Below are 53,351 nucleotides of genomic sequence, written 5' to 3' on the forward strand. Positions count from 1 at the left end.
GGCTGCCGCCGGACGACAGCGCGTCGCCCAGCAGGGGTGTCGCCGCCGCGACGGCGATCGCGCCCGAGCGCAGGTAGCCCTCGACGTCGGCCAGGTGGACGCCGCCGGTCGGGACCAGCGGGACGTCCGGCAGCGGGGCGCGGACCGCGCGCAGGTACGCGACGCCGCCGGCGGCCGCGATCGGGAACACCTTCACCGCGGCCGCGCCGAGGCGCCACGCCTGGTCGATCTCGGTCGGCGTGAGCGCGCCGCAGACCACCGGCGTGTCCAGCTCCGCGGCGCGCTCCAGCACCGCGGGGTTGACCGTCGGGGTGATCAGGTACGCCGCGCCCGCGTCGACCGCGGTGTCCACATCGGACGGTTCGCGGACGCTGCCCGCGCCGATCAGCGCGTCTTCGCCGAGGGCCAGGCGCAGCGCGGTGATCGCCGCGGGCGCGCCCGGTGTCGTCAGCGTCGCTTCGAGCAGGCGGACGCCCGCCGCGTGCAGCACCATCGCCGCGTCGGCGAACCGAGACGCGTCCGAGGCCCGCAGGATCGCGACGAGCCGGTGTTCGGCCAGTACCGCCCGGAGGTCCCTCACGAGGCCGGCGGCACGGCGGCGGTGCCGGTGTAGGCGATGCCCGCCTCGTCGAAGTCCTTCAGCGTCGCGTCGACCGTCGGCTGCGAGCCACCGACCGTCAGGTCCAGCAGCACCCGCACCCCGAAGCCCGCCTTCGCCGCGTCGAGCGCCGTCGCGCGGACGCAGAAGTCCGTCGCGATGCCGACGACGTCGACGTCGGTGACGTCGTGTTCGCGCAGCCACGCTTCCAGGGACTTCCCGTCGCGGGCCGCGCCCTCGAAGCCGGAGTACGCGGCGCTGTACTCGCCCTTCGAAAAGACCTCGGTGATCGGGACGACGTCGAGCGCGGGGTGGAACGACGCACCCGGCGTGCCGGCGACGCAGTGCACCGGCCAGCTGTCCTTGAAGTCCGGCGTCTCGCTGAAGTGGTCGCCCGGGTCGATGTGGTTGTCCCTGGTGGCCACCACGTGGCTGTAGCCCCCTTCGGCGGCCTGCTTCGAGATGCCGGCCGCGGCGGCGGCCCCGCCCGGCAGGCCGAGCGAACCCCCTTCGCAGAAGTCGTTCTGCACGTCCACCACGATCAGCGCGGTACCCATGGTCGAACTCCGATCAGAAGAACAGCGTCGGGATAGCGGGCTCGCCGTGCGAGAGCTTGAGGCCCTCCCACGGCAGGCTGACCAGGCCGCGGCGCAGCCGTTGCCTGGCGTCGTCGAGCGTAGGCAGATCCGCCTCCGCGCGGCCAGCGCGGATCAGCGGGATCTGCAGCGGCCGGTCGTTGGCCTCCGCGGCCGGCGCGGGGCCCGCCGTGGTCCAGACGACCTCCTCGACCGCGGTACCGGTGCCGCGGTGGCGCCGCAGCGCGGACTTGCGGCCGCCGCGGGACTCCTTGTGCGCGCTGCGCTTGGCGACCGGCTTGCCGTCCACCTCGACCAGCTTGTAGACCATGCCGGCGGTCGGCGCGCCGGACCCGGTGACCACCGAGGTCCCGACGCCGTACGCGTCCACCGGCTCCGCGCGCAGCGCCGCGATGGCGTGCTCGTCGAGGTCGCCGGACACGACGATCCGGGTGTCCTTCGCGCCGAGGGAGTCCAGCTGCTCCCGGGCCCGGCGGGCGAGCGGGCCGACGTCGCCGGAGTCGATCCGGATCGCGCCGAGCTCCGGCCCGGCGACGCGGACCGCGGTCTCGATGCCGGCGGTGATGTCGTAGGTGTCGACCAGCAGTGTCGTGTCCGCGCCCATCTTCTCGACCTGCGCGCGGAACGCCGCTTCTTCGCTGTCGTGCAGCAGCATGAAGGCGTGCGCGACGGTGCCCCGCGTCGGGATGCCGTAGCGGCGGCCCGCTTCGAGGTTGGACGTCGTTGCGAAGCCGGCCAGGTAGGCGGCGCGCGCGGCCGCGACGGCGGCGTACTCGTGCGTCCGGCGGCCGCCCATCTCGATGATCGGGCGGCCGTGCGCGGCGCCGGACATCCGGGCCGCCGCCGACGCGATCGCGCTGTCGTGGTTGAGGATCGACAGCACCAACGTCTCGAGCAGCACGCATTCGGCGAACGAGCCGGTGACGGTCAGGATCGGCGAGCCCGGGAAGTACAGCTCGCCCTCGGCGTACCCGTCGAGGTCACCCGAGAATTCGTAGTCGGCGAGCCAGGACAGCGTCGCGTCGTCGACGACCGCGGTCGCTTCCAGCTGCGCCAGTTCGGCGTCGGTGAAGCGGAAGTCCGCGATGGCGTCGAGCACGCGCGCGGTGCCCGCGACGACGCCGTAGCGCCGGCCGTCCGGCAATCGCCGGGCGAACACCTCGAACACGCAGGGCCGCTCCGCCGTTCCGTCGGCGAGCGCGCTGCCCAGCATGGTCAGCTCGTAGTGGTCGGTGAGCAGCGCAGTGCTGGCCGTGGCCGGTTCCGGTGAACCCATGGGGTAAGCCTATTCACCCACATGGCCGGACCTGGCGCGGCGTACCCCGTGACCCCCGTGACACCATGGGGTGCATGTCCACGCCTGTCGCATCCGAACAGACGCAGGTCGAACCGGCCGGTGCCGAAGTAGCCGAGTCGGACACCCCCTGGCGGACCGTGGTCTGGAACGACCCGGTGAACCTGATGTCGTACGTGACGTACGTCTTCCAGAAGCTGTTCGGCTACAGCCGCGACCACGCCACCAAGCTGATGCTCGACGTGCACCACAAGGGCAAGGCGATCGTGTCGTCCGGCAGCAAGGAGAAGGTGGAGACGGACGTGGCGAAACTCCACGCGGCCGGCCTGTGGGCCACCATGGAGCAGACCTCGTGAACGGCTGGCGGCGCAAGGGCGCGGTCATCCACGCGGGGTTCGAGCAGCAGGAGGCGGCCGTCCTGCGCGGGCTGGTCAGCCAGCTCGAGGACATGCTCACCGCGCGGGCCGAGGAGGCGCCGCAGGACGAGCTCGCCGAGCTGACCGGCATCCGGACCGGGCCCACCGAGTCCCCGGACGACCCGGTGCTCTCGCGGCTGCTCCCGGACTTCCACAAGCTCGACCCGGACAACCCGACCCGCGAGGACCTCGACTCCGCCTCGGCGATGCGCTCGCTGCACGAGCCGGAGCTGCTGGACATCAAGGTCGGCGTGGCGAAGACCGTGCTCGACACGCTGCCCCGCGACGGCGGCCAGGTCCGGCTCACCGAGGAGCAGGCCGACGCCTGGTTGGGCGCGCTCAACGACGTCCGGCTGGCGCTGGGCACCGCCCTCGACGTCACCGAAGACATGCCCGACGAGCTGCCCGAGGACGACCCGCGGGCGCCGCACCTGGGCGTCTACCACTGGCTGACCTGGGTGCAGGAGACGCTGATCCAGGCGCTGACCGGATGATCACCGACGTCCCCGGCGTGCTGGTCGGGCACCACGAGCGGGTCGGCGACGGCTGGGCCACCGGGACGACGGTGGTGCTGGTCCCCGGCGGCGCGGTCGGGGCCGTCGACCAGCGCGGGGGCGCGCCCGGCACGCGGGAGACGAACCTGCTGGAGCCGGAGAACCTGGTGCAGCGGGTCAACGCGGTTTGCCTGTCGGGCGGGTCGGCGTACGGCCTGGCCGCGGCGGACGGCGTGATGCGGTGGCTTTCGGAACGGAACCTGGGCTTCCCGGTCGGCGCGCAGCCGCACGAGGTGGTGCCGATCGTGCCCGCGGCCGTGCTGTTCGACCTGCCGCGCAGCGACTGGTGCAACCGGCCCGACGCGTCTTTCGGGTACGAAGCCTGTGCGGCGGCGTCCGCCTCGTTCGCGGAAGGCACGGTCGGCGCGGGCGCGGGGGCGGCCGTGGGGTCGCTGAAGGGCGGGATCGGGTCGGCGAGCGAGGTCGTCAACGGGTTCACCGTCGGGGCGCTGGCGGCGGTCAACGCGGCCGGCGAGGCCGTGGATCTCTCGACCGGGCGGGCGTACGCGGCCGACCACGGGGACTTCGGCGTGACGTGGCCTTCGCGGGCCGCCTCACTGCCCTCGAAGCGGACCGACCTGAACACGACGATCGGCGTGGTCGCGGTCGACGCGGCGCTGTCGAAGGCCGAGGCGCGGCGGATCGCGGTCGCGGCCCAGGACGGGCTGGCGCGCGCGGTGCGCCCGGCGCACACGATGTTCGACGGCGACACGGTGTTCGCGCTGGCCACGGGCGAGCGTGAGCTCCCGGACGCGAGCGGCCCGTTCGGCGCGGCGGCGCGCCCGGTGGCGCTGGACGCGCTGTGCTCGGCGGCGGCGCGGGTGTTCGCGCGGGCGATGGTGCGCGGCCTGCTGGCGGCGACGGCCGCGGGCGGAGTGCCGGCCTACCGGGACGTGTGGCCCGAGGCGTTCGGCTGAGTCAGAGGTCCGGGAGCGGGTCCGGCGGCAGGTCGCGGGCGCCTTCGAGGTTGGCCGCGCGGACGGCGCTGACGTACTCCTCGTCGATCTCCAGGTGCAGTTCGGCGACGGTGAGCACCGGGCCGAGCGACGGGTGGACCTCGACCGGCCCGATCTCGGTGCGCCGGGAGAGCCGGTCGTAGACGGCCTTCGGCGTGTAGCGCCGGAAGCGGCCGCCGTAGAGAACGGTGATGCTGCGGTCGGTGACCACGACGAAGAAGGCGGCCCGCGTGCGGACGCCGTTGACGTACAGCGAGATCCCGGGGATGAGGTACTGGATCCGCTCGCCGTCCCGGAGGAACTTCCGGCAGCGCTCGCGGGCGATCGACGGCATCGGCATGTCCCCAGTGTGCTCTCCGGCACAGCATCTCAGGATATGGATCGCTTGTGTCCACGACCTAAGATGTCGATGTGCTCCGGATTCGCCGTGAACTCGTCGACGAGATCGTCGCCCACGCCCGCCGTGACCACCCCGACGAGGCGTGCGGGGTGATCGCCGGGCCCGAGGGCTCCGACTCGCCCGAGCGCTTCATCCCCATGCTGAACGCGGCGCGCTCGCCGACGTTCTACGAATTCGACTCCGCCGACCTGCTGAAGCTCTACCGCGAGCTGGACGCGAACGACGAGGCGCCGGTGGTCATCTACCACTCGCACACGGCGACCGAGGCGTACCCGTCGCGGACCGACGCGAACATCGCGGCCGAGCCGGACGCGCACTACGTGCTCGTCTCCACCCGCGACCCCGAAGTGCACGAGTTCCGGTCGTACCGGATCGTGGACGCCGAGATCACCGAGGAGCCGGTCGAGATCATCGACTGACGACCGGAATAAAGCGCCGCGCCGAGTGCGTCTGCGTCTAGGAAACCACCGGAGGTAAGAACCCATGGCCGTGACCGTCTCCATCCCGACGATCCTGCGCACCCACACCGGCGGCGAGAAGTCCGTCGAGGCGAAGGGCGCGACCGTGCTCGAGATCATCGACGACGTCGAGTCCCGGCACGCCGGCATCAAGGCGCGCCTGGTCAAGGAGGAGAAGCTGCACCGCTTCATCAACGTCTACGTCAACGACGAGGACGTGCGCTTCTCCGGTGGCCTCGAGGCCGAGGTCAAGGACGGCGACACCCTGACCATCCTCCCCGCCGTGGCCGGTGGCTGATCGATGGCTCGCTTCGAGTCCCTGCTCGACGCACTCGGCGGCACCCCGCTGGTCGGGCTGCCCCGGCTCTCGCCGACGCACGACGTGCGCCTGTGGGCGAAGCTGGAGGACCGCAACCCGACCGGCTCGATCAAGGACCGCCCCGCGCTGGCCATGATCGAAGCCGCCGAGCGCGAAGGCAAGCTCCGGCGCGGCTCCACGATCCTGGAGCCGACGTCGGGCAACACCGGCATCGCGCTGGCCATGGCCGCCAAGCTCAAGGGCTACGGGCTCGTCTGCGTCATGCCGGAGAACACCTCGACCGAGCGCAAGCAGCTGCTGCAGGCCTACGGCGCGCGGATCGTCTTCTCGCCCGCCGCGGGCGGCTCGAACGAGGCCGTCCGGCGGGCGAAGGAACTGGCCGAGGACAACCCGGACTGGGTGATGCTCTACCAGTACGGCAACCCGGCCAACGCCGACGCGCACTACCACGGCACCGGTCCCGAGCTGCTCAAGGACCTGCCGACGCTGACGCACTTCGTCGGTGGCCTCGGCACGACCGGCACGCTGGTCGGCTGCGGGCGCTACCTGCACGAGGCCAAGCCGGACGTCCAGATCATCGCGGCCGAACCGCGCTACGGCGAGCTGGTGTACGGCCTGCGCAACCTCGACGAGGGGTTTGTGCCGGAGCTGTACGACCCCAGCGTGCTGAACGGGCGGTACTCGGTCGGCGCGTACGACGCGCTTCGCCGCACGCGTGAGCTGCTGGAGCATGAAGGCATCTTCGCCGGCATCTCGACGGGCGCGGTGCTGCACGCCGCGCTGGCCGTCGCCGAGAAGGCCGCGGCTCGCGGCGAAACGGCCGACGTCGCCTTCGTCGTGGCCGACGCCGGGTGGAAGTACCTGTCGACGGGTGCGTACGCCGGTTCGCTCGACGAAGCGGCGGAGCGGCTCGACGGGCAGCTCTGGGCCTGAGCTACTCCGCTTTCCAGAGTTCGGGCAGGGCGAGGCCGACGCCGTCGGCCTCGGCCAGCCGCTCGAAGGTGGCCATCGTCCTGTCCAGGTCGTCGAAGACCTTGGGCAGGAGCTTGAGCGGCTTGCTCAGCGGCCGCCAGAAGGCGTCCCAGTGCACCGGCCGGACGGTCCGGGCGCCGACCGCGCCGACGGTCTCCCGCCAGTACTCCTCCCGCCACTGTTCGCTCTTCTTCCCCGCCGCGCCGATGCCGAGGTAGACGACGTCCGCGGCGAAGCCGGCCAGCGCGCCGGGCACGAAGTTCGCCGACGCGTGGACCAGGACGGTGCCCGCCGCGTGGGCGATGTGGAACGAGTAGCACCGGCCGGTCTTGAACGCCTTGGCCTTCGCCGGCAGCCGGACCGGCTCGGTGATCTCACCGGGCACCCGGTCGCCGTCGCTGTGGCGGGCGTCGACGGGGGTCACGGTGAACGCGCCGAACTCCACGGGCTTGCCGGGGACCAGCTCCTCGAACGGCTCGGCCGCCAGGTCGTAGCCCTCCTGGATCTTCCGCGTCGACGGCGAGCCGGCCAGCGTGGCCCCGGTCAGCTTCGCGACCACGGGGGCGTCCAGGGCGTGGTCCACGTGCGAATGCGCGACCAGGACGGCGTCCAGTTCCGTGACGCCGAGCCGGCCCAGGGCTTCGTCGATCCGGTCGCGGTCCGGGGCCACCCGCGTCGCCATCTTGAGCAGGGACGGCCGCGAGAAGAAGCCGTCGACCAGCACCGCCGAAGCACCGTCGGTGACCAGCACGTTCGAGACCCCGGCAAACGCCGTGCGCAGTTCGGGCATGCTGTCAGCATGAAGGTCATCGGGCTGCTCGGCGGGATGAGCTGGGAATCTTCCGCCCAGTACTACCGGCTTGTGAACGAACGGGTGAAGGCCGTCCTCGGCGGGTTCCACTCGGCGCACACCGTGCTCTACTCCGTCGACTTCGCCGAGATCGAGCGCATGCAGGCCGGCGGCCGCTGGGACGACGCCGGCGCCGAGCTGAACCGCGCCGCCAAGGCCCTCGAAGCGGCCGGTGCCGACTTCGTCGTGCTCTGCACCAACACCATGCACAAGGTCGCCGACCGGCTCGAGGACGGCCTCGGCATCCCGCTGCTGCACCTCGCCGACGCCACCGCCGCGGCCGTGCGGGCCGCCGGGATCCACCGGGTCGGCCTGCTCGGCACGGGGTTCACCATGGGACAGCCGTTCTACCGCGAGCGCCTCGCCGCGCACGGCCTCGACGTGCTCGTGCCGCCGGCCGAAGACCGCGAACTCGTGCACCGGGTGATCTACGACGAGCTGGTGCTCGGGGTCGTCGAGCCCGCCTCCCGCGAGGCCTACCGCGGGGTGATCGCGCGGCTCGTCGAAGCCGGTGCCGAGGGCGTCATCTACGGCTGCACGGAGATCGAGCTGCTGGTCGGGCCCGAGGACGCCCCCGTGCCGACCTTCCCCACGACCCGCCTGCACGCCGAAGCGGCGGTGGACTACGCGCTGGGCACCACCTCGCTGCCCGTGCCGCCGACGTGAGCTTCGTGCTGGGCGGCGCACTGCCGCCACACCCGCTCGCGCTCGGCGTCGGTGAACAGCGCCGGCCGGATGCCGAACACGTCCGCGGCGGCCGCCCACCAGTCGCCGGGTGACCCGATCACCTCCCGGGCGCCGTGGCGGTTCAGCGTCAGGGCGCGCAGCGTGTCGACGCCGGTCGCGTCCCGACGCAGCAACGCGCAGACCCGCACGAAGCCGGACTCCGGAGCGGTCGACAGCCAGGCGTGCTTCTCCTCGAAGTCGGCCAGCTCCGCGGGCCCGGGGGCGAAATCCATGCCGGTGAAGCTGCCCGCGGGGTCGTGCTCGAACCGCCAGCCGCCCGGCGCCACCTCCGACGGCCGCAGCCGGTAGGTGTGCGGGCCCTGCACGTAGGTGCCTTCCCGGAGGGGGAGCGGCTCGTGCGGGCCGTCGCCGAGCCCGGTGTCGGCGAGCCACGTGCTGCCCGGGGCGTCCGGCAGCCCGGTGACGGTCAGCGCCAGGTGGTTGCGGTCGACGTTCGGCGCGTCCGCCGCGCTGCCCTGCACCCCGCCGAGGTGCCGCGTGACCTGGTAGCCGAGCGCGCGCAGCAACGCCGAAAAAGCGCCGTTGAGGTGGTAGCAGTACCCGCCGCGGCCCTGCAGGATCCGCGCCAGCGAAGCCGCCGGGTCGAGCGGGGTCGGCCGCCCGAGCTGGACTTCCAGGGCTTCGTAGGGCACGCGTTCGACGTGCGCCGCGTGCAGCCGCCGCAGCGCGGCGAGGCTCGGCGGCTCGGGATCGAGGCCGAGCCGCGCGAGGTAACCGGTGACGTCCATGCCGGCCACGCTAGCGGCGGGCACCGACAAAACCGCCGGATCGCGTGCCGGGCGGGGGCACGGACTGAAGCGCCCCAATGTGGCCTTGGTTGCGTCTGACGCACCGAAGGCCGCCTTGGGTGCGTCTGACGCACCGAAGGCCACATTGGGGCGCTCGGGCCGGGCCGGGTTGCCGCCGGATCAGGGATTTCACCCGAGGCGCGGGCGCCTGACCCGGACGTAGCCTCGAACCGTGAGCACACCGATCCCCGCCCCGGAAACCGACGCCGCCAAGCGCGTGCTGCCGCCGCGACCGAAGGCGGCCGCGCTCGTCGCGCTGTCGTTCACCCTGCTGCTCTACCTGGTCGAGCTGGTGGACGTGATCCTGCCCGGCGACCTGGACCAGGGCGGCATCCATTCCCGGGAGCTGTCCGGGCTGGACGGCGTGCTGTTCGCGCCGGTGCTGCACGCCGGCTGGTCGCACCTGTTCGCCAACACCGTGCCGGTGCTGGTGTTCTCCTTCCTCGCGATGGCCGCCGGGATCGGCCGGTTCGCACTGGTCACGGCCATCATCTGGGTGGTGTCCGGGCTCGGCGTGTGGCTGATCGGGCCGGCGAACGCGGTCACCGTCGGCGCGTCCGGGCTGGCCTTCGGCTGGCTCGCCTACCTGCTGGTCCGCGGCATCTTCAACCGCGCGGCCGGGCAGATCCTCGTCGCCGTCGTCCTGCTCGGCGTGTGGAGCGGCATGCTGGCCGGGCTGCTGCCGGGCAACCCCGGCGTCTCCTGGCAGGGCCACGTGTTCGGCGCGCTCGCCGGCGTCCTCGCCGCCTGGCTGACCAGCCGCCGGTCGCGCAAGGCCGTCCCGGCGGCAGCAGGTAGCCTCGAAGCGTGACGTCTCCGCCCGCTGATGCCCCGATCGGCGTGTTCGATTCCGGCGTCGGCGGGCTGACGGTCGCGCGGACGATCCTCGAGCAGCTTCCCGCCGAGCAGCTCCGCTACGTCGGCGACACGGCGCACAACCCGTACGGCCCGCTCCCGATCGCGACCGCGCGCAGCTACGCGCTCGCGGCGCTGGACGAGCTCGTCGAGAGCGGCGTGAAGGCCTTGGTGATCGCCTGCAACACCGCGTCCGCGGCCTGCCTGCGCGACGCCCGCGAGCGCTACGACGTCCCGGTGATCGAGGTTGTGCTGCCCGCCGCGCGCCGTGCCGTCGTCGCGACGCACACCGGCCGCGTCGGCGTCATCGGCACCGAGGGCACCGTGCGGTCGCGGGCCTACGAGGACGCGTTCGCCGCGGCGCCCGCCATCACGCTCACCAGCGTCGCCTGCCCGCGGTTCGTGGACTTCGTCGAACGCGGCATCACCTCCGGCCGCCAGGTGCTCGGGCTCGCGCAGGGCTACCTGGAGCCGCTGCTCGACGCGCAGGTCGACACGCTCGTGCTCGGCTGCACGCACTACCCGCTGCTGCAGGGCGTGCTGCAGATCGTGATGGGCCAGGAGGTCACGCTGGTTTCGAGTGCCGACGAGACCGCGAAGGACCTCGTCCGCGTGCTCACCGAACTAGACCTGCTGACCACCCGGGACACCCCGCCGCGGCACGAGTTCGTGGCCACCGGTTCGGCCGAGCCGTTCGCCCGGCTCGCCCAGCGGTTCATGGGCTTCGCCCCGGGTGTCCTCGCTCCCACCACCGCGTGATCGGCGCGGCGGGCGCTTAGGGTGTCGAAGTGCGACTGACCATCCTCGGGTGCTCCGGCAGCATCCCCGGGCCGAACGCGGCCGCGTCCGGATACCTGGTCGAGGCCGAGGGCTTCCTGCTCGGCCTCGAACTCGGCAACGGCACGCTGGCACAGCTGCAGGCCGTGGCCGACCCGTTCGACCTCGACGCGCTGGTGCTCACGCACCTGCATCCCGACCACTGCGCCGACGTCAGCGCACTCACCGTCCTGCGGCGCTACCACCCGGCGCCGCCGTACCCCGCCCGGCCGCGCCTGCTGCCGCTCTACGCGCCGCCGGACGCGCCGACGCGGCTGGCGAACGCGTACGCGCCCAACGAGACCGAGCGGGCCAGCACCGACCTCTCGGACGTCTACGCCTTCCGCCCGCTGCGCCCGGAGCCGTTCCGGATCGGGCCGTTCGACGTCGTCGCGGTCGAGGTCGACCACCCCACCCCGGCGTACGGCCTCCGGATCTCCTACGGCGGCCGGATCCTGGCGTTCACCGGCGACACCGGCCCGTGCGCGGCGCTGAACGAGCTCGCCGACGGCGTCGACCTGCTGCTCGCGGAAGCGTCCTGGACGGATTCGGCGGAGCGGCCGGTGGGCGTGCACCTGTCCGGCAAGCAGGCCGGCGAGCTGGCCCGCGAAGCCGGGGTCGGCCGGCTGCTGCTGACGCACATCGCGCCGTGGACCGACGCGGGCGCGGTTCTCGCGGAGGCCTCGGCGGAGTTCGCCGGAGCCGAGGTCGTCAAGCAGGGTGCCGTCTACGACGTGTGAGCGGCGCGGTCCTAGAGTGCTCCCGTGGCTCGAAAAGATGGCAGGAACGACGACCAGCTCCGTGACATCAAGATCACCCGGGGGTTCCAGCAGTGGCCGGCGGGTTCGGTACTCATCGAATTCGGCAACACGCGGGTGCTGTGCGCGGCGAGCGTCACCGAAGGCGTCCCGCGCTGGCGGGCCGGCTCCGGCCTCGGCTGGGTGACGGCCGAGTACGCGATGCTGCCGTCCGCGACCAACACCCGCGGTGACCGCGAGTCGGTGAAGGGCCGGATCGGCGGCCGCACGCACGAGATCTCCCGGCTGATCGGCCGCTCGCTGCGCGCCTGCATCGACCTGGCGGCGCTGGGCGAGAACACGATCGTCATCGACTGCGACGTCATCCAGGCCGACGGCGGCACCCGCACGGCGGCGGTGACCGGCGGCTACGTCGCGCTGGCGGACGCGATCACGTGGCTGGGCGCGGCGAACCGCCTCAACGACCCGCAGCCGCTGTCCTCTTCGGTGGCCGCGGTGAGCGTCGGCGTGGTCGACGGCCGCGTCCGGCTGGACCTGCCGTACGAGGAGGACTCGCGCGCCGAGGTCGACATGAACGTCGTCGCGACGGACGCGGGCACGCTGATCGAGGTCCAGGGCACCGGCGAGGGCGCGACCTTCGCCCGGTCCACTTTGGACAAGATGCTCGACATCGCGCTGGCGGGGTGTGCCGATTTGACCCGGATGCAGAACGAGGCGTTGGCGCTGCCGTATCCCGGGGAGCTGCCGGAGCCGCGGCCGGACAAGAAGAAGGGGTCGAAGTGACGAAGCTGCTTCTGGCTACTCGGAACGCCAAGAAGCTGGGGGAGCTTCGGCGGATCCTTGAGGCTGAAGGGATCTCCGGGATCGAGGTGCTCGGTCTCGCTGACGTGCCCTCGTTCCCTGAGGCGCCTGAGACTGCTCCGGACTTCGAGGGCAATGCTGTCGCGAAGGCCCGTGATGCTGTTGCGGCTACTGGGTTGCCTGCGATCGCGGATGACTCGGGGCTCGCTGTCGACGCGTTGAACGGGATGCCGGGCGTGCTTTCGGCCCGCTGGTCGGGTAAACACGGCGACGACGAGGCCAATTTGGACCTCGTGCTGGGGCAGCTCGGCGATGTTCCGGACGAGCGGCGCGGGGCGCAGTTCGTCTGCGCGGCGGCTTTGGTGCTGGCTTCGGGTGAGGAGACGGTCGTCCGCGGTGAGTGGCGTGGGAGCTTGATCCGCGCTCGGCGGGGGACGAACGGGTTCGGGTACGACCCGATCTTCCAGCCGGATGGCGAGTCGCGGACGTCGGCTGAGATGGAGCCGGCGGAGAAGGACGCGCTTTCGCACCGGGGCAGGGCTTTGCGGGCCCTGCTCCCGGCGCTGCGGGAACTCGCGGAGGGCTGACGGCGGCGTCCGCGAACTCGGCGTCAGGAAGCCAGGCCGAGGTCTCGGATCAGCTTCGCCACGTGGCCGGCCGCCCGGACGTTGTACCAGGCGTGCGCGATCTTGCCCTCCGCGTCGACCACGAAGGTCGACCGGATCACGCCCATGTACGTCTTGCCGTAGTTCTTCTTCTCGCCGTACGCGGCCCACGCCTCGATGACCGACTTCTCCGGGTCGCCCAGGATCGGGAACGTCAGCTTCTCGTGCTCCGCGAACTTCGCCAGCTTCGCCTGCGTGTCCGGGGAAATGCCGATCACGCGGTAGCCGGCGTCGTTCAGCTGGGCCAGGTTGTCGCGGAAGTCGCAGGCCTGCTTCGTGCAGCCCGGGGTGCTCGCCGCCGGGTAGAAGTAGACCACCACGGACTCGCCGCGGAAGTCGTGCAGGGAGACGTCGTTGCCCTCGCTGTCGGGCAGGGTGAAGTCCGGGGCTTCGTCACCCGGGGAAAGACGCTCGGTCATGAGCCGAGCCTAACGTCACGCGGGGCCGCAGTAGGTGACCACGGCGGGTTCGGTCGCGCTGGGGCGGAGCTGCAGCCGCAGTTGCGCCTGCTCACGCGGTACCGCGAACGCCAGCGTGATGTGCACCGAACGCCCCGGCAGCACGTCCTTGCCCGCGTCGGTGATGCCGGTGAAGCCCTGCGTCGTGTCCACGACCTGCTTGACCGCGGTGCCCGACGCCGTCGCGGTGACCGTGAGGCCCGACAGCTTGTACGTCGTCGCGCCCTCGTTCGTCAGCTGGATGTCGAACGCCGCGCCGCGCGGGCTCTGCGGGTACGCCGACGAGCTGGGCCGGAACGACTTCGGGGAGCCGACCGAGATGGTGAGGCCGCTGGCGAACTTGTGGTCGGCGCCGAACTTGAGATCGTTGCCCGCCTGCGAGGCCGAGGCGCCCGCACCCGCGGGTGAGCCGGCGGCGCCCAGCGCCGCGGTACCGCCTTGCGTCGAAGGGACCCCGCACGCCACCGCCAGGCCGAGCAGTCCTGAGGTGAACATGATCTTGCACGTGCGCGCGAGCGCCATCGCGGGTACTCCAGTCGGCGGGTCGGGGGTGCCGTCGGCAACGGGGGATTGCCGGGCGAACCCGCTCCACTCTGGCCGTGATCGCGCGTGGTTACGAGGCGCGACGGGGGGTTGTCGCGCACCTGGTGCCACCCCGTGGCCAATCCGTGACCGGAACGGCACCGCTCGTGACAATCACTGCCCACATGCCACTTAAACGGCGAGCGCGAACAGCAGGATGAAGATCGCCACGCCGGCCACCCACGCGGCCATCAGCCAGCCGAAATCCCGGATCGGGTCGACCGCGCGGCTCTCTTCGCCGGGCACGTAGACGCCGCGTTCCTCGAACCAGTCCGCCCAGCGAGCGAACCAGCCCCACGGGTTGCGCGACGACATGTTCCACCTCCGGCCCGGGCACCTGGAGTAACAGTACGGGTTCGGCCTCGGCCACCGAAAGGCATGTAACCGCTTACCGCGCGTGACTCGACGTGCCACGGCCGAGTGAACGCCGTCGTCGCTGGTGTAGATCTTCAGGCGACGCCGTTGCGCTGGAGCACCGACACCGCGCGGACGGTCGCGTAGCCCCGCCATTCGAGCTCCGCGGCGGGCGAATAGTTCGCGAAATCCACCCGCCAGCCGCCGTCGTCCCGCTGTTCGCCGGCGAGCCGCCGCAGCTCGTTCTCGATGACGCCGTCCTTGAACAACGCGCGGGCCGGGCGGTCCGGCAGGGGCGCGAAGTCCAGCGCGCGCAGGGTCTCGCCGTCGGAACCGCCGGCCACCGGGGCCAGGCCGTCGGGCGGGACGAACGCGGCCAGGTGCTCCAGCAGCCCCGGAGCCTCCGCGTGGAGGTCGTGGGCCGCGTCCGCGAACTGCACGGCGAACGACAACTCGATCGCGTGCGGCGCCGCGGAAAGCTCGCGGATGGCGCGGAAGCAGTACTGCGTGGCGGCCGCCAGCCACGGGTGCTCGCGCACCGCCCGGTCGTGGCGGGCGACGCGCAGGGCCACGCCGGCGGTGAACGCGGTGCTCTGCAGGGTGGCGACGGCCGGATCGGCCTGTGCCCAGAACGGCGCGCAGCCCGCCGGGTCCGCCACGGGCACGGCGAAGGGCAGGCCGCCGTCCGGCAGCGAGACCGACGCCAGCCAGTCGCACAGCTTCGCCGCGTGGGGGGACGTGGCGGGCGCGATGTCCTCGAAGACCTCGAAGGCGTGCAGCGCACCGCCGGGCTGGCTCTCGGGTGCGCGCAGATCCGGCTCGAGACCCCAGCCGTAGCCGCCGTCGGGGTTGCGGTACCCGTCGACGGCGGCCAGCACGGCACTGACATCGGTCTGGCCGCTCAGCAGCTCGAAGCGGCGGCGGTCGAGGAGGCGGGCGTGCGTCGCCATGAACGACGCGGCCGCGGAAAGGTTCACAGGCATGCGGCCAGCGTCGCACCTGGCGGGGGTGCGGGTCTTGAACGGATCGGCTCTCAGGGCAGCTGGGGTCCCGCGGGCGCGGCGGCCTCGCGCAGCCGGGCCGCGTCCTGGCCCGGTGGGGCGCCGAACAGGCGGCGGTACTCGCGGTTGAACTGCGACGGGCTGTCGTAACCCACGAGGTGGCCCACCCCCGCGACGTCGCCGCTGTCCGCCAGGAGCAGCGAACGGGCCTCCTGCAGGCGGATGCGCTTCTGGAACTGCAGCGGGCTCATCGCCGTGACCGCGCGGAAGTGGCGGTGGAACGCCGACGCGCTCAGGTCGCTCAGCCGGGCCAGTTCCTCGATCCGCATCGGCTCGGCGTAGTTGTCCCTGATCCACCGGATCGCCCGGCTGACGTGGGACAGACCGCTGTCGGCCAGGCCGATCTGGCGCACCAGGGCGCCGTGCGGGCCGGTCAGCAGGCGCCAGAGGATCTCGCGCTCGATCAGCGGCGCGAGCACCGGTGCGTCGGCGGGGTGGTCCAGCAGCCGCAGCAGCCGCAGCGCCGCGTCGAGCAGTTCGGGAGTCGCGTCGCCGGTCGCGATCGGGGATTCCGGGAGGGTGCGGGACGAGCGGCCGGGCGGGGCTTCCAGCAGCAGCGGGGCGATCGCCGCCGGGCGGAGGGTCAGGCCGAGACCGAGAGCCGGGGTGCGCGGGGTCGCGCCGACGAAGTGGCCGGTGACCGGCAGGTCGGTGCTGACCAGCAGGTACTGCCCGGCTCGGTACTCGTGGACGCGGTCGCCGAGCAGCAGCCGCTTGCCGCCCTGGGCCATGACGACGAACAGCGGTTCGGTGAGCGAGTGGTGCGGCTCACTGGTGTCCACTTTGGACAATAGGAGGCCGGGTACCGGTGTGCGCAGGCCCTCGCGAGCGTGGGTTGCGACGAGGTCCCGGATCTCGGTGAGCACCGCTCCAGGAAACCCAAGTCGAGAGGATCGTGCAAGGGCGTGCGGGCATCGAACTACCGAACAGCACGTTAACGCGGTTCCCTGGATTGACCGATCCGACATGTAAGGAAAGTTTCGTGCCACTCGACCACTACGTCACCCTCGGCCGGTCCGGCCTTCGCGTCAGCCCCTTCGCCCTCGGCGCGATGACCTTCGGCGAGGACCCCGGCGGCGCCGGCTGCGGCGTCGAAGAGTCCGAGAAGATCCTCGCCACCTACCTCGACCTCGGCGGCAACTTCGTCGACACGGCCAACTTCTACACCAACGGCCACTCCGAAAAGATCCTCGGCGACTTCTTCGCCGCCCACCCCGGCCGTCGCGAGCACGTCGTGCTGGCGTCGAAGTTCTTCGGCAACATGTTCCCCGGCGACCCCAACGGCGGCGGCGCCGGCCGCGGGTCGATCATCGCGCAGCTCGACGAATCGCTCCGGCGGCTGCGCACCGACCACCTCGACCTCTACTGGCTGCACAACTGGGACCGCCACACCCCGATCGAGGAGACCCTGCGCACTCTCGACGACCTCGTGCGCGCCGGCAAGATCCGGTACGTCGGCTTCTCCAACACCCCGGCGTGGGTGACCGCGCAGGCCCAGACGACGGCGTCGCTCCGGGGCTGGACGCCGCTCATCGCGCTGCAGGTCGAGTACTCGCTGCTGGCGCGGACGGTCGAAGGCGAACTCGCGCCGTTCGCGCTCGACCAGGGCATCGCGCTGACGCCGTGGAGCCCGCTGAAGAACGGCTTCCTGTCGGGCAAGTACCGGCGCGGCACCGAGGTCGCCGACTCGGCCCGCGCGGCCTACGTCGGCGGGCCGTCCGAAGCGGAGTTCGCCGTCATCGAGGCCGTCGCCGGGATCGCCGGTGAGCTCGGGACGACGTCGGCGGCGGTGGCACTGGCGTGGCTGCTGGCCCGGCGCGGCACGGTCGTCCCGATCGTCGGCGCGCGGCGGCTGGACCACCTGACCGGCAACCTCGCGGCGCTGGAGGTCACGCTCTCGCCGGCCCAGCTCGCGACGCTGGACGAGGTTTCGGCGCCCACTTTGGACTACCCGGCGCCGATGCACGGTGCCCAGCGGGCGATGCTGCAGTTCGCGGGCACGACGGTCGACGGCGAACCGTCCACTGTGTACCCGCCGCTGCTCCAAAGCGAGGTGCGCTACTGACCTTTCACGCGCGCGAGGACGTCGTCGAGGGCGGCGCGCACCCGCTCGGGGTCCCGCACTGCCGTCCGGAACTGCTCGTTGATCCCGCCGGGCGTCTCGTGCTTGCGGGCCAGTTCGCCGGGGGTGCCGTCGAACCCGGCCAGGGTGCGGCCGAGTTCGCCGAAGACGTGGGCGAGGTAACCGTTGGCGTCCGCGGGCGCGACGCCGTGTTCGGCCATCCAGCCCGCGATCGTCGCGAGCTGGTCCAGGTGCGCGGCGAAGGGCACGCGCGACGGCGTCGTCCGGGTCCATCGCGGTGCGGCTCGCCATCGGCAACCTGACGATCCGATGCGCGGGGGCGGGCAAGTCGCTCAGCTCGGCGAGGGAGATCGCGGCGATGCCGCTCACCACGGCGTGCGAGGGCGGACGCGAGCCCGACCCGCTGTTCCAGGGCCCGGAGCGGCCCGCGGGCACCCCCGCCCTCCCTGGGGGGCGTGCCCTTGTCCAGCGTATCGGGCCCGGCCGACAAAACCGGTGGATCGGGCCCGCGGCGGCGAGGTTGTCCACATCGGCGGCCGGGTGTGGACAACCCGGGATAAGCGGCGGAATCCCCTGCGCCGGAACGAAAGCGGGCGCGTGGCGAACCCTAACCGCGGAAGGTGCGGCGGTAGGTGTCCGGGGGCACGCCGACCGCGCGGTTGAAGTGGCGGCGCAACGTCGTCGCGGTGCCCATGCCGACCGCTTCGGCGATGGCCTCGACGCCGTTGTCGGTGTTTTCCAGCAGTTCCTGCGCGCGCCGGATCCGCTGGGTGAGCAGCCACTGCAACGGCGTCGTGCCGGTCGCCGCCCGGAAGTGGCGGCCCAGGTGGCGGGAGCTCATGTTCGCCTGGCGGGCCAGGTCTTCGACGGTCAGCGGCCGGTCGAGGCGGGCGGTGATCCACGGGAGCAGCGCGGACAGGGGGTGGTCGTCGCGCGTGGGGACCGGGGCGGCGACGAACTGGGCTTGCCCGCCGGCGCGGTGCGGCGGCACGACCAGGCGCCGCGCGACCGCGTTGGCGACCGACGGGCCGTGGTCGGCGCGCACCAGGTGCAGGCACAGGTCCATCGCCGCGGCCTTGCCCGCGGAGGTGAGCACCCGGCCGTTGTCGACGTAGAGCACGTCCGGGGCTACGGTCACCCGCGGGTAGCGGGCGGCGAGGACGTCGGTGTGCGCCCAGTGCGTGGTCGCGCGCAGCCCGTCCAGCAGGCCGGCGGCGGCCAGCACGAACGCGCCCGTGCAGAGGGACGCCACCCGCGCACCCCGCGCGTGGGCCGCGCGCACCGCGTCGACCAGGTCGGCGGGCGGGGCCGCGTCGACGTCGGCCCACCCCGGCACGAGCACGGTGCCGGCACCCGCCAGCCGGTCCAGGCCGGCGTCGGGCTCCAGCAGGAACCGCCCGACGCGGACAGGTTCGCTGCCGCAGACGGCGAAGTCGTAGTGGGGGTTCTCGCCGAACACCTCGGTGGCGATGGTCAGCTCGAACGACAGCATCCCGTCGGTGGCGGCCAGCGCGACAGCGTGCATGTCCGAAAGTGTACGCATCACGTCGTTCCGGACACTGTCGCCGACCGAGCAGCGTCGCGAGGATTGCCGCATGACTTCGGTACTGGTTTACGGCGCTTACGGACTCACCGGCCGCTTCGTGGTGGCCGAGCTGCGCGAGCGTGGCTTCACCCCGGTCCTTTCCGGCCGCGACGCGGCGAAGCTGCCGGGCGGGCGGCCGGCCTCGGTCGACGACCCGGCGGCCCTCGACCGCGCGCTCGACGGCGTGGCGGCCGTGATCAACGCCGCGGGCCCGTTCGCCGCGACGGCCCTCCCGGTGGCCTCGACGGCGATCCGCGCCGGCATTCCGTACGTGGACGTCGCCGCGGAGATCGAAGCCAACCTCGACACCTTCGCGCTGACGGCGGACACCGCGGTGGTGCCCGCCATGGCGTTCTTCGGCGGCCTCGGCGACCTGCTGGCCACGGCGGCGATGGGCGACTGGACGTCGGCCGACGAGGTGCACGTGGCCTACGGGCTGAGCGGCTGGCACCCGACGCCCGGGACCCTTGCGGCCGGCCAGGTCTCCCGCGAACGCCGCGGCGGCAAGCGCGTCCGGTTCGCGGGCGGCCGGCTGGAACACCGCGACGACGCCCTGCCGTCGCTGGAGTGGGCCTTCCCCGAGCCGCTCGGCACCCGGCCGGTGCTCGGCGAGTTCTCGATGGCCGACATCGTGACGATCCCGCGGCACCTGGAGGTTCCTTCGGTGACGTCGTACATGACGGTCGACGCGGCCCAGGGCCTGGCCACGGCGGCGGAGCGCGACGCGGCGGAGACGTTCGTGGTGGACGTGCGGGTGCGGCGTGGCGGCGAGGAGCGCCGGGCGGTGGCCCGCGGCGAGGACATCTACGCGGTCAGCGCGCCGCTGGCGGTGGAGGCCGTCGAGCGGATTCTGACGGGACGGGCGCGCATGAAGGGCGTGGCGTCGGCGGGGGAGATCTTCGACGCGGTGGACTTCCTGCGGGCGCTGGCACCACGCATCGCGGTCGACTTCAGCTGAGCGAGCGGTAGCCGCCGGGGGTGGTCGCGTACTCGCGCCGGAAGGCTTTGGCGAAGGCGAACGCCGACCCGTAGCCGACGGCCGAAGCCACCTGCGCCAGCGGGCGGTCGGACTCGCGGAGCAGGCGCGCGGCCGTCGTCATGCGCCAGCGGGTGAGGTAGGTCAGTGGTGGTTCGCCGACCAGCATCGTGAACCGGCGCGCGAACGCGGCGCGGGACAGCCCGGCCTCGGCGCCGAGCCGCTCGACGGTCCACGCCCGCGCCGGGTCGCCGTGGATGGCGGCCAGCGCCCGCGCGGTCACCGGGTCGGCGAGCGCGCCCGACCAGCCGGGCGCGCCGTCCGTCTCGCTCAGCCAGGCGCGGAGCATGTAGACGAGCAGGGCGTCGACCAGCGAGGGCGCGACGACGGCGGCGCCGGGCGGGTGCGCGGCGAGTTCGTCGCGCAGGAGCCCGACCATCGCGCGCAGCCCGGGGTGGCGGCCCGGCACGGCGGGGAGGTGCACCACCTCGGGCAGGTCCCGCAGGAGCGGGTGCGGCCGGTGGCGCCGCAGCCGGTACGCGCCGCAGACGATCGTCGCGCGGGCGCCGGGACCCGGGAGCGAGACGCGACCGAAGGGCGTGGCCGGGGACGGGCGAGCGGGCCGGAAGTCGACGAGCGCCACGCCGGGCGTGGACGTCATCGCGTGCGGGACGCCGCGGCCGAGCAGGACGACGTCACCCGCGCCGAGCTCGACCGGCTCGAAGCCGGGGCCGCCGGGCAGCGGGGTCAACCAGGCCGTGCCGTCGAGGACGACGTGGAACGCGGCTCCGGTGGTGTGGTCGAAGCGCAGGCCCCACGGCGCGTGCGCCTCGGTGTGCGCCGCGACCGGCGTGCCGGCGCGCAGGGCGGTCAGTACGTCCGCGAGCACGTCCATTGGCCCACGATAGCGAGACGCTCGGACAACGGAACGCGCTTCTCAGCCATTCTGCGTCTCGTTCTCCGTCCTTAGCGTGGTGGCATGACAGTTTGGGTTGAAGGAGCGACGGGCAAGGCGGGCCGGCGCGTGGTGGCCGCGTTGACGGCGGCGGGGGTCCCGGTCCGGGCGGCGAGCCGCCACCCCGGCGAAGCACGCGGTTCGGTGACGCCGGTGCGGTTCGACTGGTACGACGAGACGACATGGGCCCCGGCGCTCGGCGACGCCGACGCGGTGTTCCTCAAGGGGCTGGACAGCGACGACAACGCCGCCGAGCTGGTCTCGCGGCTCCTAGACACGTCCCCGGCCCGGCGGGTGGTGCTGATGTCGGCAGCGGGGGTCGACCGGACCCCGGACCACGCCCCGCGGCGGGCGGTCGAGCTGGCGGTCCAGCACTCGGGCAAGCGCTGGACGGTGCTGCGGCCGAACTGGTTCCTGCAGAACTTCGACGAGGACGAGTGGGTGTTCGCGAAGGCGCTTCGCGAGACCGGCGAGCTGTACGCGGGCAGTGGCGACAGCGTGGTCGGGTTCGCCGACACGCGCGATCTCGCCGACGCCGCGGTCGCGGTGCTGGCGCAGGAGGGGCACGACGGCCGGGGCTACCCGATCACCGGAGCGGCGGCGCTGACGTTCGGGGAGGTGGCACGGGTGCTGACCGAGGCGGCGGGGCGGCCGATCCGGCACCGGGACGTGACACCGGAGGAGCATCGGGCGCACTTCGCGAAGTCCGGGCGGCCGGAGGCGTGGGGCGACCACATGCTGCACCTGTTCGCGCTGGTGCGGGCGGGGGTGTTCGCTTCGGTGACCGACGACTTCCGGCAGCTGACGGGGAAGGCGCCCCGCACGCTGGCCGCGTACGCCGAGGAGAAGTGGCGCCCGACGTCGCGGACGTGATCACGGACGAGCGAGTCCGGCGAAGGCGCGAAGCGCCGAGCAGGACTCGCTCACGAGCGAGTGGGCCCGGAGAGACTCGAACTCTCACTGGCATGGACCTAAACCATGTGCCTCTGCCAATTGGGCTACGGGCCCCCAGCATCGGGAAGCGTAGCGTGCGGCGTGGCCCGTGCGGAGGCGGTGGGGCGGTCGACTAAGTTGGGGGCCGGCAGACCCACCCGGCGAGGAGGACACGTGGCTCGCGACCCCGAGACGATCGAGCGTGAGATCGAGCAGGCCAGGACCGCTCTGGCGGCGACGCTCGACCAGCTCACCGTCAAGGCCGACCCCAAGAAGCTCGCCGACGCGGCCAAGGACGGCGTGCGCGCCAAGCTGGACAACCCCAAGGTGAAGTACCCGCTGATCGGTGGCGGGATCCTCGTACTCGTCCTGCTGGTGCGCAAGCTCCTCAAGTAGCGCTTCAGGCCTGCTTGGCCGGCGCCTTGCTCTCCGCGGCGGGCGCCGGCTCGGCGGCGGGGGCCTTGCGGTCCTCGACGGCCTTCGGGAGCTGCTTGCTCGGCGGCAGCTGCGGCTTCTTGTCCGCAGCCTCCGTGGTCTGCTGCTTCGGCACGCTGCCGGGCGGCGGGACCTCGAGCGGCGGGAGCTTCGGGAGCGTCAGCCGCGCGGTCATGTAGGCGCTCGTGAAGTCCAGCGCACTGCCGTTGAGCAGGTGCACCACCGTCGCCTTGCCGTCGCTGAGCTCTTCGACCAGCTGGTCCGCCCGGTCGCGCGCGGCGATGATGCCCGGTGCCCTGGCGGTCAGCTCCTTGCCGTGGCCGCTGACCGTGATCGCCCAGTCGGCGTCCTCTTGGACGTACGTCGCCGTGATCGCTTCCACCATCTGCCTCACGCCCCTCTCCTCCACCACCATGCTTTACACAACCGTGACGCGGCTACCGCAATTCCATGACGCGGTACTCGCGCCCCCTCTCGGCTGCGAAAAGTCCAGCACACTTTCTACCGTGTCTTCGATACCGTAGAGCAACTCTGTGTCACAGGACACGACAGCAGTGAGTAACGACCGAATGGCCTAATGCACTTGCAGGCTACCGTGCACGGTGCCGCAGGCCGCTCCACAGCACGTCCATCGCGTATTCGGTGGCCGTCGCGGGGTCCACTTCGTCGTGCTTCTCGCACCAGATCGCGAGGCGTTCGCAGGCGCCGACCACGAATTCCGCGGCCGCTTCGGCCCGCAGGTCGTCGCCGCTGTCGAAGTAGCCGCTCATCAGGGCGGCGATCAGGTCGGTCTGCTGGCGGCGGGTCTCCTCGACCTCGTCGGCGGCCGGCGTGCCGATCAGGGCCATCTCGTGGCGCAGCAGCGACCACGCCTGGCGCCGCTCCCGGATGAAGACGAAGAACGCGAGCAGGCCGCGGCGCAGCGCGTCCTCGGCCGTCGTCGCGCCGACCGTCGCCTGCTCGGTGACCTCGCGCAGCACCGCCCGGGACTCCCGGATGCACGCCAGCAGCAGGCCTTCCTTCGAGTTGAAGTACTCGTAGAGCATCGGCTTCGAGACGCCGACCAGTTCCGCGATCTCGTCCATCGACGCCGCCGCGTAGCCGCGCGCCGCGAAGACCTCTTCGGCGACCTCGATCATCTGTCGTTCGCGCTCGGCCCGGGGCATGCGCTTGCGCTTCGCGGTCGTCATGAGCAACACTCTACCGGCAGTAACCTACTCTGAGTAAGATGGACGACGGGTAACAGGAAAACCGGGAGGGCACGCCATGGGCAACCGCACGGAGACCGGGGTCGTCATCGTCGGGACCGGCTTCTCCGGTCTCGGCATGGCGATCCAGCTGCGCAAGGAGGGGCGTGACGACTTCGTCATCCTCGAAAAGGCGCAGGACGTCGGCGGCACCTGGCGCGACAACAGCTACCCCGGGTGCGCCTGCGACATCCCGTCGCACATGTACTCGTTCTCCTTCGAGCAGAACCCGGACTGGTCGCGGGCCTACTCGCCGCAGCCGGAGATCTGGCGCTACATGCGCGAGGTCGCCGACAAGCACGACCTGCGCCGGTTCATCCGGTTCGGCCAGGAGATGACCGGCGCCCGCTGGGACGCCGAAGGGAACCGCTGGCACGTCGCCACGAGGGGCGGCGACGAGTTCGTGGGGAACGCGCTGGTCGCCGGGGTCGGCGCGCTGCACCTGCCGATGATCCCGGAGCTGCCGGGCATCGAGAAGTTCGAGGGCCCGGCCTACCACTCCGCGCAGTGGCGCCACGACGTCGAGCTCGCGGGCAAGAAGGTCGCCGTGATCGGCACCGGCGCCAGCGCGGTCCAGTTCGTGCCGAAGATCGCGCCCGAGGTCGAGGAGCTGACGCTGTTCCAGCGGACGCCGCCGTGGATCATGCCCAAGGCCGACCACGAGATGTCCGGGCGCACCCGCGCGCTGTTCAAGGTGTTCCCGCCGGCCCAGCGCGCCTACCGGAACCTGCTGTACTGGCTGCTCGAAGCGCGGGCGATCGGCTTCAACGGCCAGTCGTGGATGATGAAGCTGGGGCAGCGGCTGGCCAAGCGCAACATCGACCGTGCGATCAGCGACCCGGCCTTACGGCGTAAGGTCACGCCGGACTACACCATGGGCTGCAAGCGCGTGCTCATCTCCAACGACTACTACCCGGCGCTGGCCCGGGACAACGTCGACGTCGTGACCGACGGCGTGCGGGAGGTCCGCGAACACAGCGTCGTCGACGCGGCCGGGGTCGAGCACGAAGCCGACGTCATCATCTATGGCACCGGCTTCCACGTCACCGACGCCTTCGACGACCTGGAGATCGTCGGCCGAGACGGGCGGAACCTGGGCAAGGAGTGGGCGACCGAGGGGATGCGGACGCACCTCGGGATCACCGTCGCCGGCTTCCCGAACCTGTTCTTCCTGCTCGGCCCGAACACCGGCCTCGGGCACAACTCGGTCGTGTTCATGATCGAAGCCCAGATCTCCTACGTCGCCGAGGCGCTGCGGCTGGCCCGTGGGAAGGCCATCGAGCCCAAGCCCGAGGTGCAGGAGCGGTTCAACACCGCGATCCAGCGCAAGCTGGCGAAGGGCATCTGGACGCGCGGCGGCTGCAAGAGCTGGTACCTGGACGCCAAGGGCGTCAACCGGACCATCTGGCCCGGCTTCACCTGGCGCTACTGGCTCGACACGCGGAAGGTGCGGCGCGAGGACTTCCTGGTCGGCTGACCCCGAAGGTCCGTGAAGGCCTCCTTACCGGCGTTTATGACCGGTAAGGAGGCCTTCACGGCTTTCGGGGAACGGGACTAGCGGGAGACGTAGCGGCGGAGGCGGGCGATCAGCTCGACGGTCGGCAGCTCGCAGAGCTCGGCCATGCGCTCCAGCGCGGGGAGGTCGAGCGCGACCTCGGCGCCGCCGTGGTCGCCGGCCTGCCGCAGCCGGTCCTCCGCCCAGCGGCGCAGCGGGAGCAGCTCGGCGGACTCGTCGGCGACGACCTTGCGCAGGTCGACGCGGACCCGGCCGGGCTCGTCGACGAACACCCGGCGGTGCACCTTGGCCAGCAGGTCCTGGGGCAGCTCGTCCATCGCGACGCACAGCTCGACCAGGCGCACGACGGAGCACTGTCTCGTGCCCAGTTCGTAGGTGGCCAACGTCTGCAGCGAAATCTCGCTCTGCAGGTGCTGGTTGAGCTCCTTGCGCGTCCAGCCGCGGCTGCGCCGGAGCTTGCGGAGCTCGTCCCCGAGGATCCGCTGGTACTCCTCGCCGTCGATCAGCACATCAATTTCCCCTGCCGTGCGCTCCCACGGCACCCGTACGGTTGTGACAACTTTCCCGTGCAGGTGCACCCTCACGTGTATGTAAGTGCGCGGGAGCTCGGCCCTTACGCGAATTCGGGCATGTCTTTGATACCGATTGCGCGAGTTAGGCCGAACGGGTTAACGGGGTCCCGGCGAGCGGGTCAGTTGACGCAGGGAACGCCCTCGGCCGTGATCGGCTTCTCTTCGTCGGCCGGCGGCGCCGCTGCCTGCGACGATGGCGCGCTCGACGCGCCCGCACCGGCGCCCGAATTCGCCTCGGAGGTCGTGCCTTCGAAGTCGGCGCCGAGGAAGACCATCACGTGCCCGGCCTGGACGCTCTTGTCCTCTTGGATCGTCGGCGAGCCGCCGAGCGCGTCCGCGACGGCCTGGCCCTTGTCCTTGCCGCCCTTCGGCACCCAGATGACCGTCGTCTTGCGCGAGGTCGCGTTCGCCGTGTCGCCGGAGGTGAAGCCCTTGCCTTCGAGGGTCTTGGCGACGCTCGCGGCCAGGCCGGTCTTGCCGGAGGCGTTGCGGACGTCGACCGTGGTCGCCTTGTTCGCGGGGTCGGCCTGCTGCGCCGGCGGCGCGGTCTGGCCCGGCGGCGGCCCGGCGAGACCCTGCACGAACTGCTTGACCTCGGTGGGGTCGACCTGGATGGCGACGCCGTCCTCGGGGGTCCGGTACTCGACGTTCTTCACCGGGATGGTGCGGAACTCGAGCTGGCCGCCGGTCAGGCCCTTCATCTGCTGGGCGAACCCGAAGATGTCCCAGTTCTGGTTGAGCACGACCGACTTCTTGATGGCGTCGATCAGGTCGGAAAGCTTGGACGGGTTGGTCAGCGTGCCCGCCGAGAGCACCTTGCGGGCCATGCCTGCCATGAACACCTGCTGGCGGACGACCCGGTCGAGGTCGCCGTTGGGCAGGCCGTGGCGCTGGCGGACGAACTCGAGCGCCTCGACGCCGGAGATCGTGTGCTGGCCCTTGGTGAAGTTCGCGCCGGAGTACTGGTCCTTGACGTTGTTGTTCAGGCAGACGTCGACGCCGCCGATGGCCTTGGTGATGTCGCTGAAGCCGAGCAGGTTGACCGCGGCGTAGTTGTCGATGGTCGACCCGGTGAGCTTCTCGACGGTCTGGATCAGCTCCTTCGCCCCGGCCTGGTTCGACTTGACGTCGAGTTCCTTCGGGTCGGTGATGCCCTGCTTCTGCAGGTCCTTGCGGGCCGAGAGCATCGCGCGGGCGTACGCCGAGTTGATCTTGTGCTTGCCGTAGCCGCCGGGGATGTCGACGTAGGTGTCGCGGGGCAGTGAGATCGCGACGGCCTTGCTGCCGTCGTTCGGGATGTGCACGAAGATGAGCGAGTCGGTGTTGAGCTCGCCGTCGGACTCGCCGGCGCGCAGCTCGTCGAGCACCTCGCGCGAGAGCGGGTTGCCCTGGGCGTCGGTGCGGCTGTCGAGGCCGACCAGCAGGATGTCGCGGGCGCCGTCGGCGGGCTTGTCGCCACCGCCGTCGTCGCTGATCACGTTCGCGTAGTTCAGCCCGTTGACCAGGCCCTGCATGGCCGCCCACGCGTACCCGGTCAGGCCCATCACCAGCAGCGACACGACGGCCAGCGCGATCTTCGCGCCGCGGAACGAGTTGCGGCGGCCCCGCGCGACGGGGCGCGGCTGGGGACGGCGAGGAGGCGGCGCGGCGCGGCGGGCGTCCACCGGTTCGCGGCGGGGCGCCGGGCGGCGGGACGGGGGTGGGGTGCGCCGGCCCGGCTCGTCCTGCCAGGGCCGGGCGGGGCGGCGGTCGCCTTGCCCGTTCCGAGGCGGGTGATCCACGGGGGCGACTCCTCACTGCTTCGATCGGTGGTCCTGGGGTTGGGACGCATGGTGCCTTCCCCTGGTTGCCGTAGCGTTACACATCCCCCCACGAATGTGTCATGCACCACCCAGTTTCCCGCAGGTTCGACGCTTTCGCCTGGTCAGGACGCCGCGCCCGCCGGACGTCTGGCGGGCAGCAGCGTGCCGGCCGCGGCGAGCAGGGCGAAGGCCGCGGTCACCGCGTGCAGCGTGACGCCGAGGAAGCCGGGCGTGCTGCCGTCGGCGGCGAACAGCAGGGAGGGCGCGCAGGCGAGCGCCGTGGCCAGCCAGGTGCCGGTCGCCGCGCCCGCCCCGATCCGGATCGTGTGCAGCAGGAAGACCCCGAGCAGCAGGTGCACCAGGCTCTGGATCGGGTCGAGCCGCAGGCCGAGCAGGTCGGCGTCGGCGGCCACCCCGCCGAACCGGGTCAGCGCGAAGCCGAACACGCCGAGCGTCGCGTAGCCGATGCCGAGCGCGGCCGCGGCCCGGGTGAGCACCGCCGTCCGGCGGCCCGGGAGCTCGGCGGCGCGCGGCGCCCGCACGTGATGGGAGTGCCGCTCGAACCACCAGAACACCACGGTCGCGGGCACCGCGAGCAGCCCGACCGCGACCAGCGTCCGCGGCCGGATCAGCCAGCTCAGCCCGTCGGCGATCCGCCCCGGCAGGTAGACGACGGCGACGAGCAGCAGCATCGCGGCGAGGAACGCCAGGTAGAGGCTCATCGGCGCGCGCAGGACGAACCGGCAGGCGGTGGCGACTCCGGGCCGCCGGCCGAGCCGGGCCAGCGGGACGGCGAGGAGCCCGAGCAGGCCCAGCTGGACCAGGCCGAGCAGCAGCACGCCCCACGGCGGCGCCGACAACGCCGCCGGGGCGCCCGGGCTGCCGAGCAGGACAGGCGGCCCGTCCCGCAGGACGCTCGCCACGGCGAGGCCCGCGACGCCGGTCGCGGTGGCCAGTGCGAGCAGCCGCCGCGACGGGCGTACGCCGTCCGCGTGCGCGAAGGCGAGCTGCTGGGCGAGCAGGGCGAGGGCGAACGTCGCCGCGTACCGGGGCAGGGGCGAACCCGTGGCGTCCGCGAGCACCTCGCCGCCGACGACCAGCGCGAGCAGGCCGGCGGCCGCGGTCACCGGCGCCCGGCGGTGCAGCGCCAGCAGCGCGGGCGCGCAGACGATCGTCAGCAGGTAGACCCCGAGCAGCCAGAGCGGGTGCAGCGCGATCCGCATGACCGTGGCCGTGGTCCCGGCCGGGATGCCGAGCAGTTCGAGCGCAAGCGGCGTCAGCAGCGCGACGACGGCGAAGATCAGCGCCGGGCGCAGCAGCGGGCTGGCGCGTTCGGCCAGGAAGTGGCGGTAGCCGCCGCCCCGCTCTTGTTCGGCGCGCCAGCCGGCGGCGTTGGCGTGGCCGCCGGCGAAGAAGATCACCGGGGCGAGCTGGGTGAGCCAGGTGAGCGGCCACCACGCCGTCTCGGCCGCGCCGGCCCAGTGCGCCAGCGCCGTCACGGACTCGCCGAGGAGCAGCAGGACGACGCCGGCGGCGCCGAGCAGCGCCCACCGGCTGACGTCGGCGGGGGTGGCGGGAGCCGGCCGCCGTGGTTCGCGGCGGGTCCGCAGCCAGCCGCGCAGCCGGAAGACCAGCAGGCAGGCGATCACGAGCACCCCGGCGACCATCGGCCCGATCGGGTCCCCGACCGGCGGGCCCCAGCGCTGGTGCCACGAGTTGACGACCAGGCCGGCCGAGTAGAGCGACGCGACTACCCGGCAGGTGAGCGCCGAGTTCATCGGGTTGAGGTCGCAGGCGTGGTGCATGTCGTAGGAGAGCCGGTCGTCCAGCGCCGCCCGGGCCTCCGGGCCGAGCGGGTGGCCCTTGCGGTCGGCGTACCGCAGCAGGTCGTAGCCGAGGTCGTGCGCCTTGCACGGCACGGCGTAGTCCCACTTGGTGTTGTCGTCGCCCCACGGCGTCGAGCACCCGCCGTCGGTGTGGACGGCGCGGACGGTGCCGTCGCGGGCGGTCATCGCGCCCGGGGTGACGCCGCTGAGCGCGGTGAAGTCCTTCGGCAGTTTCGCGAGGGCGTCGGGGTGTGGACCGGGGTGCACGAGCGCGTCGACGGCGTTCTGCGCGGCGAGCACGTCCCCGGTCGGCGGCCCCTGGTCGGGCGGCGACGGCGGGCGCGACGCGATCAACCCGAACGCGAAGACGACCAGCAGCACCAGCAGCAGCCACCCGGACGTCGACCAGGGTCGGCGGAGGCGAGGCGGCTCGGGCTCGGCTGGCATGGGGTCCAGGGTGCCAGCCCGGGCGCGGACCCGGCATGGGGACAACCCCAGTGTCGCGGCGCGGGTTTCCCCTAAGCTGCCCGATCGGCCGCCCGATCTTCCCTTCCCGGCCCGCCCCCGCATCGGTGACGCTGTCCTCCGGGGGCGCGGTGACCAGGAGGGCGTGCGGTGACCTCGACCGATCCCGGAGTGCCGGTGGAGAACACGGTGCGCGCGTTGCGCCGGCTGGCTCCCGGCGCGGTGGTGCGTGAACCCCGAAGCCCTGATTTGCGCGCGCTCGCGCGGGCGTTGCGGTCGCGGTCGCCGGCCGAGTTGGCGCGGACCTGCCCGGGGGCGGTTGCTCGGGTGGTGCTGGCGGAGCAGGTTAGGACGCTCGGGCGGGCGATGACGGGGTGGTACGGGCCGGACGGCCGGTGCCCGGAGGCGGCGAGGCTGGTGCGGGCGGCGCGGTTCAGCCGGGGCCGGGGGCGGCCGTTGCTGGATCGGCTGCGGTGCGAGCCGGGGTTGCGGGCGGCGGCGCTGGGGTGGGCTGGGGTGAGTGGGTGCCGGCTGCTGGTGGATGAGCTGCTGGGGATGCCGGTGGTGCCCGGGGTGGAGGACGGGCGGCGGGCGGCGGAGCTGGTGGTGGCCGCGGTGGTGCCGCGGTTGGCGATGGTGGACTTGGGGCTGGGGCGGGGTGGTTTGGATCCCGGCGCCGGGACTGGGCGTGGGCCGAGTGCGCCAAAACCGGGCAGGGCCGCCGGGGCGCTACTTCAAGTCCGCTCCCTCCACCTCGGCGACCTAGGCTTCCGCGTCGACATCGAGGCTGACCCGCCCGTCGACCTCGCCCTCGACGACGATGGCCTGACCCTGCGCGCCCTCTGGTGGAACGGGCTCGGCCGGGTCGTCGACGACCTCGGTCACGAGTACCTCCTCCTCGCCAAGGACGCCGCCGGGACCGGGATCGTCCGGCACTGGTGCCATCCGCGGCCCGCGCCGGGGGCCCGCGTGCTGCGGCTCGAGTCCGCCGGTTACCGCGGGGAGCTGTTGCGGCTCGCGCCCACCGCGGCCCGGGCCTGCGCGGATGTGCTCGTCAAGCTCGAGCTCACGGTGCGGCTGGGGGCATGAGCGTGTCCGGGGCGAAGCAGACCTGGTCGCGGCCGTTCTCCTTGGCCAGGTAGACCGCCGCGTCCGCCGCCTGGAGGAGGCGGTCCAGGGTGTCGCCGTGGCGGGGGTGGCGGGCTACGCCGATCGAGGTCGTGCGGTCCGCGATCGTCGCCGGGTCGCCGCGTTTGTCCGTGGTCACGATGTGCAACTTCGCAATCGCGACGCGTATCCGTTCGGCCGCGTCCCAGGTGGCCTCTTCGTCGATGTCCGGGAGCAGAATGAGGAATTCCTCACCGCCGAAACGGCCGACCAAGTCGCTCGGTCTCGTCACTTCGTCGAGCGTTTGCGCAACGGTGCGGAGCACGTCGTCACCCGCCGGATGTCCATAGGTGTCGTTAATCCACTTGAAGTGGTCGAGATCGACCATCAGGAGTGCCAGCTGATCACTCGATCGAGCGGTCCGTTCCAGCGCTCGCTCCGCCGACTCCGACCAGCCGCGCATGTTGAGAATGCCCGTTTTCGGGTCCGTCCGGACGTCGTTCTGCAGCTGGTCCAGTTCCGCGAGGCGATTGAAGACCACGGTGGCGACCGCCATCACCACGACCATCGGCGGGACGACGGCGAGCAGAATCGCGGTCACCGCGCCGAGGCCGACGGTGATCGCTTCGAGCATGTTGTCGGCCGGGCTGCCCAGGACGTTACGCAGCGTCGGTTCGGAGGACATGCCGAGCGCGAGTGCCCCGCCGACGTAGGCGATCTGGATGGCCTCGTAGATGGCGGCGGTGAGCACGATAGCGCCGAACTCGGCGAGGAAGTCGCCCCAGCCGGTGCCCAGGAAATGCGGGCCCATCGCGGTGTAGGTGACGTGCGCGAGCACCGCCGCGAGACCGTGCGTGATCGACGAGAAAATGAAGTTGTGGGCCGGGCGGCGGGCGATGAACCAATGCTGGAGCCGGACGACGAAGATGACCAGCAGGGTCAGGGGAACCGGCAGGATCATCGCCGCGGAAAACGTCCACACGGCGGTGAGGTCGATCAGCACCGTCTTTTTGCGGTTCCGGCGTCTTTCCTCCTGGCGCTGGGTCAGCTGAATGTGCACCGTCGCGCCCGCGGCGAGGATTCCGAAGTTCAGCCAATCGCGGGAAACAAGCGCCTGAGAATAGACGAGTGAAATCGCGAGAACGGCGACGGCCAATCCCTCGCTGCCCAGCATGAACGCGATGACGCGGGGCCGGCGGCGCCAGAGCGCCCAGTTCCGCGGCGAGTACGGGTGGTCACGCCAGACCGTCCCGGGTGGACCACTGGGCGTGGTCACCTGGTCCGGCTGTTCCTGCGGCGACGGCGGCCGCGGCCGGTCCTGGGCCGCCGGTTCGCCGCCGCCCTGCGCGGCGTCGTCTGGTCCGGGATGCAATTGGTCACCTCCTTTCCAGCCTACTTCGGGTGTTGAGTAATCTCATCGGTACCTGCCAGAGTGTTCACACATTCCGTTGGCGGGTACCATCCCACTGCAACGGAACTGCCGAGTCCTCGGTGGAACTGCCGGGAACGCGGACCAAAAGCATCTTCAGGCTCCCCACACGGAGGTGGCACCGTTGACCAACCGCGATCTCTGATGCGCCGTCGAATTGTCCTCCCCGATTACCCAGAGAGGTGGCAACCGTGCGCAACCGCGACCTGTGACCGGCTGAATACCATTCATGATCTTGACCGCACGGAGAGGTGGCTTCCGATGGCCAACCGTGACCTCTGATCCCCCGGCTCATGGCAGCCGAGGTTCCGGCTCGCCGCCGCCCACCCGGCGCCAGGCGAACCCCACCGGGACGGCCAGCAGCAGTCCCACCGCACCGGCGAGCGCGATCGTCGCGTTCGCGGAACCGAGGCCCTGGGCGACCAGCCCGCCGATGCCGACGCCCACGCCCTGCGCGACCCGCAGCCCGGTCCGGTACAACCCGCCGGCGCTGCCCCGGATGTCGTTGGGAACCCACGTGATGAACGTGGCGGACACCGTGATGACGTACGCGCCGGTCGCACCGGCCAGCGCGAGCAGGACCAGCGCGAGCACCAGGTTCGGGTGCAGCGCGAACGCCGCCAGCGCGGCCAGCGGCAACGCGGCCAGCACACCCAGCAGCTTGCGGCGGTGCTCCGTGGAGACGAACCGCGACAGCAGGAACGTCCCGAGCACGAAACCCAGCGGATCGGCGGCCAGCAGCCAGCCGACGGCCTGGTCACCCGCGCCCAGTTGCGCGGCGAGCGGCGCGGCGAGGCCCTCCGGGATCACCGCCAGGCCGACGAGCCAGGACAGGTAGAGCAGCACCCGCAGCCGTTCGTCGCCGAAAACCTGCCTCACGGCGCCGAACCAGGGTGAATTCCCATTCCCCGCGGCCGGGCGCCGCAGCACCAGCACCCGCACGGCGACGGCGGCGACCAGGAACGTCAGCGCGTCGATCGCCAGCGCCCACGACGTCCCGATGCCGGTGACCAGCAGCCCGCCCGCGGCGAGGCCGGCCAGCATGGCCGTGTTGTTCGTGATCCCGCGCAGGTCCTGGCTCTGCAGGTAGACGTCGTCGTCGGTGAAGATCTCCCGGCCGAGCGCGTTCTGCGCCGCGTTGCACGGCGCGTTCGCCAGCCGGGCGAAGACGAACAGCACGAACAGCCAGCCCATCGGCATCCCGGGCACGGCCATCAGCCCGATCAGCACGGCCTGCGCGAGCGAGCCGGTCACCAGCACCGCGCGGCGCGGGAACCGGTCGGCGAGCTGGGAGAGGCCGAGCCCGCCGGCGAGCGCGGGCAGGAACGTCAGCGAGTAGACGACGGCCGACAGCAGCGGCGAGCCGGTCCGGTCGAAGATCAGGATGGCGAGGGCGACGATGGTCAGCTGGTCGCCGAGCATCGACTGGGTTTCGGCGAACCACAGCGCGCGGAACTCGCGGTTGGCCAGGACGGCCCGCAACCGCGGTGTCGCGCGCGTCGTCACCTCGTAACCACCGTCCCCCGATCGAGTGAATATGGATCGTCCGCATTGTGCCTCGCCAGTGACGACCCCGTCCGGGGGTGTCACCGCTGACCTCCCGGAAGCACTAACAGTATGGCGCCGACTACGCGCCGATGTCCTCGGAACGCGCGTCACTCACCCCGTCGAGGGGCCGCCGGGTCACGCACCGCAGAGGCGGCAGACGGTGACTGTGACCGGCCCGCGGGTACCTCCGGACTGATCGAACCGGTTTCGCTCGGCGCAGGGCGGCCGCCGCTCGTCGTCGGGGCGCTGCCCCGCTGGGCCGGATGGGCCAAGACTGGACTCAGAGCCGGCCGGGGTGGACGGGACGCGCGCCGCCGGCGCGGCAGAGCGGGGAGTGGACGATGGACGGGTTGATGCAGGGCAAGGCGGTCGTGGTGACCGGCGCCGGCCGGGGTCTCGGCGAGGCGTTCGCGGTGCACGTCGCCCGTGCGGGCGGCGCGGTGGTCGTCAACGACGTCGACGCCGAACTGGCCGAGCGGACCGCGGAGAACATCCGCGCGCACGGCGGCCGGGCCGTCGCCAGCGGCCACAGCGTCGCCGACGCCGGGCAGGCGCAGGAGATCGTGGATCTGTGCGTCAAGGAGTTCGGCGGGATCGACGGGCTGGTCAACAACGCCGGGCTGAACTACGAGGCGCTGCCCTGGGAGGACGACGCCGAGCAGGCCCGCGAGCTCGTCGCCGTCAACGTCATGGGCGTGGTGAACACCGGGCTGGCCGCGATCAAGGCGATGGTCGACGCGGGCACCGGCGGCTCGATCGTCAACATCTCGTCGGGCGCCTCGCTCGGCCAGCGCAAGCTCGGCGTGTACGCGGCGAGCAAGGGCGCGGTCGCGTCGCTGACCTACTCGTGGGCGCTCGACCTCGAAGATCAGGGCATCCGCGTCAACGCCGTCTGCCCGCTCGCGCACACGCGGATGGTGTGGAAGTCCGAGCGCTCGCTGCGCGCCTGCCCGCCGGACCGCACACCGGCCCGGATCGCCCCGGTCGTGCTGTTCCTGCTCGGCGAGGGCTCGCACGGGATCACCGGCCAGATGATCCGGTGCAACGGCCCGCAGCTGCACGTCATGGGCCAGCCGTTCCTCAAGCAGCCGATCCTGGAGCGACCGGTGTGGGACACCGAGACCGTGCAGAAGGCGTTCGACGAGGTGTTCTCCGCCCACTTGGAGAACTACGGCCTGGAGAAGCGGGTGCCGCCGCGGCTCCGCAAGTGGACCGACACTTCGCCCCGAACCGCCTGACCACTTTGCTTCGCAAAGCAGAGCTTTCCCTAGGAAAGATGCGTCCGAGGGGCACTCAGACGCATCTTTCTCAGCGAAAGTGGCGGGTTGGTCAGGCGCCGGCGGCGGGTTCAGGGTCGCGGGTTGCCGCGTACAGGGCCTCGATGTTCGTCGAGTAGCGGTCGTTGATGACCCGGCGCTTGAGCTTGAGCGTCGGGGTCAGCTCGCCGGACTCGGGGGTCCACGCCTTCGGGAGCACGTGGTAGCGCTTGATCTGCTCGATCCGGGCCAGCCGGCTGTTCGCCGACTCGACCGCGCGCTCCAGTTCCGCGCGGACGGCCGGGTGCGAAGCCAGCTCCTCCGGGGTGGCCTCGACGCCGTTCGCCGCGGCCCAGCCGGGGGCGATCTCGTCGTCGAGGACGATCAGGGCCGTCACGTACGGGCGGTCGTCGCCGATCGCGACCGCCTGGCCGATCAGGGGGTGCTCCTTGAGGAGGCCCTCGATCCTCGTCGGCGCGATGTTCTTGCCACTCGAGGTGATGATCAGTTCCTTCTTGCGGTCGGTGATCGTCACGAAGCCGTCTTCGTCGATCGTGCCGATGTCGCCGGTCGCGTACCAGCCGTCGGCGTCGGTCGCGTCCTGGATCGTCCCGTCCTCCTGCAGGTAGCCGAGGAAGACGATCGGGCCGCGGACCAGCAGCTCGCCGTCTTCGGCGACCTTCACCTCGACGCCTTCGAGCGGCTTGCCGACCGACCCCGCCCGGAAGGCCGTCGCCGAGTTCGACGTCGCCGCGCCGGTGGTTTCCGACAGGCCCCAGACCTCGCAGATCTCGACGCCGAGGCCGGCCAGGAAGTAGATGATCTCCACCGGGAGGGCGGCCGCGCCGCTGGAGGCGACCAGCAGCTTGTCGAGGCCGAGCAGGCCGCGCACCGGCGCCAGCGCGGCTTCGTCGGTCTGCCGGATCTTCTCGGCGAGCTCGGGCGGCACCTCCTGGCCGGCACTGCGCAGCTTGTAGCCCTGCTGCAGCAGCTCGTTCGCCTGCAGCAACGCCGTGCGCCGGTCTTCGGGGACGCTGCCGAGCATGTTCTTGAGCCCGGCGACCATCTTTTCCCACACGCGCGGGACGCCGAAGAAGCTCTGCGGGTGCACCTGGCCGAGCGCGCCGGCGACCGCGGTCGGGTCGGCGAGGGTGTGCACGTGGCCGGCCCACACGATCGGCAGGTAGACCGACAGCTCGCGCTCGGCGATGTGCGCGAGCGGCAGGTACGCGATGTTGGTCGCGTGCATCGGCGGGTGGTGCAGCTCGGTGACCGCGTACGCCTGGTGGATCGCGTTGCGGTGCGACAGCACGACGCCCTTCGGGTCGCCGGTGGTGCCCGAGGTGTAGATCATCGACAGCGGGTCGTCCGGCTTGATGCCCTGCCACGACCGCTCGAACGCCTCCGGGTCGGCGGCAAGCGCTTCCCGGCCCCACGTCCGGACGTCGGCGAGCGAGACGAACCGGCCGTCGTTTTCGGGGATCGCGGCTTCGTCCATCACGACGACGCGGCGCAGCGCCGGCAGGTCGTCGAGCACCGGGCGCCAGCGCGCCAGCTCGTCCTCACCGCCGAGCACGACGACCGGCGCCGCGCTGTGCCGCGCGACGAACCGGATCTGCTCCGGGCTGAGCGTGGCGTAGGCGGTGCACGGGATCGCGGACAGGTGCGTCGCGGCGAGGTCGGCGATGATGTGGTCGGGACAGCCGGGCGCCATGATCAGCATGCGGTCGCCCGCGTCGAGGCCGAGGCCCGCCAGCCCGCGGGAGACCTCCGCGATCGCCGTGCGGAACTCCAGCCAGCTCAGCGTCGGCCGGCCTTCGATGTCGAGCGAGGTGATCGCCGGCAGGTCCGGGTATTCGGCCGCGTTGCGGTGCAACAACCGCGGGATCGTCTGGCCTTCGGTCTGCTCGGCGACGGACGGGGTGGTCAACGCTGGCCTCCTCGGAGCTCCGGATGGCCACACTGTAGGGGCTCCCGGCCGAGGTGGATAGAGAATCGCGGCCACGACAACCGTCCCCATCGAAACGGACATCCCGGTCAGGCGCCCACAACCGTCCACTGTGTACACGGGCGGGCGCGCGCGATCCGCGCTTCAATGGGAGGACCACGGACTCCAGGGGGAAGCGATGACGCGGTCCGCTCGTGAACTGCTCGACAGGATCCAGGCCGAACTCGCGCCGCGCGACGCCGACAACCGGCTCGTCCCGCTGATCGCCTCGGGCCGCGCGCCGCGCGCGGTGTTCGCCGCGCTCGCCGCCGAAGAAAAGTTGATCACGCTCAGCGACTGGCGGAGCTTCCACGCGCTCGCCGCCCGCGCCGACGAGCCGAATGCGCGCGCCTTCTTCGGCGGCCTCGCGCCGGGGGAGCAGCAGGCGAACGGGATGCTGGACGCGTTGCTCACGGCGACTGGTCCGGACCACGGGAAGGAATTCCCGCGCGCGGGCTGCCAGGCGTACCCGGCGTACGTCGCGTGGCTCGCGCTGAACGGCGAATCGGCGGCCGCCGTGGCGGGGATCTTCGCGAACTTCGCCGCCTTCGGCCGGTACTGCCGGGACGTCGCCACCGCGATGCGCGCGCACTACGGCTTCACCGACACCGAGTGCGCGTTCTTCGACTTTTTCGCCGCGGACGTTCCGGAAATCGAAGAACAAGCGCTCGCGGCGATCCAGGCCGGCCTCGACGCGCACCGGCTCGACAAGGCCGAGGCCCGGCGCTACGCGCGGCTGTTCCAGAGTTACGAACTGCTCTTCTGGAACACCCTCGCCGACGAGTTCCCGGGCTGACCGCTCGCGGAACCGGTACCGGCGCCACGGGGTGTGTTCGCGCGAGCGCGAATGCGGAATGGCGGAAATTCCGGCGCGCCACCCGGGGAATCCGTGGCAGTCTTCGCGAACGCCGCGCATTTCCGCTTTGCGGAAGCCGTCTCGGCCGGACGACGTGGTGGCGGGCGGCCCGCACCGCGGCTCCGTGACCTTTCTCACCGAACCATCCGTCGGTTTCGTACGTAGCGGCCCCGCCGGCGGTCGGCGCGCGAACCGCAACCGGTACCAGCGTGCATCCCTGCCGTGGAACGGAAGTCGACCTGGGACGAACGTCACGACTTTAGGTGGTGGACTTTCCAAGCGCAGGCAACAAGTGTGGAGGGGTCACCGTTCCAAGATCACGTTCTCGCCACGGACTTGACGCGCCCTGAGCGGCTGCATACCGTCGTCGCGGGCGAAGCAGACCACGGTGATGTTGATCCGGCTGGTCGGAATCCGGGTGTTGACCGCCTCGGGCGACCCGAAACCATGTACTGCCGGAAGGAAAACGGACCCAGGTGAAGCAGATTTCTCTTCGACGCAACCGGGGATCCTCGATTCGGAAGCGCGTCCTCACGATCGCGCTCATCCCCAGTGTGGCCTTGCTGCTGGTCGGGGTGGCCCTCGCCGGCTACCTCATCTACGACGCGGTCACCGCACGCGACTACACCACGCGGATCCGGAATTCGGAAGCCCCGGCGATCCCGTTCTTCGCCGCGCTCCAGCAGGAGCGCCAGGCGACGCTGAGCCTCCTCGCCGGACAGGGCAACCAGCGGGCCGTGCTCGCGGCCGTCCGCCCGAAGGTCGACGCGACCGCCGCGAAGGAGATCGAGAACCTCCGGGACAACTTCGCGGACTACAACGACACGCCGCCGAGCGTCCAGAAGAACATCGCCACGTTCTTCGGCGTCTTCCAGCAGCTGCCGCAGACGCGCCAGGCGGTCGACAGCGGCCAGATCCAGATCAGCCAGGCCTTCGCCTTCTACAACAAGATGCTCGACCAGTTCACCGACGGCGTGGCCGGGCTGGCGCAGAACGCCCGTGGCGCGCAGAACGCGTTCGACCGGCTGACCGCCATCCCGCTGTTCACCGCGGCCGACGCGATGCAGCGCAGTGACGCGCTCGCGGCCGCCGGGCTCGCCGCGGGCGGGCTGACGAACGACGACTTCCGCGCCTACGTCGGCCAGGTCGGTGCCTACCACGCCCAGCTCGACGCCTCGGCGCCGAAGATGATCCCCGAGGTCAAGGCCAAGTACGACCAGCTGCTGGCCAGCCAGCCGTGGCAGACGGTGACCCAGGTCGAAACCGCTTTCCTGCGCGGTGACCTGACGAAGCTGCCGGTGGCGCAGGACCAGTGGCGCACCGCCGCCCGCCAGGTCGGCGACGCGCTGATGGGCATCTTCGTCGCGCAGAGCTCGAACGCGAGCCAGGCCGCCATCGAGGACGCCGATTCGACGTTCACCGAGTCGCTGATCGCCGGCGTGATCGCCGTCCTGTTCGCGGTCTTCGTGGTGTTCGTCGCCGTCCGGCTGTCCAACCGGCTCATCGGCCGGCTGCACCGGCTGCGCGAGGACACCCTCGACGCGGCCGAGGTCCGGTTGCCCGAGCTGGTCGCCCGGGTCCAGGCCGGCGAGCCGGTCGACCTCGAAGAGGGCGGTCACTTCCTCGACCACGGCACCGACGAGATCGGCCAGGTCGCCGACGCGTTCAACAAGGCGCAGCAGACCGCCATCGCGGCCGCCATCGACGAGGCGAAGATCAAGGAGGGCACCAAGACGGTGTTCCTCAACATCGCCCACCGCAGCCAGGTCATCGTGCACCGCCAGCTCAAGGTGCTCGACCAGGCCGAGCGCAAGCAGGAGGACCCGGAGCAGCTGGACACCCTGTTCCAGCTCGACCACCTCTCCACCCGCGCCCGCCGCAACGCCGAAAACCTGATCATCCTCGGCGGCGGGCAGCCGGGCCGGCAGTGGCGCAACCCGGTCGGGCTGGCCGAGCTGGTCCGCGGCGCGTCCGCCGAGACCGAGGACTTCGCCAGGGTCAAGACGGCGGCGCTGCCGCAGATCGCCATCCGCGGCCCCGTCGTCGGCGACCTCGTGCACCTGCTCGCCGAGCTGATCGACAACGCGACGTCGTTCTCGCCGCCGCAGTCGCGAGTCGAGATCCGCGGCAACGTGGTCGGCAAGGGTGTCGTGATCGAGGTCGAAGACCAGGGCCTCGGGCTCGAGCCGGACCAGACCGAAGAGATCAACGGCATGCTGGCCGACCCGCCGGACTTCGGGATCATGGCGCTTTCGGACGAGCCGCGCCTGGGCCTGTTCGTGGTCGCGCGGCTGGCCGCCCGCCACGGCATCCAGGTGCACCTGCGCGAGTCCGCGTACGGCGGCACCCGGGCCATCGTCCTCGTGCGCACCGACCTGCTGGCCCCGCTCGCCGAGTCCGAGCCGGAGCAGCCGATCACCCCGCCGAAGCCGGAGCTCGTCCCGAACCCGGTCGAGCCGGAGCAGGGCAACGACGAGGTCGCGCCGCTCAAGCGGCCGCAGCGCCGCCCGGCCCGGCACCGCACCGAGCCGCCCGCCGCGGCCCCGGTGACGCCGCCGGCCCAGCCCGTCGTGGTGCCGCCGGCCGCCCCGGCCCAGCCGCCGTCCGTGCCGACGCCGGTCCCGGTCGGGTCCGTCTCGGAGCCGGTGAGCCAGCCGACCCAGGCGCAGCCGGTGGTCCCGGTCCGCCCGCCGTCCCCGCCGAACCGGACCTCGCGCCCGGCCCGCCCGGCCGCGCAGCAGCCGGCATGGCCGCCGCAGGAGCCGCGGGCCGCGGTGCCCGAAGGACGGCCGCAGCAGCCGCGCCGCCCGGAGGCGCCCGGCCGCCCGCCGCTGCCCCAACGGCGACGCCAGCAGAACCTCGTGCCGCAGTTGCGGGAAGATAAGCCCGCACAGGAACGCGAAGAGGTGCGGCTGGACTCCCCGGAGGCCGCCCGCAGCAGGCTCTCCGCTTTCCAGCAGGGCACCCGGCGGGCCCGTGACGAAGAGTTTCCCGAGAACGACGACAGGTACGGAGAGCGCGAGTAATGGTCAACTCAGGCGCCCACGAGCTCGACTGGCTGCTGGACGACCTCGTCAAACGGGTCGCCGGGGCGGACCGGGCGGTGGTCCTGTCCTCGGACGGCCTGCTGATCGGCCGATCGGGAAACCTCTCCGAGGAGGACGCCGAACACCTGTCCGCCGTCGCTTCGGCCTTCCAGAGCCTCGCGCGCGGGACCGGGCGGCACTTCGGCGGTGGCAACGTCCGCCAGACGATGGTCGAGATGGACCACGCGTTCCTGTTCGTGACGGCGGCCGGGCGGGGCGCCTGCCTGGCCCTGCTCGCCCGCGAGGACGCGGACATGGGCCTCGTCGCGTACGAGATGAACTTGATGGTGAAGCGGGTCGGGCAGGTACTCACCTCGGCCCCGCGGGCCGGCGTCCAGCCCACGTCGCCGTGAGCGCGCGGCACGAGGCCTGGTTCGACGACGAGGCCGGACCCCTGGTCCGGTCCTACGCGGTCACGGGCGGCCGCACCCGGTCGGACACGCTCGGGCTCGACCTCATCACGCTCGTCGTCGCCCTGCGCACCGCGCACGAAGCGGGCATGCTCGAACCGGAGTACGCGCGCATCATCGCCTTGTGCCAGCGGCCGGTCTCGGTGGCCGAGGTGGCCGCCCGGGTCGACCTCCCGCTGCCCGTGGTGAAGGTGATGCTGAGCGACCTCATCGAGCAGAACCTGGTGCTGTTCCGTACCGCGGCACCGGTCCAGGAAACCCCCAACCGACACGTATTGCAGGCGGTCCTTGATGGCATCCGGAAACTCTGACCCCCGGCGGAACCTGACCGCGACCGCGGTCAAGGTACTCATCGCCGGCGGGTTCGGGGTCGGCAAGACCACGATGGTCGGTTCGGTGAGCGAAGTGCCGCCGCTGCGGACCGAAGAGGTCATCACGACCGCGTCCGAGGGGGTCGACGACCTGTCGGGCGTCGAGCAGAAGACCACGACCACGGTCGCGCTCGACTTCGGCCGCATCACGATCAACCCGGACCTCATCCTGTACCTGTTCGGCACGCCGGGCCAGGACCGCTTCTGGTTCATGTGGGACGAACTGGCCGAAGGGGCGCTCGGCGCCGTCGTGCTGGCCGACACCCGGCGCCTCGACAGCTGCTTCGCGGCGGTGGACTTCTTCGAGCGCCGCAACCTGCCGTTCGTCGTCGGCGTGAACTGCTTCGACGGCGCGTACCGCTACGGGACCGAGGAGGTCCGGCAGGCGCTCGACGTCGGCATGGACGTCCCGCTGCTGCTGTGCGACGCCCGTGAGCGCGAGTCGACGAAGCAGGTGCTGACCAGCCTGATGGAACACGTGATGGCGCGGTCCGATCTCGCAGCCGCCCAGGGTGGCTACTGAACCGGACCGCGCCTGTACGGGTTCAGCGGCGGCGCTTGACGAGCGTGTCCAGGGCGAACCGGCCCGGGCCGATCGCGGCGAACAGCAGGAAGATCCACGCGTAGACCGCGGCGGGCTCGCCCGTGTTCTGCAGCGGCAGCAGGCCCATCGGGGCGTGCACGGTGAAGTAGGCGTAGGCCATCACGCCGGAGAGCAGGATCGCGGCCGGCCTGCTGGCGAGCCCGACGAGCAGCAGCAGGGCGCCCACGAGCTCGAAGACGCTGCCCCACCAGCCGGGGAACGAGCCGAACGGGACGCCGCCGCCCTGGCCGTCGATGCCACCGAAGAAGCCGAATCCCTGCAAGCCGTGGAAGCCGAACAGGAACGAGATCACGATCCGGCTCGCGCCGGTGACGATGCCGGCGACCTGGGTCTTCTTGGCGGCGGTGGTCTGGGTTTCGCGGGCGATGGTGGTGGTCATTGCGGGGTTCCTTCCCTGGGTTCTTCCTTGCCTTCTGCCTACGCGTCGAGTGGCTTCTCCCCGGATCGACAACCCCGGCGGATTTTTTTCCGCGGGTTTGGGCAGACTGGGCGGATGGCGGGCAAACGCAGTGCCGGGCTCCTGCTCCACCGCGGGCGGGGCGAGGCCCTCGAAGTGCTTCTCGGGCACATGGGCGGGCCGTTCTGGGCGAAGAAGGACGCGGCGGCGTGGTCGCTGCCGAAGGGCGAGCTGGAGCCGGACGAGGAGCCGGAGGCCGCGGCGCGGCGCGAGTTCGCGGAGGAGCTGGGCTTGCCGGCGCCGTCCGGCGAGTACGTCCCGCTCGGCGAGGTGAAGCAGTCGGGCGGCAAGGTCGTCACGGCGTGGGCGGTGGCCGGCGACCTCGACCCGGCGGCGGTGGTGCCGGGGACGTTCACCATGGAGTGGCCGCCGCGCTCGGGCCGGCAGCAGGAGTTCCCCGAGGTGGACCGGGTCGCGTGGTTTTCGCTGGCGGAGGCCCGGGAGAAGCTGGTGAAGGGCCAGCTGCCGTTCCTGGACCGGCTGCTGGCGTCAGTCGCCGAGTAGCGCCTCGAGCGGTTTCGCGGCGAAGGACGGCAGCACGACGTCGGCCTGCCCGAAGTCGAGGCTCTCGGTGATGGCGTTCGGCACGGCGACGCACGTCAGTCCGGCGGCCTTGGCCGCGGTGACCCCGTGCGGGGTGTCCTCGAAGGCGATGGTCTCACTCGCGGTTGTTTCGAGGGCGGCCAGCGCGGCGAGGTAGAGGTCGGGGTCGGGCTTGGCCTTGTGCCGGTCCCCGGTGAGGACGGCGTCGAAGTACCGCGCGATGCCGAGCCGTTCGAGGTGCGGGTTCACCCAGGCCCCGGACGAGCTGGAGGCGACGGCGAGCTTGAGGCCGTGCTCCTTGGCGGTCTCGAGGTAGGTCTCGACGCCTTCGCGGGGGCCGAGGCTCTCGAGGAGCTCGTAGACCCGGGCCTTGGACTTCGGGCGCAGCGCTTCGGGGTCGATGCCGGGCGCGTGCTCGGCGAGCAGGGCGAACATGGCGGGCGTGGTGTGCTGGGTGCCGATGACGGCGTACCAGGCTTCGAGCGGGAGCTCACTCCCGTGCGCGCGGAAGACCTCTTGCCAGGACTGGAGGACGGCGGACTCGGTGTCGGCGAGCGTGCCGTCGAAGTCGAAAACCAGGGCGCGGGTGGGCACGGTTGCACCCTGCCCGGTGGGTGATCGGTCAGGCAAGTGGGGTGTGACGAGCCTCGAAGGCCCGCATCGCCTGTTCCCCGCGGAGGGCGAAGACGATCTCCTCGATGCCGCCGGGATCGGCCTGGCTGACGGTGCCGAGCGCGATCTCGGCGGCCGAGTCGAGGGGCCAGCGGTAGATGCCGGTGGAGATGGCGGGGAAGGCGACGGTCTTGGCGCCCAGGTCGTTCGCGACTTTCAGGGCGTTGCGGTGGCAGTCGGCGAGCAGCCCGGACCGGTCTTCGGTGGCCGACCAGACAGGGCCGACGGTGTGCACGACCCACTTGGCGGGCAGCCTACCGGCGGTGGTGGCGACCGCTTGGCCGGTCTTGAGGCCCTTCCCGTAGTGCCCGGCCCGCAGCTTCCGGCACTCGGCGAGGATCTCGGGGCCACCCTTGCGGTGGATGGCGCCGTCGACCCCGCCGCCGCCGAGGAGCGAGGAGTTGGCGGCGTTGACGACGACGTCGACCTCGAGGGTGGTGATGTCGGCGTCGAGGATCCGGATGCGCATGGGGTGATCTTCCCGGACAGAATGAGTTCGTGCTGCCGGATTCGTCGTCGGGGAGCGCGCTCGGACCCGTGCCGGACGACGAGCCCGATCCGCAAAGTCGCGTGGCCAGGGCACTCCGCCGCCGGTGACCCGCTCGCCCCAACGTCTTGAATGAGTCATTCAGGACCTCCGAAGACCTGAATGACTCATTCAAGACGCCGGCGCACCGCTGCGGACCGCACCGACCCGACCTTGCCGGGACCCTGACCTCTGGTGTCCATGCCGGACGTCGAAGCCGACTTCGATACCGGCCCTAGCCCAGGAAGAACTTCGTCAGCACCGGGGCCAGTGCCGCCGCCTTCACGATGTGCGTCTCGCCAGGCAGGGTCGTGTACTCCGCCGACGGCAGCACCTTCGCCAGCGATGACACCCCGTTGCGCATCCACTCCGGGCTCCGGCCGCCGTCGATGGCCAGGGTCGGGATCGTCACCTCCGGCCACGACGGCGTCAGGGGCTCGCCCGCCTGGCGGTTGCCCACCAGCGCCGTGTCGTACGGGAGCGTGTGGGCCACCTTCTTGAGCTTGGACCAGAACGGCATGATCCGCATCATCGCCACCGTCGCCTTGCCCAGGCCGACGCCTTCGGTCATGAACATCTTGACCGCCTTGCCGCGCTTGCCCTCGGCGAGCGCCGCGTCGAGGCGGGCCGGGTAGTCGGCCGGGACGCGGGGGCGGGTGGCGTCCACCACGAACGGGGGTTCGTACAGCGCCAGCTTCGGTGCGGGGAGAGTGCGGGCCGCTTCGAGGGCCAGTGCCGCGCCCGAGGAGATGCCGAACAGGAACGCTTCGCCGCCCGCTTCCTTCAGCAGCGCGGCGAGGTCCTCGACCTCGCGGTCGATCGTGTAAGGGCCGGTGTCGGTGCTTTCGCCGCGGCCCCGGCGGTCGTACGTGTACACGGTTAAGTGCGCGGACAGCTCCTTCGCGAGCGCGTCGTTCGGGGACGAGCCGCGGTAGCACATCGCGCCGTCGACCAGGACGAGCGCGGGGCCGGTGCCCGTGCGGGAGTACGCGATCTTCGTGCCGTCGGCGGAAGTCGTCGTGGTCATCGGGTCTCTCCTCGCGGCATCAGGTGGGCGGACGTCGTGGCGAGCCAGGTCCAGGCGAGCGCCACGGCCGCCCAGAAACCGAGGATGACGGCCGGGCTCGCCGAGCCGGACGCTACGCCGCCGAAGCCTACGAGGAACAGCACGCCGGTGAGCCGCGAGTACCACGCCCGGGCCGGCGGCAGGTGCGAGCCGATCGCGAAGCAGGCCCCGACCAGCGCGGCGAAGCCGACGCCGCCGCAGGCGAAGTGCAGCATGCCGTGCCAGCTCACCGACGCCGGCGGTCCGGCGGGCGTGCCCAGCGGGAAGCCGTCCTGCGGGTCGGCGCGGAAGATGCCCGCCAGGATCAGGCTGACGCCGTAGACCGCGAGCAGCCTCGGCCCCCATCTGCCGGGCAGGCCGCGGCGGAGGCCGGCCGCGGCGGCGAGCGTCAGCAGGCCCGTGACGACGAAGTTCGCGATCTGGACGAAGCCGAGCGAGCCGTTCGCCAGGATGCTCGCTGGGTGGCGCGTGAAGTCGAAGCCGGCGCGGGTGAGGCCTTGGAGGACGCCGACGCCGACGAAGACGGGTCCGGCGAGGATTCCGCAGGTCAGCAGCGTGCGGCTTGGCGTGGTGGTGTGGGCGGGAAGCGCTGTGGTGGTCATGCGGACAGCCTGACACCCGACCATTCGAGCTGTCAAGACAAAAAAAGTTGTCGGTGGTGCCGGTCAGGACGGCGCACTGCCGGTAAGGCGTCAGCCGCGGCGCAGGGTGAGGAGCGTGATCTCGCTGGGTGCGAAGACGCGGAACGGCGGACCCCAGAACCCGGTGCCGCGGCTGTTGTACAGCTGGGTCGGGCCGTGCCGGGTCAGGCCGGAGAGCGTCGGCTGGTCGAGGCGCACCAGGAGGTGGAACGGCCAGATCTGGCCGCCGTGCGTGTGGCCCGAGATCTGCAGGTCGACGTCGGCCTCGCGGGCCTCGCGCACCTGCTTCGGCTGGTGTGCCAGCAGCACCACCGGGACGTCGTCGGGGCGGCCGTCGAGCGCTGCGGGCAGGTCGGGGCCGTGGCCGGGCAGGCCGGACGAGGTGCCGGTCGGGTCGTCGATGCCGGCGAACAGGATCCGGTCGCCGCCGCGCTCGATGAGCGTCGAACGGTTGTGCAGCGTGTCCCAGCCGAGCCCTTCCATGTGGTCGAGCCATGCCTGGGCTTCGCCGAAGTACTCGTGGTTGCCGGTGATGTAGAAGCGCCCGAGCGCGGCCTGGACGCCGCCGAGCGGGTCGACCTGCTTGCGGCGCTTGGCCACCGCGCCGTCGGCGAGGTCGCCGGCGTGGCAGACGACGTCCGCCTCCAGGGCGTTCACCGCCGCGACGACCTGCTCCGACCACTTCGTCCGGTCGATCGGCCCGAAGTGGGTGTCGGTCAGCACGGCGACGGTCAGCCCGTCGAGACCCGGCCCGAGGCGCGGGATGACGACGTCGGTCCGCTTCACCGGCGGCACGCGCATGGCGACGCGGTTGCCGTGCACGAGCAGGCCGGCGGCCACCAGCACGGTTGCGCCAGCGACGATCCGCGACCGCAGCGGGTCGTCGACGCCGAGCAGCGCGACGCGCAGCACCAGGCTCAGGATCGACCAGCTGAACAGCACCCAGATCACGGCGAGCAGCGAGTCGCCGAGGCGCGCGGAGGCGTCGCTCTGGCGCTTGGAATGGCCGCGGAACATCGCGACCGGCATCGTGACCAGGCCCGCCGCCAGCACGACGGTGCCGGCGATCGTGCCGGCCAGGCCCCACTCCGGCGCCAGGACGAGCGTCCACCACGGGACGCCGAACAGCAGGAGCATGGCCAGGATCGGCACGACGACGAGTTGCCCTCTCATCGAACCAGGTTACAGCCCATCGGGCTGTTAGCCTTTTTCGCTACTCTGGTGGGGAAGGAAGGGGGCGTCCGTGCACACACTGCTGCAGCTGGCGTTCCCGGTGCTGACCGGCCCGACCGCGCTGGTCGCCTTCGCCTCCCTCGCCGCCGCGAGCCTCCTGGTCGTGCTGCTGGTCGGCAGCACGCACCGCAGCGAACTCGCGCTGTGGTCGGCGCCGGTGCGCAGCCGCGTCACCGCGTTGCGCCGCCGGGCCCGCCGCGCCGAGTCGATCCGGCTCCGCGATCCCGGCCGGCCCGGCCGCAGCAGGCCACGAGCACCCGGTTCCCGCAGCACGGCTGCGTAGTTCCGGTACGCAGCCATTCCGCCTGCCCCCATTCCTTCCACTCGTGCGGAGTGCTGCCCGTGTTCGGTTTTCTCGACGTGCCCGTTTCCGGCGCGTACCACCTGATCCACGCCCTCACCGGCCCGCTTTCGACGGCGCTGGCCATCGTCGTGTTCACCCTCGGCGTGCGGCTCCTGCTGCACCCGCTCGCCCGGTCGGCGGCCCGCGGCGAGCGAGCCAGGGCCACCCTGCTGCCGGAACTGCGTGCGCTGCGGGAGAAGCACGGCGACGACCGCGACCGGCTGGCCGCGGAGATGACGAAGCTGCAGCAGGAGGCCGGGACGTCGCTGTTCGTCGGCTGCCTGCCGATGTTGTTGCAGTTGCCGTTCTTCACGATCATGTACCGGCTCTTCACGACCCCGGTGATCGGCGGCGAGCCCAACTCGCTGCTCGGCGCGACGCTGTTCGGGACGCCGCTGGGCGCGCACGGCCTGGCCGGCAGTCCGCTGGTGTTCGTGATCGCGGCCGGGCTCGCGGTCGTGGCGTGGTTTTCGGTCCGCTGGCAGGACCGCCACCGCGATGCGACTCCCGACGTCCCGGGCGGCAAGTTCCTGCGGCTGCTGCCGTACGGCACGGTGCTCGCGACGCTGGTCCTGCCCCAGGCCGCCGGGCTCTACCTGCTCACGACGACGGCGTGGACCGCGGCCGAGCGGGCGCTCCTACGACGCGGCTCGTAGGCCATGAGGGGCACCATCACGGACACAAGGGCCAGGGCTCCGGCAAAGTCAAGATGGCGTTCCTGTCCGGTACAGCGACCGCCGGCAGCCCGCAAGGTCATGAACGAGTCGCTCACCGCGTCCCACGTCAGGGCTTCGGGCAAAGTCAGGTCAGGGGCGGCTGGCGGATGCGCCCCAATGTGGCGTTGGGTGCGTCCAGCGCACCGAACGCCACATTGGGTGCATCCGGGACCAGAACACCAGACCCAGCAGCCACAACGGTCACCGCCCGCAAGGTCATGAACGAGTCGTTCACCTCGCCGGTCGTCAGGGCCCCGGCAAAGTCGCGGCGGTCCGGCGCCGGCGCCCGGTTGCGCCGCCCGGCGGCGCCCTGAAGGGGACTTTCCTGTCGTCTCATCACAGTGAACCGCTCCCCGGAAGTTGGACTGGGAATCCAGTTCCGACTTTCCGGGGAGCGGTTTGGTGTATCCAGGAAGTTCGTTGTCTGAGCAGCAGCGGGAGTCCGCTGTTGCGTTGTTCGAGGCCGGGTATGGCGCGAAGGTGGTCGCGACCCGGTTGGGCGTGTCGCCGATGGCGGTGCGACGCTTGCGTGATCGTTGGAGGTTGCGGAGCGCGGGAGCGCTGATGAGGGAGCCGGGTAAGCGGTCGTTCACCTTCGAGTTCAAGCGTGAGGTCGTGCGCCGGTTCGTCGATGGTGAGGCGTCGGCGATGGAGCTGGCGCGTGAGCATGATCTGTCGTCGCCGAAGCTGCTGGAAAACTGGGTCAGGGTGTACCGGCGTGAGGGCGAGGACGCGTTGCGGCCCAAGCCGAAAGGCCGGCCGGGCAAGCCGGTTGACCCAGCCGGGCTCAGCGAGCTGGATCGCCTGCGGCAGGAGAACCTGGAGTTGTCGGCGAAGGTGGCGTTGCTGGAAAAATTGCGGGCCTTGAAGGAGCAGGGGCGAGGGTGAAAACCCAGGTCATCGCCACCCTCAAGGCCGAGTATCCGCTGGCGGTGCTGCTGGCGGCCGCCGGGCTGGCACGCTCGACGTTCTTCTACCACCAGGCCCGGCTGACCCGGCCCGACCCGCAGGTCGAGCTGAAGGCGGCGGTCACCGAGCAGTTCGAGGCCGCCCGCGGCCGCTACGGGCATCGGCGTGTGCACGCGATGCTGCGCCGCGGGGGCTGGCGGGTAGCCAAGAAGACGGTGTTGAAGCTGATGAACATGCTGGGCCTGTTCTGCCAGGTCCGGCGGCCGCGCCGCTATCGGTCCTGGCTCGGGCAGATCGGCACGGTCGCGGCCAACGTGCTGAATCGCCAGTTCACCGCGGCGGCTCCGGACACGAAATGGGTCACCGACGTGACCGAGTTCCGTATCGGCGACCGCAAGGTCTACCTGTCCCCGGTGATCGACTTGTTCGACCGATCCGTGATCGCCTACAGCCATGGCCCGTCCCCGAGTTTGGAACTGACGAACTCGTCGCTGCGCGCGGCGATCGCGACCCTCGACGGCGCCGCCAGGCCGTTGGTGCACTCCGACCAGGGGTTCCAGTACCAGCACGTCTCCTGGCGGAGGTTGATCGAGGACGCGGGCCTGGCCCAGTCGATGTCCCGGCGAGCGAACTGCCTGGACAACTCCATGGCCGAGAACTTCTTCGGTCATTTGAAGGAAGAACTGTTCCACCACAACAGCTTCGACACCGTCGAGGAGTTCACCGCCGAGCTGGACGAGTACATCGACTGGTACAACACGATCCGCATCTCGACCACGCTTGAAGGCCTGAGCCCGGCCGAATACCGAGCCCAGGCCCTCAAGCCCTAGCTTTACCTAGCCAGTCCAACTTCCAGGGGTCAGTTCACAGGAAAGTCCCCTTCAGCGCATCACATGAGATGAACGTCCCCTTCAGGGCGGCGGGACGGGCGCGACTTTGCCGGAGCCCTGTCGCCAGACGTCATGAACGACCCGTTCATGACGACCGGCGACGCCGGGCAGACAGCGCCCGACTTTGCCGGGACCCTGGACATGAGAGCCATGAGGGTGCCCCTCATGACCTACCCGGCAGCGGCTCGTAACCGGCGCCAGTTCTGGACGGCTTCCTCGACGTCCACCAGCGCCACCGTCAGCGGCGGTCCGGTGTGGTGGTTGAGGTAGGCCTGCCGGATCCGCTCGTTGAGGTCGGTCACGACTTCCCGCACCCGCGCTTCGGCGCGCTCGGCGGCGAGCGTCGCCGGCAGGTCCTGGACTTCGCGTTTGAGCGCGAGCGCCGGCGGCAGCAGTGCCTTCGTGTCGTGGCCGCCCTTGCGGACTTCGCGCAGGACCCAGTCGGTCGCCGCGTCGTTGCCGGTCGGTTTCGGCAGTGGCTTGCCGGTGCCGGGCAGGTCGTCGAAGGCGCCGCGGTCGCGGGCCTCTTCGAGCTGCCGGTCCACCCACCAGCGGAAGGAGACCTTGGGCGGCTTGCGTCGGTTCATCGGCTCACACCCCCTCGCTGCTCTCCAGGGTAATCTCCGGGGGAGGAGCGAGGGGACCGCATGACCGTCGAACGCAGTGGCGCCGATGACGTCGACCGCACACTCGCGCTGCTCTGGCGCGCTCGCGGCGGCACTTCCGAACCGACGAGGGGGCGGCGCCCGACGCTGACGGTGGAGCGGATCGTCGCCGCCGCGATCGCGGTCGCGGACGCCGACGGGCTGGCCGCCGCGTCGATGCACCGGGTCGCCAAGGAACTCGGCGCCGGCACCATGACGCTGTACACCTACGTGCCCGGCAAGGCCGAGCTGGTGGACCTGATGGTCGACGACGTCCTCGTCGAGCGGCGGCTGCCGGGGCCGGGCGAACCGCGTTCCGGTGATTGGCGCGAGCAGGTGGCGCTCTACGCCGAACGGACCAGGGCGGCCTACCGCGCCCACCCGTGGCTGTGCGAGGTTTCGCGGGTCCGGCCGCCGCTGGGCCCGGGGCAGCTGGCCGGCCAGGAGTACCTGCTGTCCATTGTGGACGCACTCGGGCTGCCGCCGCGGCAGGCGGTCGCCGCGGCCAACGCGATCGGCACCTACGTCGACGCGAACGCCGCGCTCGGCGCGGAGAACACCCGGCTCGAGCGCAGCACGGGCCAGTCGACGGAGGCTTGGTGGCACCAGCGGTCGTCGTTCTGGGAGGACTACTTCGTGGTCGACGCGCACCCGGCGATGAACCGGATCTGGCTGGGTGGCGGGTTTGACCAGAGCGCCGAGGCGCAGGGTGACAAGGGGTACGAGTTCGGGTTGAACCGCATGCTCGACGGGATCGAGGCTCTGGTCGGTTAATGTCACGCGTCGAAAGTTGGTTGACGCTCGGGCCGAGCGCCCCAATGAGGTTTTCTCAGTAGCGTCCGTGGTGTTCGTGGTGGGTGAGGACGAGGGCTGCTTGGACGATGGTGCCGATGCGGTGTGGGCAGAGGCTGATGCGGTGTAGGGCTGACCAGCGGGTTTTGAGGATGGCCATGGCGCGTTCGCCGAGGGCGCGGGCTCGGGATTGCAGCTGGTTGTAGACCCGTTGGCGGAGGTGGAGGGGTGGTTGGCCGGCGGCTTTCTTGACCGGGGTGTAGATGCCGATGCCGGCGGAGTGGTAGGCCTTGTCGGCCAGGGTGGGCAGGCCGTGGGCTGCGGCGGCGGTTAACGCGCCGATGATGTCGAGGTCGCGGGCGGCGGAGAGGTCGTTGCGGGAGCCGGGCAGCACCGGGGAGACCCACAGCGGGAATCCGTCGGCGCTGGCCAGGAACTGGATGTTTCCGCCGAAGGCTCGGTGTTTGCCCGAGTACCACAGGTGCACGGTCCGGCCGCGGTTCTTGCCTTTGGTTTTGGTCGTGGTCGCCGCGACCCGGTCGCAGGAGATGAGGCTGCCGTCGAGGATCACGTGGGTGTCACCCCGGGCGCGGCGGTCGGCCAGGACTTGGTGCAGGTCCGGGGCTTGGGCGGCGAGGGCGGTGATGGCTTCGTGCAGGTAGCGGTAGGCGGTGGCGGTGCTGATGTGGTGGTCGGTGGCCAGCCGGTGCACGGGGGTGGCGTCGCGGAACCAGCGCAGCGCCAGGACCGCGTGCCGGTAGGGGGTCAGGGCGCGCCGGCCGCGGCGGGTGCCGCGCCGCAGCCGCTCGGTCTGCAGGACACGGGCAACGAACCAGACCAGCTCGCGCGCCACGTCGAGGGTGGCGCCATAATTGATCACGTGGGGCCTCTGGAACCTCGGACTTGATCTTCGCAAATCCAGTCCTACCAGGGGCCCCACGCCTATTCGCGGAACCACACCGCTACTGAGAAAACCTCAATGTGGCGTTCGGTGCGTCCAGTGCACCCAATGTGGCGTTCGGTGCGTCAGACGCAACCAACGCCACATTGGGGCGCACGCCGGGCTGCCGTCGACGAACATCGGACGCGCGACACTAGCGGCGGCTGCGCCACCTCAACCGGCGCCGCTCCTGGCGGGGCACTTCCGCCGTCGAGTCACCGCGCAGCAAATCGCGGCACACCGGGTCGAAACGGCCGGGGGCCTCGATCATCGGGGCCGCCAGCACCAGGTGGCCGCACACCGCGCGGAATCGCCCGTCGTGCCGGCCCGCCGCGAACTCTTCTTCGGTGACGGCGTGGGTGTAACCGTCGGTGTCGCAGCGGATGTGCACCAGGAACGGCTCCACCGGGCTCAGCCCGCCGGGGTCGTCGAGGTGGTTTCGGTCGGGGTGGCCGCCGAGTCGGCCGGGGTGGTGCCGGCCGTCGTCGGCGTCGGGGTGGTGCTCGTCGTCGACGGGGGCGGCGTGCTGGTGGACGTCGGCGGCGGCGTCGTCGGGTCCGTGGTCGGGGTGGTCGGCTTGGTGGTCGGGCTGGTCGGCGACGTCGGGGACGTCGGCGTGGTGCTGCCCGGCG

62 protein-coding genes and 1 tRNA gene (2 of these 63 only partly in view) are annotated in these 53,351 nt (G+C 71.5%); 30 read left to right on the top strand and 33 right to left on the bottom strand.

From position 1 onward, the window contains the following. The 3 genes in view from H4696_RS42425 to H4696_RS42435 are tightly spaced (at most 13 nt apart) and all read right to left on the bottom strand, a layout consistent with a single transcriptional unit that may run on beyond the window. Positions 1 to 580, bottom strand: the 5' portion of a protein-coding gene (locus tag H4696_RS42425; protein WP_086864227.1) for a bifunctional 4-hydroxy-2-oxoglutarate aldolase/2-dehydro-3-deoxy-phosphogluconate aldolase. The gene continues 65 nt to the left of window position 1, outside the view; the window shows 580 of its 645 coding nt (coding positions 1–580); the start codon lies at positions 578 to 580; the stop codon falls past the left edge of the window. Continuing rightward, complete coding sequence (locus H4696_RS42430) at positions 577 to 1,155, bottom strand: isochorismatase family protein (RefSeq protein ID WP_086864228.1); 579 nt, start codon at positions 1,153 to 1,155, stop codon at positions 577 to 579. The genes H4696_RS42425 and H4696_RS42430 overlap by 4 nt, the downstream gene beginning before the upstream one ends. A 13-nt stretch (positions 1,156 to 1,168) precedes the next feature. Continuing rightward, complete coding sequence (locus H4696_RS42435; protein WP_086864229.1) at positions 1,169 to 2,470, bottom strand: nicotinate phosphoribosyltransferase; 1,302 nt, start codon at positions 2,468 to 2,470, stop codon at positions 1,169 to 1,171. A gap of 74 nt (positions 2,471 to 2,544) precedes the next feature. Between H4696_RS42435 and clpS the strand changes: the two genes are divergently transcribed. Genes clpS through H4696_RS42450 form a run of 3 tightly spaced genes read left to right on the top strand, consistent with a single transcriptional unit; the run spans position 2,545 to position 4,375 of the window. Next, the gene (clpS, locus tag H4696_RS42440) at positions 2,545 to 2,844 is read left to right on the top strand and encodes an ATP-dependent Clp protease adapter ClpS (RefSeq protein ID WP_086679752.1); all 300 of its coding nucleotides are present in this window, start codon (positions 2,545 to 2,547) and stop codon (positions 2,842 to 2,844) included. Further along, the gene (locus tag H4696_RS42445) at positions 2,841 to 3,398 is read left to right on the top strand and encodes a DUF2017 domain-containing protein (RefSeq protein WP_086864230.1); all 558 of its coding nucleotides are present in this window, start codon (positions 2,841 to 2,843) and stop codon (positions 3,396 to 3,398) included. The genes clpS and H4696_RS42445 overlap by 4 nt, the downstream gene beginning before the upstream one ends. Beyond that, a complete protein-coding gene (locus H4696_RS42450; RefSeq protein ID WP_086864231.1) occupies positions 3,395 to 4,375 on the top strand; it encodes a P1 family peptidase in 981 nt (326 codons plus the stop codon). Before H4696_RS42445 ends, H4696_RS42450 begins: the two co-directional genes overlap by 4 nt. A gap of 1 nt (position 4,376) precedes the next feature. On the opposite strand, the gene H4696_RS42455 is transcribed toward H4696_RS42450, so the two are convergent. Further along, a complete protein-coding gene (locus H4696_RS42455) occupies positions 4,377 to 4,754 on the bottom strand; it encodes a hypothetical protein (protein WP_086864232.1) in 378 nt (125 codons plus the stop codon). 71 nt (positions 4,755 to 4,825) lie between these two features. Between H4696_RS42455 and H4696_RS42460 the strand changes: the two genes are divergently transcribed. From H4696_RS42460 to H4696_RS42470, 3 genes are all read left to right on the top strand, one after another. Next, positions 4,826 to 5,233, top strand: a complete 408-nt coding sequence (locus H4696_RS42460) for a M67 family metallopeptidase (RefSeq protein ID WP_086864233.1) — start codon at positions 4,826 to 4,828, stop codon at positions 5,231 to 5,233. A 64-nt stretch (positions 5,234 to 5,297) separates the two neighbouring features. Further along, the gene (locus H4696_RS42465) at positions 5,298 to 5,570 is read left to right on the top strand and encodes a MoaD/ThiS family protein (protein ID WP_020640924.1); all 273 of its coding nucleotides are present in this window, start codon (positions 5,298 to 5,300) and stop codon (positions 5,568 to 5,570) included. Positions 5,571 to 5,573: 3 nt separating this feature from the next. Beyond that, positions 5,574 to 6,524 (top strand): PLP-dependent cysteine synthase family protein, encoded by a 951-nt coding sequence (locus H4696_RS42470; RefSeq protein WP_086864234.1) that lies wholly within the window; start codon positions 5,574 to 5,576, stop codon positions 6,522 to 6,524. 1 nt (position 6,525) lies between these two features. On the opposite strand, the gene H4696_RS42475 is transcribed toward H4696_RS42470, so the two are convergent. Further along, positions 6,526 to 7,353 carry an MBL fold metallo-hydrolase gene (locus tag H4696_RS42475; RefSeq protein ID WP_086864235.1) on the bottom strand — a complete coding sequence of 276 codons (828 nt, stop codon included), beginning with the start codon at positions 7,351 to 7,353 and terminating at the stop codon, positions 6,526 to 6,528. Between the two features lie 9 nt (positions 7,354 to 7,362). Between H4696_RS42475 and H4696_RS42480 the strand changes: the two genes are divergently transcribed. After that, complete coding sequence (locus tag H4696_RS42480) at positions 7,363 to 8,079, top strand: aspartate/glutamate racemase family protein (protein ID WP_086864236.1); 717 nt, start codon at positions 7,363 to 7,365, stop codon at positions 8,077 to 8,079. On the opposite strand, the gene H4696_RS42485 is transcribed toward H4696_RS42480, so the two are convergent. Beyond that, entirely contained in the window at positions 8,037 to 8,897 is an 861-nt protein-coding gene (locus H4696_RS42485) for an arylamine N-acetyltransferase family protein (protein WP_086864237.1), read from the bottom strand. The two genes, H4696_RS42480 and H4696_RS42485, sit on opposite strands and share 43 nt — an antisense overlap. 223 nt (positions 8,898 to 9,120) lie before the next feature. On the opposite strand from H4696_RS42485, the gene H4696_RS42490 reads away from it, so the two are divergent. Genes H4696_RS42490 through rdgB form a run of 5 tightly spaced genes read left to right on the top strand, consistent with a single transcriptional unit; the run spans position 9,121 to position 12,765 of the window. Then, positions 9,121 to 9,759 carry a rhomboid family intramembrane serine protease gene (locus H4696_RS42490; RefSeq protein WP_086864238.1) on the top strand — a complete coding sequence of 213 codons (639 nt, stop codon included), beginning with the start codon at positions 9,121 to 9,123 and terminating at the stop codon, positions 9,757 to 9,759. Beyond that, complete coding sequence (gene murI, locus H4696_RS42495; RefSeq protein WP_086864239.1) at positions 9,756 to 10,562, top strand: glutamate racemase; 807 nt, start codon at positions 9,756 to 9,758, stop codon at positions 10,560 to 10,562. The genes H4696_RS42490 and murI overlap by 4 nt, the downstream gene beginning before the upstream one ends. Positions 10,563 to 10,591: 29 nt before the next feature. Then, the gene (locus H4696_RS42500; RefSeq protein WP_086864240.1) at positions 10,592 to 11,359 is read left to right on the top strand and encodes an MBL fold metallo-hydrolase; all 768 of its coding nucleotides are present in this window, start codon (positions 10,592 to 10,594) and stop codon (positions 11,357 to 11,359) included. A 24-nt stretch (positions 11,360 to 11,383) separates the two neighbouring features. Then, the gene (gene rph, locus H4696_RS42505; protein ID WP_086864241.1) at positions 11,384 to 12,160 is read left to right on the top strand and encodes a ribonuclease PH; all 777 of its coding nucleotides are present in this window, start codon (positions 11,384 to 11,386) and stop codon (positions 12,158 to 12,160) included. Then, on the top strand, positions 12,157 to 12,765 hold the full coding sequence (gene rdgB, locus H4696_RS42510) for an RdgB/HAM1 family non-canonical purine NTP pyrophosphatase (RefSeq protein ID WP_086864242.1): 609 nt from the start codon (positions 12,157 to 12,159) through the stop codon (positions 12,763 to 12,765). The genes rph and rdgB overlap by 4 nt, the downstream gene beginning before the upstream one ends. A 23-nt stretch (positions 12,766 to 12,788) precedes the next feature. Here rdgB and bcp read toward each other — a convergent pair whose 3' ends face one another. The 5 genes from bcp to H4696_RS42535 form a co-directional block, all read right to left on the bottom strand. Further along, positions 12,789 to 13,262, bottom strand: coding sequence for a thioredoxin-dependent thiol peroxidase (bcp, locus tag H4696_RS42515; protein WP_086864243.1), 474 nt, complete (start codon positions 13,260 to 13,262; stop codon positions 12,789 to 12,791). Between the two features lie 15 nt (positions 13,263 to 13,277). Beyond that, on the bottom strand, positions 13,278 to 13,823 hold the full coding sequence (locus tag H4696_RS42520) for a hypothetical protein (RefSeq protein WP_086864244.1): 546 nt from the start codon (positions 13,821 to 13,823) through the stop codon (positions 13,278 to 13,280). A 192-nt stretch (positions 13,824 to 14,015) separates the two neighbouring features. Further along, on the bottom strand, positions 14,016 to 14,198 hold the full coding sequence (locus H4696_RS42525) for a hypothetical protein (RefSeq protein ID WP_086864245.1): 183 nt from the start codon (positions 14,196 to 14,198) through the stop codon (positions 14,016 to 14,018). Positions 14,199 to 14,332: 134 nt separating this feature from the next. Then, positions 14,333 to 15,220, bottom strand: a complete 888-nt coding sequence (locus tag H4696_RS42530) for a hypothetical protein (RefSeq protein WP_086864246.1) — start codon at positions 15,218 to 15,220, stop codon at positions 14,333 to 14,335. Between the two features lie 50 nt (positions 15,221 to 15,270). Then, positions 15,271 to 16,164, bottom strand: a complete 894-nt coding sequence (locus tag H4696_RS42535; RefSeq protein ID WP_192782830.1) for an AraC family transcriptional regulator N-terminal domain-containing protein — start codon at positions 16,162 to 16,164, stop codon at positions 15,271 to 15,273. Between the two features lie 116 nt (positions 16,165 to 16,280). On the opposite strand from H4696_RS42535, the gene H4696_RS42540 reads away from it, so the two are divergent. After that, positions 16,281 to 17,363: an aldo/keto reductase gene (locus tag H4696_RS42540; protein WP_086864484.1), complete on the top strand. Its 1,083-nt coding sequence runs from the start codon at positions 16,281 to 16,283 to the stop codon at positions 17,361 to 17,363. On the opposite strand, the gene H4696_RS42545 is transcribed toward H4696_RS42540, so the two are convergent. Both H4696_RS42545 and H4696_RS42550 read right to left on the bottom strand, forming a co-directional pair. Continuing rightward, the gene (locus H4696_RS42545) at positions 17,357 to 17,629 is read right to left on the bottom strand and encodes a hypothetical protein (RefSeq protein WP_086864483.1); all 273 of its coding nucleotides are present in this window, start codon (positions 17,627 to 17,629) and stop codon (positions 17,357 to 17,359) included. The genes H4696_RS42540 and H4696_RS42545 overlap by 7 nt on opposite strands. Positions 17,630 to 17,988: 359 nt before the next feature. Beyond that, entirely contained in the window at positions 17,989 to 18,906 is a 918-nt protein-coding gene (locus H4696_RS42550) for a helix-turn-helix domain-containing protein (protein WP_169735170.1), read from the bottom strand. A 70-nt stretch (positions 18,907 to 18,976) separates the two neighbouring features. On the opposite strand from H4696_RS42550, the gene H4696_RS42555 reads away from it, so the two are divergent. Further along, positions 18,977 to 19,924, top strand: coding sequence for a saccharopine dehydrogenase NADP-binding domain-containing protein (locus tag H4696_RS42555; RefSeq protein WP_086864481.1), 948 nt, complete (start codon positions 18,977 to 18,979; stop codon positions 19,922 to 19,924). Here the strand turns inward: H4696_RS42555 and H4696_RS42560 are convergent. Further along, positions 19,917 to 20,837: an AraC family transcriptional regulator gene (locus H4696_RS42560; RefSeq protein ID WP_086864480.1), complete on the bottom strand. Its 921-nt coding sequence runs from the start codon at positions 20,835 to 20,837 to the stop codon at positions 19,917 to 19,919. The two genes, H4696_RS42555 and H4696_RS42560, sit on opposite strands and share 8 nt — an antisense overlap. 84 nt (positions 20,838 to 20,921) lie before the next feature. Between H4696_RS42560 and H4696_RS42565 the strand changes: the two genes are divergently transcribed. Continuing rightward, complete coding sequence (locus H4696_RS42565; RefSeq protein WP_086864479.1) at positions 20,922 to 21,770, top strand: NAD(P)H-binding protein; 849 nt, start codon at positions 20,922 to 20,924, stop codon at positions 21,768 to 21,770. A 61-nt stretch (positions 21,771 to 21,831) separates the two neighbouring features. On the opposite strand, the gene H4696_RS42570 is transcribed toward H4696_RS42565, so the two are convergent. Further along, a tRNA-Leu gene (locus H4696_RS42570) sits at positions 21,832 to 21,905 on the bottom strand. Positions 21,906 to 22,004: 99 nt separating this feature from the next. Here H4696_RS42570 and H4696_RS42575 point away from each other — a divergent pair. Further along, positions 22,005 to 22,226 carry a DUF3618 domain-containing protein gene (locus H4696_RS42575; RefSeq protein ID WP_086864478.1) on the top strand — a complete coding sequence of 74 codons (222 nt, stop codon included), beginning with the start codon at positions 22,005 to 22,007 and terminating at the stop codon, positions 22,224 to 22,226. 4 nt (positions 22,227 to 22,230) lie between these two features. Here the strand turns inward: H4696_RS42575 and H4696_RS42580 are convergent, their stop codons facing one another. Beyond that, on the bottom strand, positions 22,231 to 22,650 hold the full coding sequence (locus tag H4696_RS42580; RefSeq protein WP_192783123.1) for a hypothetical protein: 420 nt from the start codon (positions 22,648 to 22,650) through the stop codon (positions 22,231 to 22,233). Between the two features lie 205 nt (positions 22,651 to 22,855). Continuing rightward, positions 22,856 to 23,455: a TetR/AcrR family transcriptional regulator gene (locus H4696_RS42585; protein WP_086864476.1), complete on the bottom strand. Its 600-nt coding sequence runs from the start codon at positions 23,453 to 23,455 to the stop codon at positions 22,856 to 22,858. Positions 23,456 to 23,531: 76 nt separating this feature from the next. Here H4696_RS42585 and H4696_RS42590 point away from each other — a divergent pair, with 76 nt between their 5' ends. Next, complete coding sequence (locus H4696_RS42590; protein ID WP_086864475.1) at positions 23,532 to 24,989, top strand: flavin-containing monooxygenase; 1,458 nt, start codon at positions 23,532 to 23,534, stop codon at positions 24,987 to 24,989. 77 nt (positions 24,990 to 25,066) lie between these two features. Here the strand turns inward: H4696_RS42590 and H4696_RS42595 are convergent, their stop codons facing one another. From H4696_RS42595 to H4696_RS42605, 3 genes are all read right to left on the bottom strand, one after another. Further along, positions 25,067 to 25,537 carry a helix-turn-helix domain-containing protein gene (locus tag H4696_RS42595; protein ID WP_086864474.1) on the bottom strand — a complete coding sequence of 157 codons (471 nt, stop codon included), beginning with the start codon at positions 25,535 to 25,537 and terminating at the stop codon, positions 25,067 to 25,069. A gap of 182 nt (positions 25,538 to 25,719) precedes the next feature. Further along, complete coding sequence (locus tag H4696_RS42600; RefSeq protein WP_338078714.1) at positions 25,720 to 27,381, bottom strand: LCP family protein; 1,662 nt, start codon at positions 27,379 to 27,381, stop codon at positions 25,720 to 25,722. Between the two features lie 143 nt (positions 27,382 to 27,524). After that, complete coding sequence (locus H4696_RS42605; RefSeq protein WP_086865657.1) at positions 27,525 to 29,675, bottom strand: phospholipase A2; 2,151 nt, start codon at positions 29,673 to 29,675, stop codon at positions 27,525 to 27,527. A gap of 384 nt (positions 29,676 to 30,059) precedes the next feature. Between H4696_RS42605 and H4696_RS42610 the strand changes: the two genes are divergently transcribed. Continuing rightward, positions 30,060 to 30,782, top strand: a complete 723-nt coding sequence (locus tag H4696_RS42610) for a hypothetical protein (RefSeq protein WP_225955964.1) — start codon at positions 30,060 to 30,062, stop codon at positions 30,780 to 30,782. On the opposite strand, the gene H4696_RS42615 is transcribed toward H4696_RS42610, so the two are convergent. Continuing rightward, positions 30,760 to 31,974: a GGDEF domain-containing protein gene (locus H4696_RS42615; protein WP_225955965.1), complete on the bottom strand. Its 1,215-nt coding sequence runs from the start codon at positions 31,972 to 31,974 to the stop codon at positions 30,760 to 30,762. The genes H4696_RS42610 and H4696_RS42615 overlap by 23 nt on opposite strands. 546 nt (positions 31,975 to 32,520) lie before the next feature. Beyond that, positions 32,521 to 33,735: an MFS transporter gene (locus H4696_RS42620; RefSeq protein WP_276328924.1), complete on the bottom strand. Its 1,215-nt coding sequence runs from the start codon at positions 33,733 to 33,735 to the stop codon at positions 32,521 to 32,523. 383 nt (positions 33,736 to 34,118) lie between these two features. On the opposite strand from H4696_RS42620, the gene H4696_RS42625 reads away from it, so the two are divergent. Continuing rightward, positions 34,119 to 35,015, top strand: coding sequence for an SDR family NAD(P)-dependent oxidoreductase (locus tag H4696_RS42625; RefSeq protein WP_086859067.1), 897 nt, complete (start codon positions 34,119 to 34,121; stop codon positions 35,013 to 35,015). A 91-nt stretch (positions 35,016 to 35,106) separates the two neighbouring features. Here H4696_RS42625 and H4696_RS42630 read toward each other — a convergent pair whose 3' ends face one another. Next, complete coding sequence (locus tag H4696_RS42630; protein WP_086859066.1) at positions 35,107 to 36,963, bottom strand: AMP-dependent synthetase/ligase; 1,857 nt, start codon at positions 36,961 to 36,963, stop codon at positions 35,107 to 35,109. Between the two features lie 196 nt (positions 36,964 to 37,159). Between H4696_RS42630 and H4696_RS42635 the strand changes: the two genes are divergently transcribed. From H4696_RS42635 to H4696_RS42655, 5 genes are all read left to right on the top strand, one after another. Next, positions 37,160 to 37,816, top strand: coding sequence for a transcriptional regulator (locus H4696_RS42635; protein ID WP_086859065.1), 657 nt, complete (start codon positions 37,160 to 37,162; stop codon positions 37,814 to 37,816). A 536-nt stretch (positions 37,817 to 38,352) separates the two neighbouring features. Continuing rightward, complete coding sequence (locus H4696_RS42640; RefSeq protein ID WP_169734953.1) at positions 38,353 to 40,902, top strand: sensor histidine kinase; 2,550 nt, start codon at positions 38,353 to 38,355, stop codon at positions 40,900 to 40,902. Next, positions 40,902 to 41,315: a roadblock/LC7 domain-containing protein gene (locus H4696_RS42645; protein ID WP_086859064.1), complete on the top strand. Its 414-nt coding sequence runs from the start codon at positions 40,902 to 40,904 to the stop codon at positions 41,313 to 41,315. Before H4696_RS42640 ends, H4696_RS42645 begins: the two co-directional genes overlap by 1 nt. After that, positions 41,312 to 41,683 (top strand): DUF742 domain-containing protein, encoded by a 372-nt coding sequence (locus tag H4696_RS42650; RefSeq protein WP_004561733.1) that lies wholly within the window; start codon positions 41,312 to 41,314, stop codon positions 41,681 to 41,683. Before H4696_RS42645 ends, H4696_RS42650 begins: the two co-directional genes overlap by 4 nt. Then, entirely contained in the window at positions 41,664 to 42,266 is a 603-nt protein-coding gene (locus H4696_RS42655) for a GTP-binding protein (protein ID WP_004561734.1), read from the top strand. The genes H4696_RS42650 and H4696_RS42655 overlap by 20 nt, the downstream gene beginning before the upstream one ends. A 22-nt stretch (positions 42,267 to 42,288) precedes the next feature. On the opposite strand, the gene H4696_RS42660 is transcribed toward H4696_RS42655, so the two are convergent. Then, positions 42,289 to 42,726 (bottom strand): DoxX family protein, encoded by a 438-nt coding sequence (locus H4696_RS42660; protein WP_086859063.1) that lies wholly within the window; start codon positions 42,724 to 42,726, stop codon positions 42,289 to 42,291. Between the two features lie 114 nt (positions 42,727 to 42,840). Between H4696_RS42660 and H4696_RS42665 the strand changes: the two genes are divergently transcribed. Beyond that, entirely contained in the window at positions 42,841 to 43,308 is a 468-nt protein-coding gene (locus H4696_RS42665) for an NUDIX hydrolase (protein WP_086859062.1), read from the top strand. Here the strand turns inward: H4696_RS42665 and H4696_RS42670 are convergent. From H4696_RS42670 to H4696_RS42690, 5 genes are all read right to left on the bottom strand, one after another. Then, complete coding sequence (locus H4696_RS42670) at positions 43,294 to 43,941, bottom strand: HAD family hydrolase (RefSeq protein WP_086859061.1); 648 nt, start codon at positions 43,939 to 43,941, stop codon at positions 43,294 to 43,296. The two genes, H4696_RS42665 and H4696_RS42670, sit on opposite strands and share 15 nt — an antisense overlap. A 28-nt stretch (positions 43,942 to 43,969) precedes the next feature. Further along, positions 43,970 to 44,488 carry an O-acetyl-ADP-ribose deacetylase gene (locus H4696_RS42675; RefSeq protein ID WP_086859060.1) on the bottom strand — a complete coding sequence of 173 codons (519 nt, stop codon included), beginning with the start codon at positions 44,486 to 44,488 and terminating at the stop codon, positions 43,970 to 43,972. Positions 44,489 to 44,780: 292 nt separating this feature from the next. Then, positions 44,781 to 45,572, bottom strand: coding sequence for an alpha/beta fold hydrolase (locus tag H4696_RS42680; protein ID WP_086859059.1), 792 nt, complete (start codon positions 45,570 to 45,572; stop codon positions 44,781 to 44,783). Beyond that, the gene (locus H4696_RS42685; RefSeq protein ID WP_086859058.1) at positions 45,569 to 46,213 is read right to left on the bottom strand and encodes a DUF998 domain-containing protein; all 645 of its coding nucleotides are present in this window, start codon (positions 46,211 to 46,213) and stop codon (positions 45,569 to 45,571) included. The genes H4696_RS42680 and H4696_RS42685 overlap by 4 nt, the downstream gene beginning before the upstream one ends. Positions 46,214 to 46,303: 90 nt before the next feature. Further along, entirely contained in the window at positions 46,304 to 47,425 is a 1,122-nt protein-coding gene (locus H4696_RS42690) for a metallophosphoesterase (RefSeq protein WP_225955966.1), read from the bottom strand. A 70-nt stretch (positions 47,426 to 47,495) separates the two neighbouring features. Between H4696_RS42690 and H4696_RS42695 the strand changes: the two genes are divergently transcribed. From H4696_RS42695 to H4696_RS42710, 4 genes are all read left to right on the top strand, one after another. Next, positions 47,496 to 47,768, top strand: coding sequence for a DUF6412 domain-containing protein (locus H4696_RS42695; RefSeq protein ID WP_086859056.1), 273 nt, complete (start codon positions 47,496 to 47,498; stop codon positions 47,766 to 47,768). A 50-nt stretch (positions 47,769 to 47,818) separates the two neighbouring features. Beyond that, positions 47,819 to 48,484 (top strand): YidC/Oxa1 family membrane protein insertase, encoded by a 666-nt coding sequence (locus tag H4696_RS42700; protein ID WP_338078715.1) that lies wholly within the window; start codon positions 47,819 to 47,821, stop codon positions 48,482 to 48,484. A gap of 480 nt (positions 48,485 to 48,964) precedes the next feature. Further along, on the top strand, positions 48,965 to 49,432 hold the full coding sequence (locus H4696_RS50465) for a transposase (protein WP_225955749.1): 468 nt from the start codon (positions 48,965 to 48,967) through the stop codon (positions 49,430 to 49,432). Next, positions 49,429 to 50,283 carry an IS3 family transposase gene (locus H4696_RS42710; RefSeq protein ID WP_338078697.1) on the top strand — a complete coding sequence of 285 codons (855 nt, stop codon included), beginning with the start codon at positions 49,429 to 49,431 and terminating at the stop codon, positions 50,281 to 50,283. The genes H4696_RS50465 and H4696_RS42710 overlap by 4 nt, the downstream gene beginning before the upstream one ends. A 230-nt stretch (positions 50,284 to 50,513) precedes the next feature. Here the strand turns inward: H4696_RS42710 and H4696_RS42715 are convergent, their stop codons facing one another. After that, positions 50,514 to 50,930 (bottom strand): DnaJ family domain-containing protein, encoded by a 417-nt coding sequence (locus H4696_RS42715; RefSeq protein WP_086863582.1) that lies wholly within the window; start codon positions 50,928 to 50,930, stop codon positions 50,514 to 50,516. A 60-nt stretch (positions 50,931 to 50,990) separates the two neighbouring features. On the opposite strand from H4696_RS42715, the gene H4696_RS42720 reads away from it, so the two are divergent. Next, positions 50,991 to 51,761: a TetR/AcrR family transcriptional regulator C-terminal domain-containing protein gene (locus H4696_RS42720; RefSeq protein ID WP_086863581.1), complete on the top strand. Its 771-nt coding sequence runs from the start codon at positions 50,991 to 50,993 to the stop codon at positions 51,759 to 51,761. Between the two features lie 55 nt (positions 51,762 to 51,816). On the opposite strand, the gene H4696_RS42725 is transcribed toward H4696_RS42720, so the two are convergent. From H4696_RS42725 to H4696_RS42735, 3 genes are all read right to left on the bottom strand, one after another. Continuing rightward, positions 51,817 to 52,659 (bottom strand): transposase family protein, encoded by an 843-nt coding sequence (locus H4696_RS42725; RefSeq protein WP_086864916.1) that lies wholly within the window; start codon positions 52,657 to 52,659, stop codon positions 51,817 to 51,819. 214 nt (positions 52,660 to 52,873) lie between these two features. Beyond that, positions 52,874 to 53,125: a hypothetical protein gene (locus H4696_RS42730; protein WP_192782833.1), complete on the bottom strand. Its 252-nt coding sequence runs from the start codon at positions 53,123 to 53,125 to the stop codon at positions 52,874 to 52,876. 5 nt (positions 53,126 to 53,130) lie between these two features. Further along, on the bottom strand, positions 53,131 to 53,351 hold the 3' portion of the coding sequence (locus H4696_RS42735) for a lytic transglycosylase domain-containing protein (protein WP_192782834.1). 946 nt of this gene lie beyond the right edge of the window; the window shows 221 of its 1,167 coding nt (coding positions 947–1,167); its start codon lies beyond the right edge, outside the window; its stop codon occupies positions 53,131 to 53,133.

The sequence above is a fragment of the Amycolatopsis lexingtonensis genome (assembly GCF_014873755.1).
Lineage (GTDB): Bacteria > Actinomycetota > Actinomycetes > Mycobacteriales > Pseudonocardiaceae > Amycolatopsis > Amycolatopsis lexingtonensis.

Excerpts from the sequence above, each read along its gene's own strand:
- H4696_RS42430 (WP_086864228.1), bottom strand. The coding sequence starts at position 1,155 with ATGGGTACCGCGCTGATCGTGGTGGACGTGCAGAACGACTTCTGCGAA.
- H4696_RS42435 (WP_086864229.1), bottom strand. The coding sequence starts at position 2,470 with ATGGGTTCACCGGAACCGGCCACGGCCAGCACTGCGCTGCTCACCGAC.
- clpS (WP_086679752.1), top strand. The coding sequence starts at position 2,545 with ATGTCCACGCCTGTCGCATCCGAACAGACGCAGGTCGAACCGGCCGGT.
- H4696_RS42450 (WP_086864231.1), top strand. The coding sequence starts at position 3,395 with ATGATCACCGACGTCCCCGGCGTGCTGGTCGGGCACCACGAGCGGGTC.
- H4696_RS42455 (WP_086864232.1), bottom strand. The coding sequence starts at position 4,754 with ATGCCGATGCCGTCGATCGCCCGCGAGCGCTGCCGGAAGTTCCTCCGG.
- H4696_RS42465 (WP_020640924.1), top strand. The coding sequence starts at position 5,298 with ATGGCCGTGACCGTCTCCATCCCGACGATCCTGCGCACCCACACCGGC.
- H4696_RS42470 (WP_086864234.1), top strand. The coding sequence starts at position 5,574 with ATGGCTCGCTTCGAGTCCCTGCTCGACGCACTCGGCGGCACCCCGCTG.
- H4696_RS42475 (WP_086864235.1), bottom strand. The coding sequence starts at position 7,353 with ATGCCCGAACTGCGCACGGCGTTTGCCGGGGTCTCGAACGTGCTGGTC.
- H4696_RS42480 (WP_086864236.1), top strand. The coding sequence starts at position 7,363 with ATGAAGGTCATCGGGCTGCTCGGCGGGATGAGCTGGGAATCTTCCGCC.
- bcp (WP_086864243.1), bottom strand. The coding sequence starts at position 13,262 with ATGACCGAGCGTCTTTCCCCGGGTGACGAAGCCCCGGACTTCACCCTG.
- H4696_RS42520 (WP_086864244.1), bottom strand. The coding sequence starts at position 13,823 with ATGGCGCTCGCGCGCACGTGCAAGATCATGTTCACCTCAGGACTGCTC.
- H4696_RS42525 (WP_086864245.1), bottom strand. The coding sequence starts at position 14,198 with ATGTCGTCGCGCAACCCGTGGGGCTGGTTCGCTCGCTGGGCGGACTGG.
- H4696_RS42530 (WP_086864246.1), bottom strand. The coding sequence starts at position 15,220 with ATGCCTGTGAACCTTTCCGCGGCCGCGTCGTTCATGGCGACGCACGCC.
- H4696_RS42550 (WP_169735170.1), bottom strand. The coding sequence starts at position 18,906 with ATGCACGCTGTCGCGCTGGCCGCCACCGACGGGATGCTGTCGTTCGAG.
- H4696_RS42555 (WP_086864481.1), top strand. The coding sequence starts at position 18,977 with ATGACTTCGGTACTGGTTTACGGCGCTTACGGACTCACCGGCCGCTTC.
- H4696_RS42560 (WP_086864480.1), bottom strand. The coding sequence starts at position 20,837 with ATGGACGTGCTCGCGGACGTACTGACCGCCCTGCGCGCCGGCACGCCG.
- H4696_RS42565 (WP_086864479.1), top strand. The coding sequence starts at position 20,922 with ATGACAGTTTGGGTTGAAGGAGCGACGGGCAAGGCGGGCCGGCGCGTG.
- H4696_RS42580 (WP_192783123.1), bottom strand. The coding sequence starts at position 22,650 with ATGGTGGAAGCGATCACGGCGACGTACGTCCAAGAGGACGCCGACTGG.
- H4696_RS42585 (WP_086864476.1), bottom strand. The coding sequence starts at position 23,455 with ATGACGACCGCGAAGCGCAAGCGCATGCCCCGGGCCGAGCGCGAACGA.
- H4696_RS42590 (WP_086864475.1), top strand. The coding sequence starts at position 23,532 with ATGGGCAACCGCACGGAGACCGGGGTCGTCATCGTCGGGACCGGCTTC.
- H4696_RS42605 (WP_086865657.1), bottom strand. The coding sequence starts at position 29,675 with ATGCCAGCCGAGCCCGAGCCGCCTCGCCTCCGCCGACCCTGGTCGACG.
- H4696_RS42610 (WP_225955964.1), top strand. The coding sequence starts at position 30,060 with ATGACGGGGTGGTACGGGCCGGACGGCCGGTGCCCGGAGGCGGCGAGG.
- H4696_RS42615 (WP_225955965.1), bottom strand. The coding sequence starts at position 31,974 with ATGCTGGGCAGCGAGGGATTGGCCGTCGCCGTTCTCGCGATTTCACTC.
- H4696_RS42625 (WP_086859067.1), top strand. The coding sequence starts at position 34,119 with ATGGACGGGTTGATGCAGGGCAAGGCGGTCGTGGTGACCGGCGCCGGC.
- H4696_RS42635 (WP_086859065.1), top strand. The coding sequence starts at position 37,160 with ATGACGCGGTCCGCTCGTGAACTGCTCGACAGGATCCAGGCCGAACTC.
- H4696_RS42645 (WP_086859064.1), top strand. The coding sequence starts at position 40,902 with ATGGTCAACTCAGGCGCCCACGAGCTCGACTGGCTGCTGGACGACCTC.
- H4696_RS42655 (WP_004561734.1), top strand. The coding sequence starts at position 41,664 with ATGGCATCCGGAAACTCTGACCCCCGGCGGAACCTGACCGCGACCGCG.
- H4696_RS42660 (WP_086859063.1), bottom strand. The coding sequence starts at position 42,726 with ATGACCACCACCATCGCCCGCGAAACCCAGACCACCGCCGCCAAGAAG.
- H4696_RS42665 (WP_086859062.1), top strand. The coding sequence starts at position 42,841 with ATGGCGGGCAAACGCAGTGCCGGGCTCCTGCTCCACCGCGGGCGGGGC.
- H4696_RS42675 (WP_086859060.1), bottom strand. The coding sequence starts at position 44,488 with ATGCGCATCCGGATCCTCGACGCCGACATCACCACCCTCGAGGTCGAC.
- H4696_RS42680 (WP_086859059.1), bottom strand. The coding sequence starts at position 45,572 with ATGACCACGACGACTTCCGCCGACGGCACGAAGATCGCGTACTCCCGC.
- H4696_RS42685 (WP_086859058.1), bottom strand. The coding sequence starts at position 46,213 with ATGACCACCACAGCGCTTCCCGCCCACACCACCACGCCAAGCCGCACG.
- H4696_RS42690 (WP_225955966.1), bottom strand. The coding sequence starts at position 47,425 with ATGAGAGGGCAACTCGTCGTCGTGCCGATCCTGGCCATGCTCCTGCTG.
- H4696_RS42715 (WP_086863582.1), bottom strand. The coding sequence starts at position 50,930 with ATGAACCGACGCAAGCCGCCCAAGGTCTCCTTCCGCTGGTGGGTGGAC.
- H4696_RS42720 (WP_086863581.1), top strand. The coding sequence starts at position 50,991 with ATGACCGTCGAACGCAGTGGCGCCGATGACGTCGACCGCACACTCGCG.